The organism is Escherichia sp. MOD1-EC7003 (assembly GCF_002965065.1).
In the GTDB taxonomy this organism is placed as follows: domain Bacteria; phylum Pseudomonadota; class Gammaproteobacteria; order Enterobacterales; family Enterobacteriaceae; genus Escherichia.
Genome location: NZ_PTRE01000134.1, coordinates 1 through 54,831 on the forward strand (window position 1 = coordinate 1; position 54,831 = coordinate 54,831).

Genomic DNA, 54,831 nt, shown 5'->3' on the forward strand with positions numbered 1-54,831 from the left:
GACTTATATAATTTCATATTTTTATCCTTTTTGTTTTAGATATTATAGGCATAGTCCATATTGTTAGATCCACTATGCCCAGAGAATTTAATATTATTCATTAAATTATGGAGCTACACCCGGCCCCCTGGCTCGTTCTTCAAGCGTACCCTGCACGTTTTGATGGCGCATTCCTGGGGCATTTCTGATTGAGTCAATGCCATTTCTTCCAACATCTTCTTTATTAACGGCATTGCTCGCCACCAGCACACCCCAGCTAGGGATAGCAAAATCAGGAGCTGTTTCGCATGCCTTTACCATATAATCGAAAGTGCTTCGATTGATCTCATTTGCATCGGGGTTTAATAGGCGAGAATATTGGTATTTAGCATTTGCGTTGGTTGAGACTTTATACAGTTCCTGCTGCACCATCGCTTCAGAAAGTTTAAGGCGCTTCATATCTGACAGTAACTTCTTGCGCATGGATTCGTCTTCACTGACAGCAAATCCGTAAACGTGCCCAAGGTATTTCGTATAATCGGTACAAATCTCCTTTACGCTTGATGCTGCATTAACAGTCCCAGCCATAAATAATAACGGTAGTAATAGTTTTCTCATTATAACCTCACCTGCCTTATAACTCATTTAGGGTACATATTTTCGCCTTTAAAAAAAAGAGGTTATTAGATCCAATTGTGCATTTATTAAACAAACAATGCTCTAATAAATTTGTATTTTTAAGTCACGAATGCTATCTTTTCGCATCATATTGACCTTTTAATCGTTCAGGCTTATAGTTCCGCCGTCGTAGCAAATTCTGCGACCAGGTTTGACAGCCTGAATGATTGTGCGGACAACCGCAGATTTCCGATATTGCGGTATTTTTGTGTCCGTTAAACCGCGTTACGCCCAAATTATGGTGGGGCGTGATGGGGAGGCTTCGGCCTGCTGGTTTCACAATCGCCAGTCTGTCAACCCTGTCACGTCCTGCCACCTGTTTGACAGCGGGTAGCAGGTTGTTAAACCTGATTGTGAGGCCGTAACTATGGTTAATGCCAATCCTTGCGCACGCCAAGAATTCATCTGGCGTTTCTATTCCTGTAAAAAACACCACTATCACTTCGTTATCGCAGCAACAGAAGACGAAGCACGCTCTCAATTGCCTGACGGCCCCTGCATTTTTACTGCCCGTTTTTCAACTAACTCGCGCAATCCACTTAGTTACTGGAGCCTCCCCTTCTCTGCCGACGTTCAGGGGGGTTTATGAAAAAACCTCTCGTCACCCGTAATGACATAGCCGAAGCGATCGCCCTGCATACTGCCTGTATGCCGACACGGGAGATCCCCGGCGCAATTGCCAACTATTTCATGATAACCAGACGTTTTTATACCCGAACAGATAAGGCTGTGATCAACAAGCTACTGATAGCCGAGATCAGGGATTATTTGATTGAACAAGGACGTCTACGTTACGCAACAGTGGCAGCAGAAATGAGAAAGGAGGCACATAGAATGACCGGTAATAATTTGAATGTTGAAAAAACAGCACCTGTTACGTCAGCTACGCCAGCACCAGCCGTGAATATCATCCCCAACACCGGAGACACAATCGACAGCCTGACACTGTTAAAGATGGTCAATGAAGCGCGTAAGTTATGTGGGGAACCAGAGGTTCGGAACAACAAATTCATCGAAAAAATACTCGACGAATTAGAAGGTGAGGACGGTTACACAAAAAGTGCAACCGTGCCGCCAGGTGGCGGTACGCCTATGGTTGTCATAACCATGACCTACAAACAAGCCCTGCGAGTCGCCGCACGCGAATCAAAAGCCGTCCGCCGTTCGCTGATCGACAAACTGGAAGAATTGCAGCAGGCAAACTCCCCTACCCCATCGATCCCCCAAACATTACCAGAAGCTCTACGCCTGGCTGCCGAGTTAGCAGAACAGAAAATGCAGCTGGAACAACAGCTGGTGGCCGCTGCCCCTAAAGTCGATTTTGCCGACCGGGTATCAGTGGCTAATGGAATCCTGATCGGGAACTTTGCAAAGGTCGTTGGACTTAAGCAAAACGCCCTTTTCTCATGGTTGCGCCAGAATGGCATTCTCATGGCTTTTGGAGCGCGCAAAAACGTACCGCGCCAACAGTACATCAACGCCGGGTATTTCACGGTGAAAGAAGTGGTGCTGGATGATGAAAATGGCTACCAGATACGGCTGACGCCCCAATTAACGGGTAAAGGCCAGCAGTGGTTAACTCGCAAGCTACTTGATGCTGGTTTGTTAAAACCAGTAGCAATAGGTTAACAAAAGAAAAAAACCTGCCAGCAAACTGGCAGGTTTCTGAGCAGATCGTCCAACCCGATCTGGATCGAGTTAGAAAAATTTGCTCTAATAAATTTCGTTTTCTAAGTGCAAAGAATCACCATTTCGAGCTGGTGATTGAAGGTTGATGCAAATTTGGAGAAAAAATGCAACAAACATTCAATGCGGAGATGAATATATCAAACCTTCATCAAAATGTCGATCCTTCAACCACTCTGCCTGTTATTTGTGGTGTTGAAATTACGACCGACCGCGCTGGCCGTTACAACCTTAATGCTCTACACAGAGCGAGCGGACTCGGTGCCCATAAAGCGCCAGCTCAATGGCTAAGAACGCTGTCAGCCAAACAGCTCATCGAAGAGCTTGAAAAAGAAACTATGCAGAATTGCATAGTTTCGTTCGAAGGCCGTGGCGGCGGCACTTTTGCCCATGAATTGCTCGCAGTGGAGTACGCAGGCTGGATTTCTCCCGCGTTTCGGCTGAAGGTAAACCAGACATTTATCGACTATCGAGCCGGAAGATTACAACCTGCTATTCCGAAGAGCCTCCCAGAAGCTCTCCGTTTGGCTGCTGACCTGGCAGAGCAAAAGCAACGGCTGGAGCAAAAAATGCTGATGGATGCACCTAAAGTCGAATTCGCCGAACGCGTTGCTACCGCCAGCGGGGTTCTAATCGGCAACTATGCCAAAGTGCTCGGCCTGGGCCAAAACTATCTCTTCACCTGGTTGCGTGATAACGGAATTCTGATCGCAACCGGTGAACGCAGGAACGTCCCCAAACAAGAATACATATCCCGTGGGTATTTCACCCTTAAAGAAACCGTGATCGATACAAGCAATGGAAGCAGGATTTCTTTCACGACTCGTATAACCGGCAAAGGTCAGCAGTGGCTGATGAAGCGATTGCTTGATGCTGGTGTGCTGGTACCTGTCGCGGCAACGCGCTAACAGACGTAGTAAGAACCACCAGCATTGTAATGCTGGCTAAAGTCACTTTCCTGAGCTGTATAACGATGAGCGATTTTACTTTTTCTGGCTATGAATTGGCCTGCTTTGTAACACACTCCGGTCTATCCCGTAGCGCCGGGCATATCCTGTCGCAATGTGCAAATCTCGCGGCAACAACCAGTGAATACTTCATTCACAAGCCTCACCGCCTGATCGCGGCAGAAACTGGTTATAGCCAATCAACCGTCGTTCGTGCATTCCGTGAAGCTGTAAACAAAGGAATTCTGTCTGTAGAGATTGTTATCGGCGATCACCGTGAACGTCGCGCTAACCTGTACCGGTTTACACCATCCTTTTTGGCCTTCGCACAACAAGCCAAAAATGCGCTGATTGAAAGCAAATTAAAGATCTCTTCAGCGGCAACCAAGGTTAAAGCTGTTCTCGCTAAGACATTGGCTTTATTTAATTTTTTATCCACACCCCCATGTCAAAATGATACCCCCTCCCCCTGTCAGGATGACGTGGCAATAAAGAATAAGAAGTCACAAGTTAAAAAAACAAAAAGATCAGTTTCCGGCGGTGCCGGAACGACCAGACTCAAAAAATTGACTTCATGGATCGCTGAGGCAAAAGCAAAGGCTGACAATCTGCGGTTATCCAAAAAACGCGCTCAAAAACATGAGTTCAAGCAGAAGGTAGAGGCGGCAGCGCGGAAATATGCTTACCTGAAGGACAAGCGTTCTCCTGATATTGGCGGGATATCAAACTTCGATAATCTGCCGCATTGCATGACGGTAAACGAAGCTCTTAATGCGGTTTTAGCCAAAAATAAAGATAACGAACAATGGGGTATACCGGCAGGATTCAGAGGGTGATAGATTGCTCTAATCTGGAGTCACCTGGCGTTTTCAGTTTGAGGTCGGAGATGCAATCTGATTTTTTACAGTTAGCGATCGCTTTTGCAGGATATGTTTGTATTGGCTTCTGTGTATACATGATCAGCCGAAAAATGCTTGTCGATATCGACCGCAAAGAACGAGCAGAGGAGATCTTAGTATGGATTTTCTTTGGCGCGGTCTGGCCATTAGGGATCATGTTTGCTGCAACATTTCTTCTGATGTGGATATTCACCCTTCCAGGTGATTTCTATAGAAAAAAAGCCAGACATTGATACAATCGTTGCGGGTGCTTGAGGCTATCTGCTTCAGGCATTACCCGAAAAGCAGATAGAAGAAAGCCCCAGATAACATTACGCGTCCTGCAAGACGCTTAACATTAATCTGAGGCCATATCTATGCTTAGCATACGTAGATTAGCCTCTTACCGACCAAAAGGTCAAGGAGAAGCAGGCTATGAAGCAGCAAAAAGCGATGTTAATCGCTCTGATCGTCATCTGTTTAACCGTCATTGTGACGGCACTGGTAACGAGGAAAGACCTCTGCGAGGTACGAATCCGAACCGGCCAGACGGAGGTCACTGTCTTCACAGCCTACGAATCTGAAAGGTAAGAGACCTGGCGGGGAGAGATCTCCGCCACTCTTAGTGTGTCAGGTATCCTCAATGCACCCTTTCATCTCCAAATAAAAAAGCTCCCGAAGGAGCTTTAAAATACAAGGGATGACTCTTAATCCCACTCAATCCAGTTGTAGACGATACGAAGTGACGGGCGCACAGCGGCAGTCACATCTTCGGTACTAAAGTCGATTGCATCACTGTAGATTTTGCAGTCCAACATTTCAATTGTTGTAGCAGCTTTTGTTACAGCGTTAACCCCGGAAGATTTGGATTCAGGGGTAGCAGCCATCGTGATATCAACATAGTCCTTCGCCGCAATGCGATCCTTGATGAACTGAAGAATATCGCCTTCGATAGTCTCCACGCACTGGACCTGGATTTCCCCAGAGTTTCGAATTGGTCCGTGCTGGTTGAACTTCACACCATTCGGACCATAGTCCTCCACATCCTCGCGGGTCATTTCAGGAATTTGCGACGTGCGAACCAGTACGCTGATATCTTCATGGCCTGCAAAAGTGAGCTGGAATTCAGAAGATACCAGTCGTTCGCCTTTGGCCGCGTTGGCAGTATAGCGGCCCTTAATAAATTTACGGTTTCCCTTAGTGTTATTGTGCCCCATATAAAATCCTTTTACTGGAACGCCCGAACAATATCGGAGCTGTTATATATCGAAGAACCGGTCAACTGGAGGTTGACGGTGTTTTTCAGGAAATGCCCATTGCTGTCCCTGGGCGCATCGAGATCGAAACTTATGTCCTGGATAGCGACATCAATGATGTTGATCCGGCGACCAATGTTTAGCGTCACACGCTCCGGGATTCGACCACCAATACTGGCATCTTTAAGTTCCGGGCTAATCATCGCTGACAATGCGGCGATAGCTCCTGAAACCTCCGTGAATGGGTCAAACAAAGCGATGAAAGTTACTGGCAGCGTGAAAGTCGGCGGTGTTCCCCCTTCCCAAACCATTAAGCTGTTCCAACGGGCAACCGACGTTGTTTCAGTACCAACCTGCGCAAAACCACTGAAGGCACCAGCAACAGATCCCATGGACATACCGGTAAACGGCGCTTCCCAATTCTGGGCCATGTTCATTGCCGCCCCCTGGCTGATATATCCGGTAACCTGGTACTGAGAGTTCGTTAAAGTAACTTTCAGAAATGGCGATACACCGTCAGCCTGGCTGTAAACCCCATAAGGAATAGGTGCCATTCAAGTTAAAGGCCGGAGTTCTCCGGCCTCCTCCTTTAGCCAAGGCGCTTACGGCGCAGTTTCATTGACTTTTTGCGGGCAAGTTTTGCCGCGCCGGTCTGGGCTTTTCGACGCGCTTTTTTCAGCGCCGATTTTTGAGCCGCAGTCAGACGTTTTTTACGCAGGCGTTTACGGATGAGTTTGATCTCACCGTTACGAACAACCTTCTTAAATGCTTCAGTCAGCATTTCATCAGAAGTGCCAGCAACAACAAACGCCGCTTCCAGTTCGTCGCGGTCGTCGCTATCTAAACCAGCGATAGAGGCACCAACATCAGCAGCTGCGTCGTCGTCTTCATCGTCAGCCAGTGCTTCGATCAGGTCATCATCTACACCGCATGCTGCGAGGAAGTCAGCAACATTTGCCCATGCTTCGTTATAGGCATCGTCCTGTTCTTCTGTAACTTCGGAGTCGTCGTCATCAGAGATACCAGCGATAGCCTGAACGAAACCATCAAGGGAGTCGAAAGTCAGATCACCGCTATCAGCCCAGGCGAAAACGGCGTCGGCCGCATCACTCAACGCATTCTGCATAGCACTTCGATTTGCAGCTTCCAGAATCATCTGGTGCGCCTGTTCGACGGTCCATTCTTTACCGTCTTTCCCTTCCAGGATTTGCTCAGGAGCCGGGGCAGATGGAATGTTATCGTTAGTCTGTGCCGCCGGTTCCGGATTATTATTAATAACCGGATCTGTTGGCGGTTCGGCGCTTGCTCGGGCAGACTCCATCAGCTGCACAGGATCAGAGTTCAAAGCGAAACGAGACAGTCCATTCCCCAAAAATGCCCCGGATTGAAAAAAGTTTTTGCTCATTGTATTCCCTTACTTAATAAGCAGCGGTACGCCCTGGATACGACGGGCTACGCCAGTCGGGCAGCAGGCCCAGACTACTTCCCATTTATCGAATTCCGCCTGCGTAACTTTCAGCACATACGGTTCTGTACCGTCAGCATCAGGATCACGAGGAGCCACCAGAGCGCCGGAGGCGACAAAGCGATCTAAAAGTTTGGTCATCCCTTTAGTCAGGCCAGCCGCAGTAATACCGTCCGGGCTATGCTTCATCTGTCGGGCTAACTGGACAAAGAAACGGCTGATTGCATTCATCAGGGATGGGACGTGCTGGAAGTGCAGATAGTTATCCTGCGTGCAGCAAGTTAAAGCATCGTCAATGATCATCTGGCCAGAGGTGCCAACAGATACTTTATTGAGACGGCCCTTGACCATTGCTTCTTCGTCCGGGGTATCTTCCGGATACAGCGGTTGAATTGACGCACGAGCAATGACGGCACGTTCTTCACCAGCCGGTGAGTAATGCCAACCGCCGACATCAGAGTTTTTCTTGACGCCACGAGCTTTCGCCGCATACGCCACGCCAGACAGACCAAAGACCACACGGGATTGGGTCCATTTGTCTTTGCAGGAGAACGGGTAGTGATAGACAGAACAGCTTACATAATCGGTACCAAGTAAACCGGTATCCTCAACAGCTGGTAGTGCTTCTGCGTACGTTAATGTCGGTTTGACATCAAAGAAGCCATCAATCAGGCGATCTGCACAGATTTTACCTAATGCGGTGATAGCCGCATTGTCATAGCAGCCCAGGCCAAGAACAGCGGTGTACATGTACGGCGCATTGTTCAGCACTTTCACCGCACGCAGGTACGCAGCGGTTGAGATTTTCGACTGATCACCGTTGGTACCACCAGTGAACGCCAACGATTTTTTATTTGTTACTTTCGCCGTCGAAATCAGCTCTTCATTAACAACCGCGCGCAGATATTTAGAACGGGCTTCCAGAGCCGTAGGCAGATAACACAAGCGGCCCATGTCATCTTTCGCTTCTTCCGCCAAAGACACAGTGTGTGTCTCCAGGGTCGTTACCACGCCGAGCGAAGTCGTCTGGGTCAGTTTTAAGAGGAAGCGTTCATTACCCGCGCTGTCCGCTGTTGCCGTTTCGATGGTTAACTCACGGGTAGGTGAAATACACGGATCACCATCATCAACGTAGATAGCAAAGGCTTCGCCGCTATCAAGTTCAATTTCAGAACCGTATGGCAACGCACTGTAAGCCGGTTCGCCTGATTCATCGAACATAATAATCGGGAACTTCGCATCATCCGGAACAGCACGGACAACATAACCAGACGTTTGCTGAATAGCTTCGTATACATGGCGAATTGGTTCGAACTGTGAGCCGGAAGACGGCTTCAGCGGTTCGCCGAGAACATCTTCGTAATTGGACTCAGTAACCGCAAGAACAGTAAACGGCTTGCCACGCGCAAATACGCCAATACCAGCCCACAAGCTGCTATTTAATGCAACACCGGTAGATAACGTCGCATCGGCATTGATCGGGCTAACCGCGACGCCGGATGCATTACCTAATGACTGTTGAATTGAATATTGAGACATAACTTTCCCTGTTATGCGCCCCGCACGGGGGCGCTATGTTAAACGGAGAACTTCCCCTGATTACTCAGAGTCACCGGCATCAATCGTGTCGCCGCTTATGAAGTTAAGCCCGCCTTTTTTGGCCATTGTCAGCGTTACACGAGTGAAGTAATCAGCGCCGTTGCGTGGGTGCATATCGTTGATAGCCGAACCCCACAGCGTGGTACGGTTGACCAGCGCCGGAGTGGTCGGATGCTGGAACGGGATGGCCGGGACAGCATCACCAGTCACGAAGCCTGCTTTACCTGGATTTTCATCACGGACGTAGCACAGCACATCCATCGAGCTGAACTGAATGTTCTCTGTCGTTAAGTTCTTACAAATACCAGCAGGTACTTCGTACACTTTCACGTTACCGAACAGGGTACCGATGTAGTGAACATACGGAGTCTGGATATAGTCTTCGGCTGGCTGGAAGAAATCCTTCGGCAACTGTTTGAAGAAAGATGCTGCATCAGCACCAGCAAACATCCCCATCGCACCAGAAGATTTAACGCGCTCAATAATGTCGCGATATACAGTCTGGAATTTGCCACGAATGATGGTTGCCCATACATCAAAGGACTGGTTAACCGGCAGAGCGATGTCAAAGGTGTCGGTCGCAAGAGTACGCCAGATCATGATGCGAAGACGCAGCATATCCTGTTCATGAGACAGGTATTCCTTCAGGGTGCGGAACTGTAGGGAACCCAGGTCCAGACCAAATTCACGCTGTGCTTCATACGCCGCCTGTACCGTGTGCTCAGCCGCGATAACGAACTGGCTTGGGAACAGGGTGTATTTCTTCATTTCGTGGTTGATCAGCGGGATCAGCTCAGGAGCGGCTTCAATATTGATTTCCGTCTCAATTGCGATCTCAGTGCCTTTATCCGGCGCTTTGGAGAACGACAGGGCAATCTGACCAATGTTGTAGTTCAGAGAGCAGGTAACAGTGATTTGCTCACCAGCAGCATTAGTAAACGAGTGAAGTAGGCTGCCGGAACCGTTATCAACAACAGACTTAATACGGTTAACGTAGATGTTAGTACGACCTTTTCGGATTGGTACATTCTGGCCTTCGAAGTCTTCCATCTTGAAGGTTGCGGTTTTGCTGGTGCCATCGGAGCTTGCCACCAGCACATAGCGGCGGCGTAACTGGCTGTACACCCCGACGGATTGCATGTCCAGAACATCACCAGCAGCATAAGAACTAAAAGAGGAACCTGCCACGTTAAAGACTTCATAGATGTCTGACTGGTCACGCGTAACCGGAATGAAGGTACACGCATCAGCGGTAGCGGCCCCCAACTGAACAGGCAGGATCATCGCGAGGAATAAAGGCAGACGCATAACACCGTCAGAAACGCTCATCATCTCTGCTGCGACGGATTCCAGCATCGCTTTATTAGTGGCATCCATGCTATTGCGGGTGGAATCAATCAGGCAGTTTTCCAGCGTCTGGTGGCAGGAGGCCAGAATTTCCGGACGCGGCATAGATTTATGTGCTGCGGCGTAGTCAGCCAGTGCACTTGCCCACGCTGTAGCGATTTGAGCGGTGGCATTATCAGAGATACCCGCAAAAACCGGGTCTTTACGTGCAGCTTCAAGGATAGATGCGGCACGCGCGGCATCATCTTTAATGAATTGGTTATCAGTACCGAACTGCGCAGTGCTTGCCCAGCCAAGCACAGCTTTAGAGCGTTTTGCGATATCTGCAATACGATTCTGGTATTCGCGTAAGTTACTCAATTTACTCTTCCTTAAACACAAGGCACTTGTGTGAATCCCTTTTCGGAAGAGATTTTATTGAAAGTCACTTGTTGACTTTCTCGTGACAAGCAATTTTTTTATTTTTTTCGGGAGTAGGGGCGGAAGGTAAAATCCAAGGTGAAATCGTGGCGATTTCACCTTGAAATTTTAGATGGATTTACTTTAAAAACAGTAGGTTAATAGTGAAATTTGAATGGCGAAAGTTTAAGGCTTCGGCTTTTTATCGAGGCTCTTTCTAAGGATATGCCCAATCATCCTGTCGAGTTCTTCCTGTAGCTCTTTTGAAAGTCGATTAAACTCATAAGAAAATGCACGGCCTTTCACGCGCTTCCTTGCAAAGCGATCCTTGTCCTCAAATTTCCATAATTCAGTAACTACGGACTTATCTTTAGAACCTTTATCCGTGAGTAGTGAGGCTTCCTTTGTTATCAAGCGCAGGATTTTATTTTTAACTTCATCTTCGGCCATTTCTTCAATGGATAAGATGTCGTTTATTTCCGGGGATATGTTTTGAATAAGCTGATCAAACTCTAAATTCTTGTTCCCCATTTCGTCGCCAACAGCACAAAGCGTTTTGTAGTCCGAAAAGGTTAATTCCGACTGCACAGGGAAAAGGGCGACTAATTCTTCCGGAGCACTCGCTGCCTGGAGAGCACGCGTGACCTTCGCCTGAGACAGCCCTTCTTTGGCTGCAATATCCTTCTGACTCATCCCATCATTTTTCATTCGCATCAAACGCAGACCTATTTCTCGAATGCTGTGCTGCAATGCTGTCTGAACGTCTTTCGCTAAATTTTGCGCTTCCTGAACGCTGATCTCCTGGTCCGTGACTAAAACCCGCAACCCTACGTTCTCTAAGATGGCAGAAGCTCGACGCCGGGAACCATCCAAAATTTCAATTTTCCCTGTAGCCCGTCTAACACCTATTGCAGGGTAAAATTGCTGATGCTTAATAGTGCTTCGGATACTTTTTAATGATTTTGGCGTAAGAGATGCCTGGTCACGCCCGTTGTTATGCTGATCAACAAAGGTATCGCTTTCTACCTGGTTCGGAGGTATTACCTCTTCAATAAATGTGGCCTGGCGACCAGTTGATAACTTGAATACCTGCTCGACTCGATCGCCAGAGGCTGAAGAACTATCAAATCCGCTTAATATTGAAGGATTAAGGGTTCGCCCAATTGTTGGTCTGTTTTTCTTTGACATGGGGGTTTCTTACTCCTCAGTTAGATCTGATAAATTCAATACGGTCAAAAACTGCTTTAGCAAAATCTTCCGCGGCAATTCGCGCGTTCTTCAATGCATCAGCACTACCAACATACGTTGCCGGGTTAGCTGAAATAACAGTGTCAAAAGACTCGCCGCAGCGTTCAAAACCGTCAAGGCGAGGGAGGACGACATCAAGCATATCCCCACCGAACACTTCTTTAGCCAGGCTATGGCAATACTTATGGTCTGCCTTGTTACTCAACTTGGACATAAAACCAATGTTAGTCGCAAGCTGGCACTCGCAGCCTTCATCCGAAATGAGTTTCACCAACTCAGGAAGGCGGGCAACGTATTTAAGCGATGAGTGGAAATCAACCGTTGCAGGCGGCAGAGGTGTAAACAGTATATTGGCCGAGGCCAAAGCATTTTTCAGGAAGGCGTCAAGGTGAGGACCACTATCAACGAGGATAAAGTCATAATCGCTCTTCAGCTTATCAATCACATTTTCTTTCAGGACAGCATGGATGTTCTGACCCGGTAGATGCTCATTGCACAGCTCTCTCCAATCGGATGCAATAAAGGCATCGTCAATCGACGCAGGCATAACGTCAACCCCAGGTACAACAGAAGGAACAATAAACTCCTCTAACAGCTCTTCACGGCTTACATTCTGCAACATAGCCTGTGCAGATGTTGCGTTTACGATACCAATAGAGTGTTTATGGCTTAAAAACATCGTTGCTGAAGATTGCGGATCAAGGTCAATAACCAGAATCCTTAAATCTTCCATCAGAAGATGAGGGTGAGCACGCATTGCATGCGCCAGAGAAACCGTCGATACAGTTTTTGACACACCGCCTTTAAGATTGGAGATGAAAATCACATACGCTTCGCTGTAGCGATCCCGGTATTTTGGCACTCCGCGATGTTCATATATGTCAATGATGTTCTGAATTGACATCGCATATTTCATTGAAGAGCCAGCAGGGCGTTTATCGAAAACATAACCCTTTTCTTCCATTTCACTCACGGCATAGTCAACGTTCGCTCGAGTCAGTAGAGGCAATTTTGCCAGTGCCGCTTTCGCATAGACCTGGTAAAACTCGTTCGCGTGTAGCTCATCCTTTTGCAACTGTACTTGTTCAGTCAGAACATTGAGCATTCTGTTTGCTCTTTGAGCAACCTTGTGAAGCTGGCTGGAATCACTCATCGAAAGCCATCCTTTATGCTGTATTTTTGAATTTAATTAAAAATGCTGCATAAAATAATAATGTATGCACAGATGCTTGTACATAGCATTCTCTGCATGTTTGGTTCATTTTGCACGATTGAGAGTTACAAGGAGGGCACAAAAAAGCCCCGTTCAGGGGCATCAGTGTTATTTGCTAAGAGCAGCGAATAATCGTTCGAAATCGATAGTATCTATAGCACGCGTAAGCGCCGGAAGTTCAGCCTCAAAGTACCCGTGTCGATCGTAAAAGAAGGGACCGAAGAGCGAGGCATGTTGGATTCTACTTCGCCCCAGCCCGGACACACAGTTAAGCCCATTACCGGCTAAAAGGCTAAAAAACTTCTCTGGATTATCGTGGTAAAGCTGGGAATCAATGGTGGCGGTTAACTCTTCCATAGGGAAGCACACCCGCCTTGTCTCCCAGGAATATTTAGTCCGAAGCATAAATATTGCTTTCAGCAATTCACATTGAGCGCGGATCGCGTCCGGTTCATAGCCAGATATGGAGACATAAGCCACGTCCCTCATTCCTGCGTCATCTTTGAAAGTCACGATAGAAGTAACATCCAGCTCTTTTTCGAAAGAGCGGGCAGCATCTACTGGACGCTGAAGTAAATCATTCGACTTAATGCGCTCGAGAATCCCTCCCCACATATCATTTAGATATTCGATATGAGCCAAAACCTTATCAAGACACTCTCGTGTAAACCATTCAGTATGCCCGCCACCAGCGCTTTTCTCCCACGGCGCATTCCAGGGGAAAAAGGTTGCGTGTAAAGCCCGCTCAAGATTAACCATTGCCAAACGCGTACCACGATAGACCCGTGAAAGCGCAAAATCGGGACTCACTTGTAGTCCTTTAAACCGTGCCAATGGACCACATGAAATGCCGATTTTAAAAGTATCTCCATTCTCCGGCACCAGAACGTAGAGGTAGTGTTGTTTCTCTTCTTGCATATCAATACCACTGCTTGATGAGAACCGCGCAAATGTTGACTATGCGCGAAAGTTAATGTGAATAGTTGACTATGCGCGATGTGACTACAGTCAAAAGTTGACTGTAGTCGATTTAACTCCACCAAAGATCGACTATGTAAGATATTGTCGGGAGAAACGTTGACTATACGCGATGAAATGACCCTAAAAGCCATCTCAATAGCGACTTGCAGAATATTGACGCCAGCAAAAATCCACCAGCGTCAACGAATGTCGCCTATAGTCAACTTCTCGCTATCGCATATAGTCAATATTATGGATTGCGCTTATGGATCTGGAAGCCGATTTTCCTGCCGTTTTTTATTTCTGAAAATTTAAGATATTCAATAGCTTCCAAATCTTTCATGGCTTTTCTGATAACGCTATTTTGCACGCTAACGGATGATTTGAGATTAAGCCTTGCTCTAAGGCGCTCAATGCTGACAGGTGCCGGGTTGGCGGGTAGAGCCTCAAAGAATGTATACAGTACCTTGGCCGTCTCTTTGCGCCCGAGCTTATCCAGCATCTTCAGCTTCAGGATTCGCTTATAGTCAACATAGTAAAGTTCAGATAGCTGTTTCTGCGGCTGGATCTCGATAACATCAAGCTCGGTATTCAGGCTGCTATATGCCAACAAGTTGACGTTAATGTTATTGAGATGACCTTTTGCCGCCGGGAAGCGGAATTTGACAACTGTCTGCTGAATGCGTGTCAGAGAGTCATCAATACTTTTACGGAACGCCTTTGAAAGGCGCTTACGTGGATAGCCGCATCGATCGGCAAACTCGGAGAATGGCAGGGTGATTATGCCGTCATCATCAGGTGCGTAGTCAAACAACGCGGAAGTTATGCCCACCCACACCTTAAAATCAGTATCCATATCCAGGCGTGGACCATGAATTTCAATTCCCTCATAGCCTTCCTGCTCAACAATTTTGAGGCTTGATAGTTCTTCAGTTGCGTTCGTTGTGTTTGTTGTAACTGACGATCCGCGACGTAGCGCCACATTGGTAGATTTTAAGGTTGGCACAAACACACCTAAGCGCAACAAAGCGATGGGTTGTATAGTGCTGTTGTTATTGGGCTTCAGGCTGTGGATTTCTCCTGTATTTCCTGCAACTTCTTCAACGCTAAGGAAGCCTTTACTTTCTTCCGGCATCACGGTTTCTCCATGTGTGGCGCGGCCTGACGTCAATTTGGATGGCTGTTATCAACAGCTGTGAATATTCAGACTCTAAAATCGCTTACAGTCAATGTTTCTGTCGCGTATAGTCAACAATAAATCGCGTGCAGTCAACAATAAATCGTGCACAGTCAACATAAAATCGCGTATAGTCAATGTTGATCCCATTTCAGGCCAGTAATGACGCGGCTTACAGCGATCCGGGATCTTCTTTGGATCTTCCTAGGTTCTCTTTAGGATCTGTTTATTGGATCTATGCTGTGGATAAGTTGAATAAACCGGCCAACATAGCCGGTTGGAAGGAAGGGTATTATTCTACGCTTTCGATAAGAAGACCATGTTCATAGCATTTAAGCTCATCGCCTTCATACAGGAACTGGTATCCAATACCACCATATTCAGGCACATTAGGGAATAACTCATCACTTACCGAAGAACAAATCACACCAATGCAGCGATCAACGCCTTCTCGTTCTTCAGTGCTGAAAAAATCCTCTTCGGTAAGAACATGAGTGCATTGCTCATCAGCATAGGTCGGAAATACATGCTCGATGCAATCCGGGTGTTTTAAACCAAGCTGATCGGCAAGCTCGAAAGCATGACGGTATTGTTCAGATCCTGGCTTGCCAACAGTGATTTGCTCAATTTTGTAGATTGAAGTCGCTTTGTTGATAGTTTGCTTTACTGTTACTTTATCAGACATAAAAATCCCTTTTAGTTACCACTGATAGCGTGGTTGTAATCATTAACGTTGCGATTCTTCCTGTTAATCCCCATCAGCATCGTTTCTGTATCAAGGATATAGGCTGGCAGATCATCAAAATATTCACTGCTAAACTCTGGCATCCTGCACATAAACGCACTTTTGGGGGCAGGGTGATTAACCTTTGTCGGCGTTAAATTCGCTGATCGACTCCCGGAGCAACCGCTGAGTGTCAACAGGAATGCGCTGGCGAACACTACCCGACGCAACCAGTTGTTTCTGAACTTCAGCTTTTCGTTCCATTTGCCTGTCAGCATATTTGGCTTGTTCTGATTCATTTTTCACTTCCTGGCTGTGAAAATGTTGCTCTGCTTTGTTCATCGTCTCAATGGTCTGGTTAAGATCCATTATTGACTTATCACGTTCCTTAACAGCCTGATCAAGACTGCCAATTTTCTCCATGGCTTGCTTTAGCTGATGACGTTCCCATGCAAACCCAGCACCAACAAGTGCGCAAATCAGAACAAGAACACCAGTAGCAGCAAGTTTCTCCTTCAAAGACAAAGCTGTTTTTAACGTAGAAAAGAATGACATGTCTTCCTCCTGAAGAAAAATTATCAATGAAGTCCTTTGTTACTGTGCCGCTTTGTTTAATTCATCAAGAACAGAATCAGGAACCAAAGCGGCAACTGCGCTGGCTGTGCTGGCCTTATTTGCTGATGCTTCCGCAAGCGCGGTACCGATAGCATGGTTATAAGCAGTTATGGCTACGTTGGCGCTTTCATTCGCTCGTTCATACTGCTGTTGTAACGCAGTTGTGGGCGCTGTTGTCTGGTTGAAAACAACCCCAAACTGTTCAGTTGCTACTTTCAGAGATTCAATTTGCTCTTCTGTTAGTGCTGGTGGGGGAGTGGCAGTGCCGCCGCCTGAACCAGAGCCTGACGAGCTTCCTGAGCCAGTGTTAAGGGTCTGGTTAATCTCCCCCATAGCAGCAACTAAACTTGATGTATTAAGCGCGTTTACAGCGTCCTCAAGCGATTTAGTAATAGTCACATCACCAATGGCAATAGAGATCGGCAGTTCTGAAACTTCTCGCTCATTAGCACGGCAGTAAACATCCCAACCAATATCGAGTTGAAGCAGCATTGACAGATCTGCATAACCAGCCAACAGGTCCGCGTGCTTAGTTGCCAGTTCGACAATGTTCGTTAAGCCTGTTGTGGTTGTTCTGATCGTTGAAACATAACTGGTAATAGTGTCGGGATAGACAATTGTATCCAAAATTAATCCGATCAATTCTTCTGCAAGCTGTTTTGCCGTGTTAGCACTGTTTCGTGCCGATGTTATGGCACCAAGTGTTTTCATCCCACCGGCTGCGGCCAATTTTTTATATGCGGATAACTGGTAGTCTTTTTCCAGCATGATATCTCCTAACTTACCTGAACTAGGCCGTCTCCGGACGCTACGGTAGATCCGCATGAAACAGGGTCACCAACGCATACGATCCCTTTACCATTGACGGTAAACCATGCCCTGGTTGATATAGCTTGCCCACCGTGCGTACTGTTTCCATCGGTATGCTGTGCATATTGCTTACCATCAACTAACACTTCGACTCCGTTGACTTTAAGTAGTGGTTCACTCTCTACAGGAGGCCTGGATGGGAATCCTCCGTGCCCCGAACAAATGCTGTCTTTTGTTGCAATACTTGCCACGTCGTCACCAATGATTTGCTCTGATTTTCGTTATTTTAACTTAGGTTATTTGTGGTCTGTATGGCGTTTACTTATTACAAAATTGCTCTAATAAATATTGTTTTTTATATCGTGTTTTCGGTACCATTCAGCCATCGCCCTTCAATGGGCATTTGTTTGGAGTCGTCAGATGCAGATGGAGCTAATAAGCCGCAAGGAGTTCGATAGCCGTGTAACCAGCGGTGAACTCGACAACTTGCAGGCTATCAAGGTGAAAGAAGGCTTTTGCCTCATTGGGAATCAGAGCGGAACAAATCGCGTTTTTATGCTTCGCCGTACGGATTTGAAGCCATTTGTCTGGAAGAACGAAATTGGTCCCAGCTCATACGCTCAAACGAGGGGGTGCCACAACTTGGCCTTTTTCTACAAAGACGAGCTTTCTGTGGTTGATATTCAAGGGTTACAACATGTTTAAGCACTGGAAAAATATTACTATTTATAAACTTTCTCGTGAGGCGGATCTGACCGACTTAGAAGATAAAAAGAAAATGATCCTTTTCACGCCATGCGGTAGTCAGGATATGGCCAAGTTCGGTTTTGTATCGCCATTTGGTGATAATTCCGAAGTTATCGCTATGCATGGAAATGGTTTTATCCTTGTTGAAGCAAAGCGCGAAACAAAAATTCTTCCCCCGCCGGTTATCCAGCGAGCTATTCAAGAAAAAATTGAAAAACTTGAGCAAGAACAAGCGCGTAAACTGAAGAAAACAGAGAAGGACTCCCTGAAAGACGAAGTTCTGCATTCTCTTCTGCCACGGGCTTTTTCAAAGTTTTCTGTTATCCAGGCGATCTACGACGGTTCAACTAAACGTATCTATATCAATGCCAGCGCGCGGCAGGCAGAGGATATGCTCGCGCTTATGCGTAAGTCTCTGGGTTCTCTTCCTGTTGTGCCACTAAGTGTTGAAAATCCCATTGAGTTAACGCTGACCGACTGGGTACGTGATGCTAGTGCTCCACAGGGATTTCAAATGGGGGATGCGGCAGAACTTAAGGCAGTGCTTGAGGATGGCGGTATCGCCCGAGTGAAAAAGCAGGATTTGGGAAGCGATGAAATTTCCACACACCTGGAAGCTGGCAAGCTCGTCACTAAGTTGGCACTCGACTGGCAGAACCGCATTAAATTTACACTGGACCATAACTTCAGCATTACCAGCGTCAATTTTGCGGATGAATTGCTTGAGCAGAACTCTGATATTGATAGTGAAGATGTTGCGCAGCGACTGGACGCAGATTTCTTCCTATTGACCAGTGAAATTTCGTGCCTGGTTGATGCTCTGGTAAATGCCCTTGGTGGAGAGGCTAAGCAGTGAAAGAGCTGTGCTATGGATCTGTTTGCAGTGGAATTGAAGCCGCGAGTATTGCCTGGGAACCGTTGGGTATGCGTCCGGTTTGGTTTGCTGAAATCGAGCCTTTTCCATCGGCCGTTCTTGCGCTCCGCTGGCCCCATGTCGCCAACCTTGGCGACATGACAAAACTTGCCAAAAAAGTCTTGGCTGGGGAAATCGAATCCCCTGACGTGCTCGTCGGGGGAACACCATGTTTTACCGCGGGGCATATGGTTCTTTGTAAAAATGGTTATAAACCAATAGAAGATGTTTGCCCTGGCGATTACGTAGTCAGTCATCTCGGGCGGTTACAACAAGTAAAAAGAGTTGGTTCAAAAATAGCTAATACGGGGTTACTTAATGCCGTTGGGCAGCCTTTAGGTATAAGAACAACCAATGACCATCCCTTCCTGGCTGTTCGGTGGAAAGCCCAAAACACCCGGAAAAATGGCACATATTTTAAGAGAGAGTTGTTGTCTGAACCGGAATGGCGAGCAGCATGTGATATGCCGGGATATCAATGGTGCGCTCTAACTAATTTCAATATTGCATCTCCAGATATTTGTTCTCGGTTCTTGTCTGAAGAACAGGCTATGTATCTTGCGGGCGCTTATGTTGGCGATGGATATATTAGGAGATGGAGAGGTAAATCTAAGAAGGCGGTTGTTTTTGGCATAAATTGCCAGAAATTGAGAAAGTTTCATTGCCGCATACCAGAAAACATATTTTCCGTGGCAAGCGAAATCCGAGGGAGCATCAAAGTAACCTTGAATGATACGTGTTATGCCAATTGGCTTAATGAACATTTTGGCGAGTTAAGCCATGCTAAGCGTATCCCTGCATGGGTGATGTCGCATCCATTGCGTCATGTGTTTTTACAAGGCTATCTTGATACTGATGGGACACCAAGTGGTAAAGCGGGATTTAGAATTAATAGTGTTAGTCCTGCGCTTGCTTGGGGCGTTGCGGGGTTGTCACAGACTTGTGGTTATGTTTCTTCGGTCAGCTTTATTGAAGTTGAGCCCAAAAAAGTGATCGAGGATCGCGTGGTAAATCAACGGAATTATTATCAGGTAACAATCTGCCCGCAGAAATTGTCACGTAAATCAAGATTGGCTCATGGAATGCTTTTACGAACAGTCAAAGAGTTTAAATCGGTAGGCCTAGATACTGTATACAACATAGAAGTCGAAGGTGATCATTCCTATATCCTCAATGGTGCGGTGGTCCATAACTGTCAGGCATTCAGTATCGCGGGATTACGTGGTGGGCTTGATGATGAGCGTGGCGCGCTAACTTTAAAGTATGTGGAGCTTGCAAATGCAATTGACGACAAACGGGCTGAGTCATTTCTCAAACCAGCCGTTATTGTCTGGGAAAATGTCCCAGGAGTCTTGTCATCGGCAGATAACGCCTTCGGATGTTTCCTTGCCGGATTGGCTGGAGAAGATGCGCCATTTGAACCAGGTGATCGACCTGAATCAGGAAAAAGTAACGCGTTCTGGCGGTGGGATGGCAAAACCGGTTGCCATGCTCCAAAGTGGCCGCAGTGTGGTTGTATTTATGGGCCGCAGCGAAAGGTGGCCTGGAGAATCCTTGATGCCCAATACTTCGGAGTGGCACAACGACGCCGACGCGTGTTTGTTGTCGCAAGTGCTCGAACAGACCTCGATCCCGCAACGGTACTTTTTGAGTTCGAAGGCGTGCGCCGGGATATTGCGCCGAGCAGAGGCGAGGGGAAGGAAACTACCAGATATACTTCAAACATCGCTATCAGATCTTGCGATGATACAAACATAGTTGCCATGGCACATGGGCAAGGAGGGGCTGAGATAAAAACCGATAATTCGGCACCAACTTTAACATGTAACCATGAAGCACCAATTGTATTGCTCGGCGACGGTAGAATACGCCGTCTTACCCCTGTCGAATGTGAAAGGCTGCAAGGTTTTCCTGATGGGCATACGTTGATCCCTACGGAAAAGCGTAAAAAAGTTTCTTCAGATGAACTGGCATACCTTCGCAATAACTATCCTGATTTAAGCGAAGAAGAGGCCGCGATGCTTGCAGCTGACGGACCGCGTTACAAAGCGATCGGCAATAGTATGGCAATACCAGTAATGCGCTGGATTGGCGATCGGATTACTAAGGCCGTATGTCGGCAGAAAGAAGGAAGTGAAACAAAAGAGCGAAAAGTTAAACCAGCGGCAGAATTCGAACGGTCCATATTCAAATGGGCTGGTGGAAAATTTGGTGTTCTGGAACAAATCTTTCGCTATTTGCCAGAAGGGAAGCGCCTGATTGAACCTTTCGTTGGTGGCGGAGCTGTCTTCATGAATGCCGGATACCAGGAAAATCTGCTAAATGATGTGAATGCTGACCTGATTAACTTTTACAAGACTCTGCAACGCGAGGCGCATTCACTTATCACTCTGGCACATCGTTTCTTCCAGGACTACAACACACAGGAAGGATACCTGGCAGTACGGAATGCGTTTAATAAACAAGTCTATGATGATTTACATCGCGCAGCGGCGTTTTTGTTCCTGAACCGACATTGTTTTAACGGATTGACGCGTTACAACCAGGCCGGTGAGTTCAATGTCGGTTATGGGAAGTATAAAACTCCGTATTTCCCATTACAGGAGATGGAAGCCTTCCTCGGTGCGGAAGGGCGGTCTGAGTTTGTATGCGGTGATTTTGCAGCGGTGATTGAAGCTGCCGGAGAAGGAGATGTCATCTTTTGCGATCCGCCGTATGAACCGCTTCCAAATACAGAGGGATTCACGAACTATTCCGGTCATGACTTTAAGTTTGAAGAGCAAAAACGCCTGGTGTCTCTGTTGACGGATGCTCATCGTCGAGGTGCAAAGGTTCTCATTACTAACAGTGGCGCGCCAAACATCAGAGAGCTTTATCATGACAGTGGCTTCAGAGTGGAACCTCTTTTTGCCAGACGTTCTGTGTCTTGTAAGGGGGACACTCGAGGTGTAGCTCATGACGTTTTGGGTATATTGCTCTAATAAATTTATTAGTGTAATATCGCCTCAATGAATCGTGATTTATAGAGCGATTTAGCTGTTAGCCGCGACAGGCGCGGCGGTAAGCATGGCTGGGCCTAGTCCTCCCAGACAAACCACCGAGTTGCCAGGTTGACCATGCGCCTAAGTGGCAACTCCGAAGTGCGTTACGAGCTTCCAGTTTGCCCATCTTCGGGTGGGCGTTTTTTTTCAGGGTTTTCGTCATGGTTAGCGACTTTGCGGCGGTTTAGAAACTGACCATTAAAGTAAATGCAAACGATGATCTGATGATGGTAGCGGCCTAAGAAGCCAGATGCCACGGGGTATGAGTCGTCCCCCGTCAAAAAATCGACCGCAGAGTGTCCCCGTCTGTGTATTAGGGAACGGGGAGGCACAACAGGTAAGGGCGCTGGTGTGATTAACCAGATGAACGAGAAGGGGCCATCTGTTGGTCAGCGTCCTTTCCTGTTGCGTTTTCTTTTCAGCGTAACAGCGGTGCTTAACAGCACTTTGGGTACAGTTCCACGAATTTACGGGTATATCCCGTCATGCTGAAAGCGCTAATCACGCTGGAAGCCAGGGTTGTGCATCCCCTGTTACCGAATTGCAGCCAGGGCGCGGTGCGCCGAAAAGCATACGGAGGTGGAAGCCCTCGCCGGAGACGTACCCGGCAAGTGATGGTGTAGCTCAGCGGTTAGAGCGGTTGACTGTTAATCAACGGGTCGATGGTTCAAATCCATCCACCATCGCCAATGCCGGTTTAGCTCAGTTGGTAGAGCGCCTGCCTTGTAAGCAGGATGTCAGCGGTTCGAGTCCGTTAATCGGCACCAGCACAACAGGTAAGGGTATTTTGCGACGTCGGAGATCGCCGAGCTTGGCAGAGGGTTCGAATCCCTACGAAGTACCCTTACCGTTGTGATGAATGCGCAGGCTGATGCGCGAAAGACATTGCAGCTATTGCGGAAAAGAGCTGTTCGGCGGGGCAATTAAACGCCCGTGAGAGTCTGAAATAACCGCAAGCCGGAGATCAGCACCGGTCATCACAACACAACAGGTAAGGGCATTCTCCCTTATGGGGCTTGGCTTAAATGCATCGAGTGCTCTTACCGTTGTGATGAAGTGCAGCTCTTTGAAGCAACCAGAAGATAAGCATCTGGCTTCACAACATAAACCGCAGGAACGACCAATAAACGGTAGTCCGTATGGAGAACACCCCGTTGAGGAAGAGGCCTGGCCGGAACCGTAACCGGCACTACAACGTTGAGAACACTGGCGTAACGGGGTCATATCCCAATCTACGAATAAATGTTGCGTTGCAGCGTGACAACCAGTGTTCTCAACATTGTGGTGAATGCACAGGCTGATGTGCCGCAACTACAGTAGTGCGCGCTTTGCGGGGCTTGCTACAACCCTGTGTCGGAGTTCAGCACCGACCATCACAGTTTGATTCTCTGGCATGAGCATAACGCTGAAATAAGTCCAGTCTGGTGCGGCCCGATCACCCGCCGTTAGCTCCACGAAACGGAGCACGTAACAGGTAAGAGCATTCTCCTGTAACGGGTTCATATCCCAATCTACAGGTCCACCAGGAATGCTCTTTCCGTTGCGGTGAATGCGGCTAAGCGCACGCGGGGAAATGGTTATATCTGTCCATTATTTCTCCTTATTTCCCCGTCCATGGTGGATAACCAGCCAAAGGACACCGGGAAGCACCCGGCACCGCAACCTTATTTCCCAACCAGTAATGAGGTTAATAAATGCTCGGCATTCTCAAAAAGAAATTCCGCAAAGCGGCTGGCGGAGTCAAGAAGATGGAAAACCGTGATGCGGTGGAAGCGACTGTCTGGGGCGCATATTCCATTGCATACTCTGACGGCACCTGCGATGCGAAAGAAATTGCAGTGTTGGAAAAAACCATTGCAGCACTTCCTGCCTTTGCGCCGTTCTCCGGTGAAATTGCCCAGATGAGCGCCAATATTCGCGCTCAATATGAAGCCTCGCCGCGCCGAGCGAATGCCCAGGCTTTACGTGAACTGGCTGACGTGTCTGGAACTAATGATGCGGTAGATGTTCTGTGCCTATGCATTGATATTGCTGACCAGGATGGCATTGGGGCAGAAGAGCAGGAGCAATTGAAGAAAATTGCCCAGGCTCTTCAATTGCCACTGGAACAGTATATCTGATGGTTATAAAAGCACGTCTAATTCTGGCTTTGGTTTTTCTCGTGCTATCTGTGCTGGTGGATTTCACCAGCACAATCCTGTCGGTTTTATCCGACGGGGCGTTGGTAGCAGTAGCTGTAACATTGGTATGGCCGATATTAAAAACAGCTTCTAAGGATCAGTGATGGGCTTCTGGGATTTTGCTGACAAGCATCCAATTGTTCTCGTTGTCATTGCTGGCATAGTTGTAGGCGGTATTGCTGGCGTCATAGAAGCACTCAGGAAACAGTAATCCGGCCCTTTAGCTCAGTGGTTAGAGCTGGCGACTCATAATCGCACGGTCACCGGTTCAAGTCCGGTAGGGGCCACCATATTTGGTTGTAACACGGCGTCTGGCACATGCGTCGTTAGCGGTCTGGTGACGTTAAAAGGGGGGAACCTTGCCCCTAGCTCAGGCAACGAACCAGGTAGCCGGAATGTGCAAGCCACCGTTTGTTGTTTCTCGGGTAAAGGGATTCACCATCCTGGCGATTCGGTGTGACAGCCGGGAAGAGTCCGGCGCATTAATCCTGATTTTCTGGTGATGACTCATATCGTTAGGAGTGATTTGAGTATGCCGATTATATCTGACATTCAGCACGCCTGGGTGGAGTGCTAATGTCTGCATCCCCTCTTGAATCCATGCCAAATTCCCTTAGTGCAGAACAAGCTGTACTTGGTGGCTTAATGCTTGATAACTGCCGCTGGGATGAAGTTGCAGATCGTATAGTTGCTGATGATTTTTATACCAGTGCTCATCGTGAAATTTTCAGTGAGATGGAGAGGTTATTAAGTCATGGCAAACCGATTTATTTGATAACACTTGCTGAAGCACTTGAACAGAACGGTAAATTAGAACGCGCCGGTGGTTTTGCGTACCTTGCGGAGATGTCAAAGAACACGCCCAGCGCGGCAAATATTTGTGCTTATGCGGATATCGTTCGTGAACGCGCGGTTGTTCGTGAAATGATTTCCGTCGCAAATGAAATAGCCGAAGCTGGATATGCGCAGGATGGCAGGGGCAGCAATGAATTGCTGGATATGGCCGAGCGCCGCGTTTTTGAAATAGCTGAAAAACGACAAAAGAGCGGTAGTGGTCCAAAAGATATCGCCAGCATTCTCGATGCAACGGTATCTCGCATAGAAGAGTTGTTTCAGCGACCACATGATGGTGTAACGGGGCTTGATACGGGATTTACCGATCTCAATAAGAAGACGGCAGGGCTTCAGCCGTCCGATCTCATCATTGTCGCCGCCCGCCCATCTATGGGGAAGACCACGTTTGCGATGAATCTCGTCGAAAATGCCGCAGTTCGTAACGATAAGCCCGTATTGGTTTTTAGCCTTGAGATGCCGAGCCACCAGCTGATGATGCGCTCACTGGCTTCTCTTGCACGCGTTGATCAGACTCGTATTCGGACAGGGCAACTTAACGACGAGGATTGGGCGCGGGTTTCTGGCGCAATGGGTATTCTGTTGGACAAGCAGAATATTTTTATTGATGACTCAAGCGCCCTGACACCTACAGAGCTTCGTTCCCGCGCTCGTCGTGTTTATAAAGAAAATGGTGGTTTGAGCATGATTATGATCGACTACCTGCAACTTATGCGCGTCCCCGAGCTGCAAGATAACCGAACGCTGGAAATTGCCGAGATTTCTCGCTCACTGAAGGCGTTGGCGAAGGAATTACAAGTACCGGTGGTGGCATTGTCACAACTTAATCGATCGCTTGAACAGCGTGCGGACAAACGACCGGTAAATTCAGATTTACGTGAATCAGGAGCAATTGAGCAGGACGCAGACCTGATCATGTTTCTGTATCGCGACGAAGTTTATCACCCGGATAGCGAAATGAAGGGCATTGCCGAGGTAATTATCGGAAAGCAACGAAATGGCCCAATTGGCACGGTGAGATTGGCTTTTAACGGCCAATACTCACGGTTTGATAACTATGCTGGTGCTGACTGGCAAGAGGATTATTAATGCAATGGAATGAGGAAAAGCCGATGAACATCCTGATCATTGGGCGAAAATTTGAAGCTATCAGTGATGTGAAAACATATACGGAAATGTGGGCTTATAACCTGGCCTGCGCCTTTAGTGAGGCAGGGGTAACATTGCAATACCATCGTCCATATTCCCCTGGCGTCGAAAGCCCGGAGGATTATGTTGAAGCTGTGTTGACTGCTGCGACCGCATGTTCTGCGAAGGCCATTTTGGCACCAGGATTGAGGTATTTTACTACGGTACCCAGGGAAATAGGCATGCAACTGTGTCGCCGATTCTCTGGATGGGTAGCCCAGGTATATGACGGTTCTATGCTGGATTCGGCACCAGTCGATATTACTTTTACTGTCCGCGATGATACCTGGCGGTACCTGGATAATCCCGGCAGGTTAGAGCGTCATAATCGTTTTAACAAACATGTTGGATGGGCAGCGAATCAGGAGCTGTTCCATCTGGAAACCAAAACAGACGATGTTCTGCGTATTTTTGTAGACCACGCGGCATTTGATGTCAGTGGGTTTGATCACTCCTTAAGTATCCTTATGAACCTTCAGCGCCTGACCGTTCCGTATGAGGCCAGAACGTTGACCGATGACGGATTGATTACCATTGATTCGGGGAATATTTCGGTAACTCCATACAGGCGGACGCCGGTGCCAGCAACCGAATTTGCAGCTGAATTGCGTAAGAGTGACGTTTTTATCGTTACGCATCCCGAAAGCCTTGGATTAACTGTTCTTGAGGCGGCAATGTGCGGGGCGTTGGTATTAACGCCTCCCGATTGCCTTCCGCCAGATCGCCTGGCTTTGGTGAACCATATGGTTATCAAGTCGCGGATTGATTGGGATGAGGTTATTGCTCGCGTTGATCGCGTGAAAAATGCTGAAAAGGTCCAGTGTCACACCTGGTCGGCAATTGCGGAAAAGATGCTTGAGACGTTTATCACGCAGAAACCGTCGTGCGGTAACGGATAAAAAATTGAACCCGTCATAACAGAAAAGCCCGAACGCCGGGCTTTTCTTAAGCCTTGTCAACAGAGACTTGAGCGGCTTTTATGGATAGATTCCCGCTGGCCTCTATCGCCATACTTCCCCCCGCCTTCAGGGCGACATCCGCGCCTGACTTTATATCGAGATTTCCTGCGGAAGAGATGAATGCCGGACCTTGAGAAATGGCATATAACTCCCCGGCCTCGTTGAACCCGATTGTTGTTCCACTTTTCAAGTGCGTAACGGCCCAGGCTCCGCCCGCCGTCCGGACCTCCATTAGTCCGTTCCGCGACGAAATAAAGTCTTTTTTGGCGCTGGTTGATGGTTGTGCTGGTGCACCTTCGACTTCAGGCGGTACATAGCCTTCACCTTGTCCTGACGCTTCAGGCGGCACATTGGGAGCGCCACCGGATGCATCCTGTGCATAACCGATTATCAATGGCCATCGAGAATCCCCATTGTAGGGAAATTCTACCCATACTTTATCGCCGGGCAGAAATGGTGAAAACGTGTTTGCATTGGACAATATAGCTTCTGCCCACGGCAATGAGGCATCTGGTAACCCATCCATCATGCCGACAACACGTATTTGTGTACGCATCAGACCTTTAGGGTCATCGACGCTTACCACTACAGCCCGATACTTCCCTGTCAAACTACCCATTCACCACTCCTAACTGTGCACGGCTGACAAAACGAAAGCGGTCTTCGAAATGAGTCACGGACATCACTATCATTTTGTCAGGGATAGATTCATCGAGTTCTCCGTCACCTGCCGTGTTATGCACGACAATTTTCAGCGTCGTACCCGGAGTTAGCGCGGCATTTCCTTCCACCAGCATATCGAGGCGGGGGAGAATGAATTTGTTGTAGTTCGCCAGCGCGGTAGGATCGGGATTGCTCGTAAATTTAATGGGGTCTTCCTGGTTACCTGAGTAAACCACACCTTTGGTCATGTCATAACTTGCCATTCTGTAATTGTGGCGGCGCTGGTATTCATAATCGGCATTCAGGATGTTGAACTGACTAATTGTAAATCCGGATGTGTTGGGATTGGCGGACTCATAAGTAAGCGATGGAGCGGCGTTTGCCATTTTTTCCATACTTTTAAAATTGATCGTCCCCCTGGATGCCCAGCACATAGAACCGGTATCCCGGGCTATCTCCTGCAATACCTTGGTCGGTTTTTCTCCAACATTTAGGTGGTATGTGGATGTTTTTCTGAATGAGTCAGCATTTACCTTCAGACCAGGGGCAAGAGAGGAAACTACGGCTGATGGGGGCTTATCAACAAAATACTGTGCGCTGGTGGACGGAACTTTTAATAACCGCACCGGGTTACTAAACGCGTAAATCAGTACAGTATCGTCCTTGCGCGGCGCTTTAAGAACAAAGAACTCTTCCGAGAAGAGGATGCCGCCATGACCTTCCGGATCACCAAGTGAAACGGTCAGTATTGTCCCAAATTTCACCCCCAGCTTATTGACCACGTAAGCCGTTGAATCCCTGACCATGAGCATAAGCTGGGGACCAGATAGCTCCCCGGGTTCGACATAGGTACATCCTACGATCATTTCGCGAGGGATTTCGTTCTGCCCAATTGAAACAGATTGCAGGAATAGCTGAGTGCGTTTTGAATCAGTTTCCGGGGCTGTGGTGGTCTTTGTGGCCATCTCATTCCTCCAGAATTTTCGCTTTTACCGTTATGGTGCCGGTGGTTTGCTGCATATAAGCCAGGATAGGAAGCTCCGCCACTACTGTGAGGTTCAATCCAACCGCGAACAGCCTGTTGTCGGCGGTGCCGGTGGTCAGATCCTGAAATGCGATTGATTTTTGCCCTTCTATGTAACAGGTAACCGGTATCTCATAACCGCCGACATTGGCAGTGTGAGTGAAAGATGCCTGCCCGAGGCTGGCATACATTCGTAGCCAGAATGCTAATGCAGTTGTAACCATCCCAAGAGATTCCTTCTCGTCACTGGCTATCCATAGCGAATATTCCAGTGAGAAAGGGATAGTCGATACCAGGGCTTCAATCTCATCATTTTCATTGGTGACATGCCCTTCATCGTAATTATCCCGGCACAGTTCACCTTCATAAATTGAAAATGCGGGAGAACGAGACAGATTCACAAGCGGCATTGCCAGCTTATTTACCGGGCCAGCAGAGGCTGTATCTTTGCGCCCGGCGCGATCGGCTTCAAATGACGACAACCACTCCTTCACATCACTAAAAGTGCCGAGCGTTATGCGATCTCTTGGTGTGCGTTTCAGGAACTCCCGGAACGACTGGTTAATGCGATCATTAAAGCTGACAACTTGTGAGTCGAACGCTTCGTTTAAAGCCTGTGCGAGCGCCGAATCAATGCCATCAATAGTGGCAAATTCCAGCTTACCAGTTGGAGTAAGACCTTTTTTCTTAAAGATGGCCAGTAGCCATTCCTGATTATTCAGAATCACCGATGAAATTCCCTTCAAAGGCGCGTGAAGGCACGCAATAAAACAAACTGCCTACCCTGGCAGTGCCGTAATTGAATATTTTATGGATGTACCAGAAGCGGCGAATGGTTGTGCCGTCTGACAGCTGTTCCAGCCATTCGAGCATAGAACCCACTGGCACATTGACGGCAGCTAACCGAAGGATTAAAGCACTGTCGCTAATTCCCGTATTATCACTGCCGTCGTATAGCGCGTAGAAGGCGTCCATCTCATCCGGGCAGTCGAGGGCCGTTATCAGTTCTGGATCCTGATAGTCATATATGCGTTGGTTCGGTTCTATTATTTCAGGTGCCGTTTCAGGTGCATTTTTGTTTCTGTAAGGTATTGCGCGATACAGAACTGCATCGAATGAGTCAGGGTCTAGCTTGATTGCTTTGAGCCAGTCCATCCGCACAAGGTTATTAAAAACTGCATGACCTTGATAACGGTGGCGCACACCAGAATCACTAAGCAGGCCGTGATCCAGATTGGGAAGGTGATTGTCCTCCACAGGATCAACAATATTACCAACGTTAACACCATCGGTTTCGATTTCAGCATCAATATCTTCCTCTTCAATCAGTTCAGAACCTTCGCCTGGAATATCCGGATCCGATTCGGTGTCCGAGAGGTTATCACCAGTCACTTGTTGTGATGGTTCTGTGTCCTCAAACATGTCATCAAAGAAACCAGCCATCGATTATCCTTTCCGTTTACGGGCTTCGTTAATTTGTGTCTCAAGAATGCTTCGCGCCTGCGCGGTGGCAGCGGCCTTGTCCATTCCCTGACTCATGAAAAACTTTATGAGGTTGTTCGCCTGCGTTTGCAGGGCTTTTTTGAGAGCGTCGGCTTCAGCGCGAGCCTGGGCTTCCCTCACCCGCGAGGCTTTTAGTTCGGCATTCTTCCTGTTTGCCGTGGTGCGAGCTTTTTTTAACAACCGGCGAACGTTGTCCGTGGCGCTATCTTTGGCGCGTAGTTTTTTGCCTAATGCATCCTGAGATTTCAGATATAACTCATACTCACGCGCCGCTTTAGCCTGATCCGTCGTTGTTGTCCGGTTGCGCGCGAGCGATTTAGCCAGTTCGCCTTTGAAATAGGTTGTTGTCTTCCGCTTGTCATCGCCGAAGGCTACCTGTTCAGCTGCTTTTTCCAGGGCAATAATGATGGCCTTGTGCCATGTGGGAGACTGAAAACGCGTCATAGCGTGCAACACATGTTTGCAGGCTACACCAGTCAGATCAGGGTTGCGGATCTTGGGGAATGCATACTCTTTTGGCGGCGCGACAGCATAGTTACCAGCAGTGGCCATATAACGATACCAGTATTGATGGCGTCCACAATCACAGTCGAAAGATACCCGGCCCTTGCAGAGATCGGCAGCGATTCGGGCTTTTTTCGCACCGTCTTCAGCAATTTCCTCAACGGCTTTATCCCATTCCTCAAATCGAATTCTGACACGGTGATGCTGGTGGACCGACTCATCCGAGGCATTAACAGATATCAATGCAAGGTTGTGTTTTAGCCCGAGGAATGTCGCGGCTTTGATCCCTGTGCCATCAGAAACCTTGTTGTTAGCGCGTTTTATATCAATGCTGGTGGACTGCGCCACCAGCTGAGCATAGGTAATGCCGGGTACCGTGCTCTTGAATTTGGTTTTATGAGCCTGCCTTGAGGTGTTGAAACTGCGTATATCTTCGGGCGTAAAGTAGGTGCCATCTTTCTTTTTCCCAAGGCTGAGGAATGCCTCAAGTTCGCGGTTACGCATCCCCATAATCCTTGGGGTGAGTGTACGTCGCGCGTTTCGCCGATTCTGACGCTGCTGTTTACGGATAAGATCGAAGACCTTGTTAAAGTCTTTTGCACTTAATCCATCAGTCTGATAGCGACCAAGGTTGTCGCGAGCATATTCAGTTGGCATTCATTTCCCTTACGCAATGGATAATGTCCCTATTACCTGGCCGTCGTATTGGAAATGGCGAATCATTTCGCGGATCCAGGTGGCAGGTGGGAGTTTTAATTTTTTGCCAACAGTCATACCCTGAGACTCATCCTCAAGCCCGGCGGCGAGCGTCACAACCCAGCGTAGCTCTGCTATGCCCCACATACGGTAAGCCAGCAAATCCGGGCGATATTGCTCATCGGGAAGAACGTAATAAATCGTCAGATTCTTGTCGTTCGATTCACACATAAGCATCACCTCTTTGCGTAGCTCTGCCCTGAGTATTGGATCGGCTATGTTGCGGTCGTCATACCGCGACAGAGGATATTGCCGGGTGCTTTGGGTTGTAGTGATTGATGTAGCCATAGTCAGCCTGCCAGAAATAGATGATGGTGATTCTACCGCTAGTCATTTGTTGAATATTTAACTCAATAAAAGAAAATTATTAGTGCAATTTTGATTGTGAAATGTATCATTCTGCCCTTAAGTAGGTTCTTCACGAGGAAACAAAATTGGCAGAACGTGTTGATGATGCAGAGCTGAGCATGAATCAGTTAGAAGCTCTCAAAGACATGGCCATCGATAACATCAGAAAGCAGGCACAGGTCGTGAGCCAGGTATTTACAGGGAAGTGTCGTTACTGCAATGAATCGATTGAATCAGGCATTTATTGTGACGCTGAATGTGCGCAATGGCACAGGGAAGAGCAGGCCGCAAAACAGCGTAAATATGGCATGCGACCGGCAGGATTTGACTGATTATGTTGCGCTTTACTGAGGAAGAGTTTCAGGCTTTTAGTGAGCGTCGAAATAAGGGGCGGTCCAGGCCAAAAACCAAAAAGGATCCATTCTTATCGCTTGCGCCGGTAAAAGAAGTTTCTCCACATGCGAAGGCACTTGCAGCACTTGCAAAGAACCCAGACCTGCGCGACGGAAATTGCGAGCACTTCGAGCAGGTTTTCATTTTTGATTACTTCGAACGCAAGCACCCTGACATCTATGAGCTGTTGCATGCAACGCCTAACGGAGGGAAGCGTTCAAAAGCAACCGCCGGGAAAATGAAGGCTGAAGGGCAGAAAAAAGGTTATCCGGACATGAGTCTCGATAAAGCATGCGGTATTTATCACGGCATGCGAATTGAGCTTAAAGAACCAAATGGTAAAGCCCCGACGAAAGAGCAGATCGCCTGGATGCGCAGGCTTAGAGAGGAAGGCTACTACGTTGTTCTTGCGTATGGTGCAGAACAAGCGATTACCGCCATCCTGGAATACATAAGTCTTAAAAAGGGTGAGGCTATTGAGCATGTATTGAACGGCGATAAGTGGTTGCATGCTGCTTAAAATAATAAATTAATTAGTGCATGTACGCTCTTTGTGGTAGTGCACTTTAACATCGGGAGAATAATCGTGTCATCCAAGGTTAATTATGAGTCGCTGGCATCGGTCATGCCGCGTAATGAACAGGAAACAGATGCTGTAGTGGACCCTGTAATCGCTGAAATGAATGCTCGCCTGGAGGCTGAATTTGCAGCTGAGAATGAACATACCACCCAGGGCGACTAGGACTGTTTTTTGTGTCGGTAGCGGTCCGTCACTCACTCGTGAGGACTGTGCTGCTATAGAAAAAACTGGCTGTTCAATCATCGCGGTTAACAATTCCTGGCAGATGTTCGATGACATTTATGCCTTATACGCCGGTGATTTGTCATGGTGGAAGCAATACGGATCCACCATACCGGGAGGGAAATTCCGCAAAGTGACAGCCAACCTGGCGGCGGCGAAATCATTTTCGTTGGAGTACAGGCGATATTGTGGACCGGCGGAAGGGGTAAATAGCGGCGCGCAGGCTATCAGTCTGGCTGCTGAATCAGGGGCTGAAGTAGTGGTATTAGTCGGCTATGACTGTTCTCTGCAAAACGGCCTTCATTGGCATGGCGCGCACCCTCAAGCACTACGGAATCCAACGCAGGTGTCTATTTCAAAATGGCAACAGCAGTTCCTGGATACCCGCAAAAAACACGCAGATTTACATATTTTGAATGCAAGTAGGAGCAGTGCAATTCAATGTTTCCCAAGAATAAATTTAGAGGCAGTGATCGCGTTATTATCGTCGGCAGTGGCCCAAGCGCCGCAAGCTTTGTTGCGCCGCGTGGAGTGCCGATTATAGCGGTCAATGGGGCCATCGACTGGCTGAACCGCGCTTCTTATTTTTTCACACTTGATCCATCGCCAGACAATATGCGGCGCGTTGGTCGTGGCCGCCGTCGCCGTGGTGTTTGTTATTGCATGGCACTACCCGATGTTAAAGAACGTGAAGTCAGAGACGGCGTTCTGTGCTTCCGTCGTGTGGCTGAACGCGGCATGGAGCCAAAAAATACGAATTCTCCCGAGTGGTGGGCGTGGCGCTGGTCCGCACATTTCGGCCTTTGCGAAGATGAGAATGAAATTGCCAGCGGTAATAGTGCATATGGTGCTCTGAACCTGGCTTTCCATATCGGATTCAAACATGTCGCCCTGGTGGGCGTTGACGCTACACAAGAACCACGCGTTCATTCCGGCGGCACGCCAAAAAATCTAAGTCACCTGCCTTTGTTATTCCAGTCTGCGCGTGAACAGATTGACGTTGTTTCATGCGGGAAAATGGGAGGTATTCCGCAGATGACTCTTAAAGAATGGCTGAAGAATACATGATGGCACCCACAATTTATCACCGTATCGACGGTACCAAATACAGGAATGTCTGGGTTGTTGGTGATCTGCATGGTTGCTACACCAGACTGATGTCCGAACTCCATCGTGTGGATTTTGACCCGGCGCAGGATTTACTGATATCGGTCGGCGACCTTATCGATCGCGGTACTGAAAATGTCGAATGTCTGGAACTATTGCAGATGCCCTGGTTCAGGGCAGTGATGGGGAACCATGAGCGGTTGATGCTCGATGCGTTAAGTCCTGATGGCAACGTGAATAACTGGCTAATGAATGGTGGACAATGGTTCTTCATGTTGGACACTGATCAGGAAATATTAGCTAGGGCGCTGGTGGAGCTGGTAAGACGTCTGCCCTATATCATTGAGTTGAACACCGGGCAAGAAACTATCGTTATAGCCCATGCCGACTATCCGGATAATGAATATCAATTCGGTAAGGAGGTGCCGCTTTTCAACGTTGTCTGGGCGCGCGAGCGTATCAGTGATTCGATGGATGATATTGGTGGCGAAATTTCGGGCGCAGATCGTTTTATCTTTGGTCACACTCCGGTGAAAAGCCCGAAGACATTCTGGAATCAGCAGTATATCGACACTGGTGCCGTATTTTGCGGAAACCTGACATTGATGAAAGTGAAAGGTGATGGTGCAGCATGAAGATTGCTTTAGTTTTTCGCTCTGGTGGTGACTATAACGCTTCCGATGTGCAGTGGCTGGTTAATCAACTGCCAAAAGGCTATGAAATTATTTGCCTGACAGACCTGAAGCGTTTACATGTACCTGGCGTCAAAGTTGTCCCATTGATCAACCAGTGGCAAAAGTGCCGTGGTTGGTGGGCGAAAATAGAGTTGTTCCGACCGGATATAACCGATGATCTGTTCTATCTGGATTTGGACACGGTTATTGCCGGTGATATACGCCCAATTCTAGAGCATCCACCAACCAGCTTCACCATGCTTAGGGATTTTTACCATCCACAATATCGTGGCAGCGGTGCCCTGTGGATACCAAATAGTGTTAAAGCGCATATCTGGAGTTCATTCTGGCAAGATCCGGAAGGTTGGATTTCTCGTTGTGTCACTACTGAGTGCTGGGGTGACCAGGGGTTCTTACGAAAGGTTATGGGCGATGATACACCAGCATTTCAGGATCTGTATCCAGGATGGTTTGTAAGTTACAAGGCCGATGTTGTGGAACCTGGTTCAAAATATGCGAGCGCGCGTTACTCCAGGGGGAATGGGGCATTACCAAAAGACTGCCGAATAATCTTTTTCCACGGCAAACCGCGACCTCGCGAAGTGTCAGAGGATTGGCTTCCCCTTATCAGCTCATTTTTTGAGCGAGAATCAGAATAATATTGCTCTAATAATTCCATATTTTTAAAACGTGATGTACACTCATCACGTTTTTTATTAGAGCAATATACAAGGTGCACTATGTGGCCATTCCGACGGAAATATCACTACTGGCTGATCGCCTTTGTTACGCCGACCGGCGGTATCAGGCATGTCATCACCAGGTATCGCAACAAGAGACTCACCTTAGCCAGAATTTTACAGGCTGCCATAGGTGAGGGACTGGATACAAATTGCGTAGTCCTTCCTCCTTCATACTTAGGAAAAATGACCGAAGCACAAGCTAATACGGAACTTTGAAATGATCACTTCAGCACAAAACCAATCAATCGAAAATGTATCTATCCCTGACGTCCTGAATGCCGGTATCCCGGCCATTATCCAGAACATCCGGGCCGCGCAACGCCGCGTTAGTTGTGATGACCTCACAGCGCGTTTTTTTGATAATGCGGTTCAGTCAGCGGAGATGCTTCACGCACAGCTTATTGATGTTTATAACGCAGAAGCTGATAGCCATAACTCCCTGGTAGATGCAGCTGAAAATATGCAGTTGGATCTCGGTCTGAAGGGTAAAGAAATTGAAGAGCTTCAGCTGGAAATTGAACATTTGAAACGCCAGCAACAGGACGCGATCGACGATGCGACGCATGACGCCAACCAGCGTGCTGATAATGCCGAACGTATAAGCATTGAGCTGGAAACAAAACTCAATGAAATGACCGCGATGGTTGAACTGCGGAACTCACAGATTTCAACGCTAAAATCTCAATATAAAGAGATCATGAAACTTGATCCTTTTAACCTTGAGAAACGCTATAACAAAGCTAAAAGCGAGCGACAGGAACTGCGTAAGCAGGTCGCCGACCTTAACCAACAGCTCAAAAAAACTATTAAAGATGCAAGCGAGGCGCGCGTGGCATTTGCTAATAAAAAAGCAGAGGTTACCGCGCTGGTTAATGAGAATGCCAAATTTGCGACGCTCAAGAAGGAAATGTATGGCATTACTGAGCGCCGTTTCCCTGCAAGCAAACTTCATCCGACGTTAGGGCAAATCTCCTTCTTCCCGCGCCTCCTGGCTTATGGGATCTCATCGCCTAAAGAGTTCAATAACGAGCGTCCTTATATCGTTTCTAAGCTGGACTTTGCTTATCAGTTCTGCTGCGACATGGGCTATGCCATTGATATCCGGATCAACGAATGGTTGATGCCAAACTTCCAGCCGTTGGCCATTTTCCGCGAGTTCCAGCCGGAAGGTTGGGTAGAGTTCTTCCATGAATTGATCTGTAAAGAGATGGAAAGCCGCCGCCCGGAACTGGTCCGTCGTGTCGAGTGGGCGCAAGAGGTTATGTTGGCAGATGCAGAGCTACCGTTCGAACCGGAATTTATTGATGAACTGGCAACTAAAGGGTTGCATACCCTGTTTGATGTGGTTACCCGCCGTCATGAGCAGTTGGTTGTCGAATTGGGTTTAGAGGAAACAGCGGCAAGAAGACTTCTCGATGTTTGCTATGCACGTAGCGATGCATGGGAAAAAGAGAACGGCGGCACTATTTACGTCCGCTGATAGTTACAGTGTCACTTTTAATGCTGGTGGAGTGCGCCTACCAGCATTTTTTTTCGTCCAATGAGGAGGGCATTTGAGTATTTTCAATAAACACGCACACCAGGAACGTCCGTATATCGTCATAGTCGATATTGATGGAACAATATCAGAGGCAACTGAAGACAGACTGCATTTGCTTCCGCCACTAGGTAAAGGTGCATTAACAAAGGACTGGAACGAGTTTAATCTCGCCTGTGACACCGATACTCCCATCACTCCAGTTATTGATATGGTGCGCCAGTTATTTAACGTTTACACGGTCTGGTTTGTAACCGGGCGCTGTGAGATCGCAAGGGATAAAACACGAGTCTGGCTGCGGAAGTACGTAACAAACGGGGCTGAGCCTTTGCTATCTATGCGTCCTGCCACCGATGACAGAAATGACGGCCCAGCAAAGATTGATCTCCTTAAGAAAATTGGTCTAAGTAAAATCGCGTTCGCGCTGGAAGATAAGATTGAAGTGGCGCGTGTTTTCAGGAGGCACGGCGTGCTTACGTTAATGGTCAGGGAGTATGAAAATGCGCTTCTTCATCAACAATAATTGCTCTAATAAATCTTGATTTTTAAAACAGGGAAAGTGAAAATAAAAACATGCCGCAAGGCGCGGCATGTATCCAATCAATCACAGGAGCTGAAAATATGAACACGGCATTCAAAATCATTATGGCCGCGATCTATTTCTGGCTGTTCTCTATCACTTTTGGCGGCATCGTCGCGCATGGGTAAGGGGGATGCATGAAAGGCGAAGTGAAAGAGCGCGGCATGATTTTCAACGATGAGATGGTCCGGGCAATTCTTGGCGGGAATAAAACACAGACTCGCAGGATTGTTGAAGAAAAATTCTATGGACGGGCAGTGGCCGCAGAGTTGCTTGCTAAGCATTGTCCATATGGTCAACCGGGCGATCGTATTTGGGTTCGCGAAACCTACCGGGTACATGGCAAAGCGACGGACGTCGCAACGCTGGTTTATCGCGCAAGCGTGCGTAACTCCTGGACAGAACAAACGCACCGGGTTCCGGTCGAGGTTTGTAATAAACCAGTATCAGAAAAGTGGACGCCATCAATTCACATGCCGCGCTGGGCATCGCGCATTCTTCTGGAAATTACCGACGTGCGTGTGGAACGGCTGCGTGATATGAGCGAGGCAGATGCTAAAGCAGAAGGCGCATCTCCGGCGATGTACAAAATTACGCCGCCGGAAGCTGTTTATCGCGTTGGTTTTGGTGATATCTGGCGCAGTATTTACGGGCAGGATAACTGGCTATCTAACCCGTGGGTATGGGTAATCGAGTTTAAGCGCATTCAGGAATAAACCGTGAGTATGCATCAAATCGTCAGTTTTTCAGGTGGACGAGCATCGGCCTGTCTCGTTCATCTGTTCGAAGAGGTAGTGGCATGACAATCGTAAAAACCCATACCGGCACCGTGATCACCAAAGACGGTCCGCAGGTAAAAAAACTGCACCAAACAGAGCGGATGTGGGTCGTCGGCAAAAATGAGTTTTACCACAAAGATACCGGACGCCGCCATTTTGCAGAAAATACGCGCCGCCGACTGCTGTTAGACACCATCAAGCCTATCGAGGTGAAGCATGTTTAAACAGAACGAAAAAGCTATCGCTCAAATTGCTGATTATATCCCGCGTGCGTGCCGGGGTATGCAGTTGCAGGAAGCCAAAGCGCGCCTGGAGAAAAAAATTGCGCTCTATATTGATGACGGCTGTGATGCCGCCGTTCTTAACGCGGCGTTCGCACCAGCTCTTAACTGTCACACTCGGGAGTCTTTTTTTTCATGCATCGAAGCGCAACTCCGCAAAGGAGGCAACCAGTGAGCCAGATTGATTATCAAAAGCTTCGTGAAATCGCTGAAAAAACAAAAATTGCCGGTGAAGCACCTGTAATGCCTTTCGATCAGCGAATTAATGCGCTTAACGATTTTATGAAGCACTTTTCGCCAGATATCGCGCTGGCATTGTTGGATGAACGGGAAAGAAACCAGCAATACATCAAACGCCGCGACCAGGAGAACGAGGATATTGCGCTTACGGTTGGGAGGCTGCGCGTTGAGCTGGAAGGCAAAGACAGCAAAATAGCCAATCTTACCGCCGAACGCGATGCTCTTCGCGAAGGTGAGATAGGCGACGCCAGGCATAGCAACACACGGGCCGCAGCTGATATCTACTTCCAACTGGTCGAGGAGTGCGAAATTCCTGCTGGCGGATCTCTGGTCGAGTACGTTGACGATATGCGCGAGAAGCTGGAAGCCGCAGAGAAGCGCATTGCAGAACTGGAAGCACGGGAAATAAAACCAGCCAAAGGCGAAGTTCTTGTCGTTGTCTCTGGTTTTACTGGTTGCGGGAAAAGCGCCATTGCCGGGGAAATAGAAATTGCGATGAAAGCTATTGGTGTGCCGGTTCAATGGACTAATGGCGATGCAGAAAAGCATATGACCGGCGCTGACTGGCTGACAGCGATTGAGATGTACAAACCAACTGTGCGCATCGTGGAAGTTAATGTGCCACGCGCCGCTGGCATTCGCATCAAAGGAGAGTGATATGGCTATTGCCGCAAGTTACACCATGCATCTCTATTGTGACTGCCGCCAGTGTACGGAAGGTGTATATCCAGTGCCAGACTTCGGTGAGTATATCGGTACGTCATGGTCTGGTTGTGCAAAAGAGGCGCGCAAGGATGGCTGGCGAATAAGCAAAGACAAAACGCGTGCTTTTGCGCCCGGGCATAAAGTTTTGAGGATTAACAAATGACCACTATTACCAAAGAGCGACTGCTGACAATCAAGCAGTGGCGCGAAACATACGGACCTGGTAGCAACGTTGTACTGCCAGCAGAAGAAGCGGAAGAACTGGCACGGATTGCTCTGGCAGCGCTGGAAGCTGAACCTGTTCTGTATCAGTCCTGCACTCGCCCCACTTGGAATAGCGGTGTTCCGTGGACGGAATGGAAAGAACGTAGTCGTGAGGGCTACGAAAACGATTTGCGCTTTACAGACACGCCTGACCATGCCGGTTGGATAAACAAATGCCGAAAACTATATACCACTCCGCCAGTTCCTGTAATACAGGCTGATGTCGCGCAGGCAATTGAAAAACTCAAACGGAAATTAGTGGAATGCAATCGCTATAACTACTGCGCAGATGCAGTTAAGGGCGTTGAGTATGCCTGCCACGCTGCCATGCTTCAGGGTAGCCAACCTGTAAGCCAAACTTACAAGTTTCCAGTTAATACACCTTGCCAGGATGCGCCAGCCCATATCTGGCTGCAAACAGCTGGAGTATGGCCAGAAGATGGCGAGTTAAGCGAATTAACGTGGTGCAGCCACAATCAGCACCATGATGACACGCTATATGTTCGAGCTGACCTTGTGAATGGCAACTATCCGGTAACTCCGGATGGTTGGATAAGCTGTAGTGAGCGAATGCCCGCTCAAGATGATTGGATTTTAATTTATTCAAAGCACGGTGAGTATATGGCAGGACAGGTGCAAGGGGAATACGTGGAGTTGAGCGACGGCACTTTATCGTGGTTAGGGAACGCCTTGTTCTGGATGCTGCTACCAGAACCTCCCCAGGAGGCAGGTCAATGAGCTGGCCTGAAGCATTCGCAACGGTAGGAATTGTGATGGCGGCAGCACTGGGTTTGTATTCAATTTGTCGCTGGTGGTAACGATGGGGAAATTAACTTTTGTAGTCGAATTTGAGGATGGTAAAGAGCCACCTGTTAGCGCCAATCTTGATGTTGCTGGTGGCAGGCTTGTTTCGGTTCTATTTGGTGACTACCGAGATGACTTCTTCCAACCAGAAGAAGTTGATGTAGTGCGAGAGGCATTAAACGAGTTAAGTGTTGACAACGATGATGCTCATGCGGAAATCATCGAAAAAATGGAACTGCTAACTCACTAAATTAGAAATTATGGTGCTATCACCTACGGCAACGAGAGAAATTTTATAATGTCAAAAGTAAATGTTTTGATTTTTTCAGTAATTGTAGGTTTTGGTTTTTCTGCTGGAGTGCATATTTATATTACGTGGGGAAAAATCATCAACTACGTATGGAGTTGTTTTATTAAGTGAGGTAAGTATGTGGAGAGGTAATAGTCATGGCAAAAGCCAGATGATACTTACCGAATATCAGTTTGACCATAAAACCAATAAATCACGTTCAGTATATTTGCTTCGGCACAATAGCCGCGTAAGGAATACCGTGCTGGAGCAAAATCTGACTGTTGAAATGGATAATTACGGGGGCTTCAAGCCAACAATTTCGCTTGATGATTTTCCTCGTGGTTTAAGCGAAAGAGAAGCAATGCTGAAATTAGCAGAATGGCTACAAAGATTAAGCATTGCTATTGAAGATAACTGGTCTGAACCTTAAATTTATATGATGACACTAAAACATTTTCTTGACCGCCCATTATGGGCGGCAGCCGCAGGCTATGACTTTAATTATATGGATTGCATGTCTTATACCGCCAATGCATACGACCATTCCTTCAGTCTGCTGTTTAATTCTTTAAGAATATTGCCGCAAACAGAAGTTGGAGAGCTTCATTTATGGCTATTGGGCTTTATCGCGGCTGGAGTTGGTATTGCTGTATGGCCTTTTATTTTCTGGCTGGTGGCTGTTGTAGTGTGGTTTAAGTGCAAGACGTACCGGAAAAAGTATTTCTTAGGTGATGGAATGACTGATATTGCCAAAATGAACATTGAAAAATGGACTAAGGAATGTGAAAAGAAATGGCGCAAAAAGAAATGACTACTCTAACGACAGCATACTTACAGCAATTGGTATTTTTTGCAGGCGAGGCTACTTGTCATCCTGACGCAAACTATTTATTGGAATTTGAGAGGTTAGCGTCACCCGGTATCGTTCTGGAACTGGCCCAACAGGTGCTGGCCTTAAGACAAAAAGAGCAACATGAAAGTAATACGTGTAGATTGAACTTTGAGCAGTGGCTGGAACAGCAACGCGGAAAAATCGATGTGGACTGTGGTTGTGTGTCTACTGAAACATTCATGCACTGGCTGCGGGTAGCTTACGAGGCTGGCAACTATCCGGATATTCCGGATAGTTCGGTGCCAGGGCCAGGAAAGGGCGTCACCGGTGAACGTATCCGCATTAAGCCGCATGTTTATCGCGAACTGGTTAACCGTCTCCACGATACAGCGATCAAGTGTGCTGGCACCCAGCAATTACGAGAAAGAATTAGCCGTGTTTTGGGCGACGTTATTAAGCCAGACCATCATAAACAAGCCGAGAAAAGTGGCCTGGAAAGGTGTCACCTTGAGGCGGCATTAAACATTAACCCGGGGCATACGCTTGGCATTATTGATGCACTATTGGTTCATAAGATGGCCAGGGCTTTATTGCCGCTGGTAGGGGGCAATGACAACTAGGAAAAAATCGCATTACTGGTGGCAAAGCCATAACTACTGATACAATATTTCTAGGTTAAAGATCTGGCATTAGGTAGAGATAGCATGTTTCTTCATATCAATCCCGATTGGGCATCAGCTATTGCGGCATTTGGGTCAGCAATAGCTGCTTTTATTAGTTTGCGCACAAGTAAAAATCTTGGATTATTCGATAAGGAAAAATTTTATAGTGAAGCATTGATAAACTTTGCTGATAGGGCAAATAAAATAGCAACAGGAAAAGCTGGATCAGACTGGGATGTTAATGACGCAAGTAATATAATTCTTTCACTAAATGCCGCAAAAGAAACTATTGAAAGTGCGCCAAAACCTATTCGAGAGAAACTAAAACAATATTACAAACATAATCTTTGCCATGAGATCATAACTGAATTAGAGGCTCACTCTCCCCCAGATTCAGTAATTGTAAGAGAACCATCAGAGTATGAAGGCAAGATCATGGGATTGTGGGATGAGATTAAAATATTTCTGGGTTATACAGTGGTATCAGAAGCAGACCTTGAAGATTAAAGTTTGGTGTGACCACATCATTTCATCAATGATGCCCGAAGTGGGGAGTTTGACGATTGTCCGGTGATTTAAGCTGCAAAGTGCTGGTGCTTTATGCTTGTGAAGTTTATAATTGTGTACACATAACGAGTACACGAGGTGTTTATGCAATCCATTAACTTCCGTACCGCGCGCGGCAACCTTAGCGAAGTGCTCAATAATGTTGAAGCAGGGGAAGAGGTTGAAATCACCCGCAGAGGCCGTGAGCCAGCAGTAATTGTCAGCAAGGCTACTTTTGAAACCTACAAAAAAGCGGCGCTGGATGCTGAATTTGCATCCCTGTTTGACACCCTGGACTCCACCAACAAGGAACTGGTTAACCGATAATGAGGCATATATCACCGGAAGAACTTATTGCGCTTCATGATGCGAATATAAACCGCTACGGCGGCCTGCCGGGAATGTCAGATCCGGGTAGGGCTGAGGCCATTATCGGGAGAGTTCAGGCCAGAGTTGCCTACGAAGAGATCACCGACCTTTTCGAAGTCTCCGCCACCTACCTGGTGGCTACAGCGAGAGGGCATATATTCAATGATGCCAATAAGCGTACCGCGCTAAACAGTGCGCTGCTATTTCTACGCCGTAACGGGGTGCAGGTATTTGATTCACCAGAACTGGCAGACCTTACCGTAGGGGCTGCGACCGGAGAGATATCTGTATCTACTGTCGCCGCCACGTTACGTAGATTGTATGGTTCTGCGGAGTAGATTAATGGCACGTAAATACAACAAATTGTCCCGTAGAGCGTTAAAGATGCTTCTTGATGGCGTGAGTCGCCGCGAGGTAAAGCAATACCTGGTTGGTAAGCAAATTGGTGCCAGGACCGCTATTGCTGTGTTATGCCGTCAGGAAATGGTTGTGCTTAAACAGAAAATGCCGGGCAGCAGATAAAGCCAAATCAGTGATGAAAGGTGTGATGTGAAAGCCGTAATTACTCCCTTTGTACAAAAAGAGCTTGGCGTCGCCATATTCAAAGTGGATCAGGAAGTCAGAAAGCTGGTGGAGGCTGGCCGTAAATTTATTATGGAGCCGGTGCCGCGTGAGTTAATCGAGCACATGGACGACGGCCTCGTTGTTTCCGAGCAAACTATGGCAACAAATGAGGCGTTGCAGCCGTTTTTTAACAGCGATGAACTGTTTCGCCGTATTGGTGGAATTGACGCGCTGGTGGCGTGGTTGCGCAGGAAAGAGGGGCAATGCCAGGCCGCAGATCGTAGCTGGTGTGACAACCATATTGTCCACGCTGAACGAGACAACAGCGCGGTGTTGTTGTGCTGGCATCACGATAATCATTACCGGATGCGTGGTTTTAATGAGCTGAAAGAAACGCTGCATAATAATCGCGTTAACTGGATACTGGATGTCGCTCGTCAGGAAATGGGCCTTTCTGATGGTCATGATTTAAGTATTCAGGAGCTGTGCTGGTGGGCTTTCATGCGCAACATGATCCACCTCATGCCGGAAGAAGTCTGCCGTATATCAATAAATAAGGTGAGGGCTGCAACGCAGGATAGCGGACCTCTGAAAGAGGCGGATATTCGCCCGTATGACGATCGCGCTACAGCATATGTTCAGATGATGGAAGAACGCGCCGCGCCGATGCGTGCAAAAGTATGCCCTGTGGATGTTGACTCCGACCCTGGCATGGCGCATTTCAAAATACCAAAACTGCAATCGCTAAAATTACCTGAGTACATGGACTTTGTTGCTTCCCGTCCATGCTGTGGGTGTGGAGCTGCGGGAGCTGGCGCTCACATTACGCCTTATATCGTTCGTCATAGTCGATTATGCGCGCATGACATTTACGCAATTCCTCTGTGCCAGTCATGCCAGCGTGATATTGAGCGTGACCGCGATAATTGGGAGAAGACGCACGGCAGGCTGGCGATGCATCAACGATTGTTCTTTGATTACGCGCTTGGAGTCGGCGTTATCACAAGTCACTCGTCGAGCGTTAGATAAAATTGCTCTAATGTATTGCTATTTCTTTAATCGAGGGTATTATATTCGTCGTTGATTAGTTGACATGGGCTAATCAGTAGGTGACAGGATGTTACTTAACTGGCAGGGACGCCACTTCATGGAAATAAATCACTCACGAATTACATCGTATGAGATTGCGGATTACATGATCCGCACTAAATCTCTTCTATCAGCGAAAGAACTCGCAGCAATCCTTGAAAAGGAATACCCGCATCTGGATGTCGATAAGCGCGATGTTTATCTGCGCTTAAAGGCTATCGCTGTGTCTAAGTATTCGTCTGTTTTGATTGATGACAGTACACGCCCACGTAGATTTCAGATCCACTCTCTGAATCCTGAATTCTTTCGCCGCAGCCGCGCTCCGCGCCGGTTTGATGAAAAACTCCAGAACGAACTCTATATGACGCAGGACGAAAAGGAACGCCGGGAGCACCAGCCTTGGGTAATGGCGCGTCAACTTTTCAATAAGGTGGCCCGTCAGCACCGTCATTACGGTAATGCCACATCCGCACGTATCTGATTGATTGCTTGCCCGTTCCGGGCCTTTTGACATGTGACTTTCGTTACCCTCGCGTCAAAAAGAGTTTTTACGAAAGGAAGCATAAGTGACCTGGGACGATCACAAGAAGAATTTTGCTCGCCTGGCGCGAGATGGTGGTTACACCATCGCACAGTATGCCGCCGAGTTTAATCTTAACCCTAATACCGCACGTCGTTATCTCCGTGCCTTCAAAGAAGACACCAGGACAGCGGACAGCCGCAAGCCAAATAAGCCAGTCAGGAAGCCACTAAAAAGCATGATCATTGATCACTCTAATGATCAACATTCCGGTGATCACATTGCGGCTGAAATAGCAGAAAAACAAAGGGTTAATGCCATTGTCAGTGTCGCAGTCGAGAATGCGAAGCGCCAAAATAAGCGCATAAATGATCGTTCTGATGATCATGACGTGATCACCCGTGCCCACCGGACCTTGCGTGATCGCCTGGAACGCGACACCCTGGATGATGATGGTGAACGCTTTGAATTCGAAGCTGGCGATTACCTGATAGATAACGTTGAAGCGCGGAAGGCCGCGCGCGCTATGTTGCGTCGGTCCGGGGCCGATGTTCTGGAAACCACTCTTCTGGAAAAGTCTCTTTCTCATCTCCTTATGCTGGAGAACGCCAGGGATACGTGTATTCGCCTGGTGCAGGAAATGCGCGATCAGCAAAAAGCCGATGATGAAGGTACTCCGCCTGAATACCGTATCGCGAGCATGCTAAACAGCTGTTCCGCGCAGATAAGCAGTCTGATCAACACCATTTACAGCATCCGGAATAACTATCGAAAAGAAAGCCGGGAGGCGGAAAAGCACGCTTTGTCTATGGGGCAAGCTGGCATTGTTAAGCTGGCATACGAACGAAAGCGTGAAAATAACTGGTCAGTGCTGGAAGCAGCTGAATTTATCGAGGCGCATGGCGGGAAAGTGCCGCCCCTGATGCTGGAGCAAATCAAAGCCGATCTGCGTGCTCCTAAGACCAATACCGATGATGAGGAAAGGCAAACTGCCGTCGGTGGTCCTTCTCTTGAAGATCTGGACAAAGTTGCGCGAGAACGGGCCGCCAACCGCCGCGCCGATGCCGCATTGTGGATTGAGCAGCGTAGGGAAGAAATCGCCGATATCGTTGATACAGGCGGTTATGGAGATGTTGATACTGAAGGTGTATCAAACGACCCATGGCTGGAACAAGACCTGGACGAAGACGAGGAGGAAGACGAAGAAGTTACCCGCAAGCTATACGGGGATGATGATTAATGGCCAGAAGTTGCGTAACGGATCCACGTTGGCGCGAGCTGGTGGCGCTATATCGTTATGACTGGATTGCTGCCGCTGATGTTTTGTTCGGCAAAACACCTACCTGGCAGCAGGATCTGATTATTGAGTCTGTGCAGGAACAGGGTAGCAAGACATCTGTTTCGTCTGGTCACGGTACCGGGAAATCAGACATGACTTCTATCATGATCATGTTGTTCATAATCATGTATCCAGGTGCCCGTGCCATTATCGTTGCGAACAAAATTCAGCAGGTAATGACCGGTATATTCAAGTACATCAAGATAAACTGGGCTACTGCCACCAGCCGTTTCCCATGGCTTGCTGATTATTTTGTTCTGACAGAAACCGCTTTCTATGAGATTACTGGTAAAGGTGTATGGACTGTAGTACCGAAGGGCTTTCGTCTGGGAAGTGAAGAAGCTCTCGCCGGTGAACACGCAGATCATCTTCTGTATATTATCGATGAAGCCTCCGGTGTCAGTGATAGAGCTTTCGGTATCATCACCGGTGCTCTTACCGGACAGGATAACCGCATCTTATTGCTGTCACAGCCTACACGCCCAAGCGGCTATTTCTACGATACACACCATAAACTGGCCAAGCGTCCTGGTAACCCTGATGGCGTTTATACGGCGATCACGCTTAACAGTGAGGAATCACCGTTGGTAACGCCAGCATTTATCAAAATGAAGCTGGCGGAGTACGGCGGGCGTGATAACCCTATGTACATGATTAAGGTACGCGGCCTATTCCCTAAATCACAGGATGGCTTCCTTCTTGGACGTGATGAGGTTGAACGTGCAACGCGGCGGAAAGTCAAGATTGCCAAAGGATGGGGCTGGCTTGCATGTGTGGACGTTGCTGGTGGTACGGGACGGGATAAGTCCGTTATCAATATCATGATGGTGTCCGGCCAGCGAAATAAACGCCGTGTAATCAACTATCGAATGCTGGAATACACAGACGTTACAGAAACGCAGCTTGCCGCCAAAATTTTCGCAGAATGTAATCCTGAGCGATTCCCCAATATCACCATAGCGATAGACGGCGATGGCCTGGGTAAAGCAACGGCGGATCTGATGTACGAGTATTATGGTATTACCGTACAGCGTATACGCTGGGGTAAAAAGATGCATAGCCGTGAAGATAAGAGCCTGTACTTTGATAAACGTGCTTATGCCAATGTTCAAGCCGCAGAGGCCGTAAAATCTGGTCGTATGAGACTGGATAAGGGTAATGAAACTATTGAGGAAGCGTCGAAAATCCCTGTAGGGATTAACTCCGCAGGTCAATGGAAGGTGATGAGTAAGGAGGATATGAAGAAAAAACTCAACCTGCACTCACCAGACCATTGGGATACATATTGTTTCGCTATGCTGGCGGATTATGTTCCCCAGGATGAAGTGCTTAGCGTCGAAGACGAAGCGCAGGTTGATGAAGCTCTGGCATGGCTTAATGAATGAATATTTGCTCTAATAAATTGTGTTTTTTAGCTACCGATGTTACATTGAACCTGACCTCTTGCGCCTTGTGGCATTTTCGGTTTATGCTTATCAGACACCTCATTAAAACGGGTGCCGGGATTGGCCTCCCGCTTAAGTCTAAGGCGATACAGACGCCGCTCGCGTCTTTTTTTGTATCGGCGTACACGCACACCTCTACAATGGTGGGCTGTATGGGGCTACCTTCGGGTAGGCTGGTTACCTTGGACGCCAGTAAGGCCAACTCCGTACAGTCCACCGCCAGCAAGATTGGTCTCTTCTGCGGTGGTTACATACCAACGTCTAAGGAGGCTGCCAATATGGCTACTATCCCTACCCCAACTCATCCTGAATTTATCTGGCGCTTTTACTCCTGCCAAAAACGTCACTATCACTTCGTTATTGCACCAACAGAAGATGAGGCCCGCTCTCAGCTTCCTGACGCCCCATGTATTTTCTCTGCCCGTTTTTCCACTGATTCACGCAATTCTCTCAGTTACTGGTGCCTCCCTGTTAACGCTTCTGCTCAGGAGGGACTATGAGAACGTCATTAGTCACCCGTGAAGAGATGATCGAGGCAATTGAACAGCACACTGCCTGTATCAGTACCAGGGATATACCAGGCGTTATTGCCAACTACTTCATGATCACCAAACAACTTTACCGGAGAAAGGACAAGAACGCGGTTCACCGTATCCTGTTGTCTGATATCCGCGAATACCTGCTCGAACAGGGTCATCTGAATTACGCAACCGTCGCAGCCGAAGCACGCAAGGAGGCACACAGAATGAAAGCAACTAACGTTAAATCAGAAAAAATTCATGCACCTTCAGTTCAGGAATCGGAGCTGGTGGTTGTTCAGAATCAGTCTGATGAAATTCCCGTTCTGGAATGGCAGGGAGTGCGTGTAGTGACAACCGAGACTCTTGCTAGAGGGTATGGGACAGAAACAATCCGTATTCGCCAAAATCATCATGAGAACAAAGTACGCTTTGTTGAAGGGAAGCACTTTTTCAAAGTTGAAGGAGAATCATTGCGCGAGTTGAAGCACAGAGTAGCTTTAAACTACTCTGTAAAAATTGCTCGCAATGTTCGCTCACTCACCCTCTGGACAGAACGCGGCGCAGCCCGCCACGCTAAAATGCTCGAAACCGATCAGGCATGGGCATTCTTTGAAAAACTGGAAGACAGCTACTTCCGACAAAAAGAACAGCAACCGATCGCAATCCCCCAGACGCTTCCTGAAGCCCTACGCCTGGCTGCCGAACTGGCTGAACAAAAGCAACTTCTGGAACAGAAAGCCCACCAGCTAAATCAGCAGCTGGTGGCCGCCGCTCCTAAAGTCGATTTTGCCGACCGGGTATCAGTAGCTAAAGGGATCCTGATTGGGAATTTTGCAAAGGTTGTTGGACTTAAGCAAAACGCGCTGTTTGTCTGGTTACGGGAGAACGGCATCCTGATAGCGTCCGGTGGACGTAAAAATGTGCCGTTCCAGCAGTACATCAACGCGGGGTATTTCACGGTGAAAGAAGTGGTGCTGGATGATGAAGATGGCTACCAGATACGGTTGACGCCTCAATTAACGGGTAAAGGCCAGCAGTGGTTGACGCGTAAACTGCTCGATGCTGGCTTGTTAAAACCGGTGGCAGCTGAATAATGGAAGAATGCCCGGTTGATGCCGGGCATAATTTATTGCGCGCTTTCGGGGTTGTCGTTTACTGGCTGCCCCTTCTTGGTTTTACGGCTGCGCGTAACTGATGCGGCTGACTTAACCTTTTTCTCTTCGCGAGTGATGGCAATTTGTTTTTTTACATTTTCAATATCTGCCAGGCGATATATTTTTGCTTGCGGCCAGCGGTCGCAGATGATCGGTTCTATGGAGTCATAAAGGCTAAATTTTGCTTTTTCGAATTCACCGTTGATGATAATTCCATCACGGAGAGTTTCATCGCAGATAAACACGCCACACAGTGGCACATGGTAACTAACTGATTTACCATCATTGTAGTTAGGGCTACTGGAAATGTAGTGGACGCGCAGCATTGTTTCGCTAAAGCCGTGTACGCGCATACGGAATTTTTCATCCTCCGGGTACTGCCTCATTAGCTCTTTTGTTGCTTCCAGGTTCTCTATGTATTTCGCACTGTGCTCATTGATCCCCGCGCTTTTTTGGATGCGAATGTCCTTATCAATCAGATGAATAATGCGGCCAGCGGTCATGTTGACGCTGTTCACAGCTTCTGTCTGATAAGTTGTAACCTTGCGCACACCGCGAAGGATGTTAGGCACTGGATATAAAATAGTCTTTGGGATATTGAGGTCTGGGTACTGTTCCAGTTCCCGCGCCATTAAAGTCCATTTATCAATTTCAGCCTGAATGCTGTCAGTTTCTTTGAACGGTAGAACGACAACCGGGCGTACAGGACGACCGTCGCTGGCTGTATCAACGTGTTGGGCGCGTGCAACGGCTTTTTTTAGAAAGAGATCCCTGAAGCTGACGAACTCCTGGTACAGTTGTTCGCCGTAGACATAATTTATCATTGATCCTCCTCCAGAATTGACATGGTCAATAACGCCCGGCTGAGAAAACCGGTCATTACTGACCTATATTATAGAGGGATCAAACAAAAATAATAGATTTATTAGTGCATTTATTGTGAGTCTAACTGGTTAGTTGCCATGAGATATTCGATTGTGTCAGTGAGGTCATCCAGGTCGTCTTGGGTGATGCGGTACTCCTGATTGGATATCTTTGAGTAGTGTTCAGCAATGGCGCGGGCAGCGTCGGTTTCGGCAGGGTCTACAGATAAAGCGTTAGAGCAATGTCTAACGTCGTCGATGGTTGGTTGAATGAAAGCCATAATTATGCCTCACTGTATTGACAACACAGAGCCTGAAGCTCTGACCTACTGTTTCACCCATGATCCATGCTGGGGTAATCTAACAACATTGCGCTGTGTGTAAGATGAGCAATGCATAGCTGTAATGCCGTTGTATAAGGTTTCCCTGTTTGCTCATTTCCTTCTGAGCCGCTCTACAACGCTGAAGACACATTAAATAGTGAATCCAAAGTCGTATTACGTAACGTCGGCAAAACTATAATTTATTAGAGCAATTGTCAAACAACTATGAAAAACAATCCAGTTTTTAGCTGGTGGAGTGGGATTTTTCTCTCAAAATTTATTGCTCTAATAATTCTTGATTTTTATGCGCAGCTGGACGTAAACTCCTCTTCAGACCTAATAACTTCGTATAGCATACATTATACGAAGTTATCTTAAGGGTTATTGAACATGATCAATTTACCTGTAAATCCATACAGTTCAATACCTTATCAGGTCAAATAGTGATCACTTGATCATTTGATCAAGGTTGCGCTACGTAAAATCTGCGAAATGTTGGCAGTGTTAGTGCTCCAGATTTCGCGTAGCGCACTTAGCACCACCAATCAATCAGAGGTGAAAAATGGGATATTCAGCTGCTAAAGTGTCCACTCATCTTGAGCTTGAGAAAAACCGTGGTTACTGGCGGGCAAAAGGGTTTGATCGTGATAGTTGCCAACTGTCATTATCGCGCGGTGAAGAGAAAATAGAACGCACGCGCGGTCGCTGGCGTTTCTATGACGAGAACCATAAACAGGTAAAGGCAGAGCCAATCCTGTACACTTTACTTAAAACTATTATCTGAGTGTTAAATGTCCAATTTACTGACCGTACACCAAAATTTGCCTGCATTACCGGTCGATGCAACGAGTGATGAGGTTCGCAAGAACCTGATGGACATGTTCAGGGATCGCCAGGCGTTTTCTGAGCATACCTGGAAAATGCTTCTGTCCGTTTGCCGGTCGTGGGCGGCATGGTGCAAGTTGAATAACCGGAAGTGGTTTCCCGCAGAACCTGAAGATGTTCGCGATTATCTTCTATATCTTCAGGCGCGCGGTCTGGCAGTAAAAACTATCCAGCAACATTTGGGCCAGCTAAACATGCTTCATCGTCGGTCCGGGCTGCCACGACCAAGTGACAGCAATGCTGTTTCACTGGTCATGCGGCGGATTCGAAAAGAAAACGTTGATGCCGGTGAACGTGCAAAACAGGCATTGGCGTTCGAACGCACTGATTTCGACCAGGTTCGTTCACTCATGGAAAATAGCGATCGCTGCCAGGATATACGGAATCTGGCATTTCTGGGGATTGCTTATAACACCCTGTTACGTATAGCCGAAATTGCCAGGATCAGGGTTAAAGATATCTCACGTACTGACGGTGGGAGAATGTTAATCCATATTGGCAGAACGAAAACACTGGTTAGCACCGCAGGTGTAGAGAAGGCACTTAGCCTGGGGGTAACTAAACTGGTCGAGCGATGGATTTCTGTCTCTGGTGTGGCTGATGATCCGAATAACTACCTGTTTTGCCGTGTCAGAAAAAATGGTGTTGCCGCGCCATCTGCCACCAGCCAGCTATCAACTCGCGCTCTGGAAGGGATTTTTGAAGCAACTCATCGATTGATTTACGGCGCTAAGGATGACTCTGGGCAGAGATACCTGGCCTGGTCTGGACACAGTGCCCGTGTCGGAGCCGCGCGAGATATGGCCCGCGCCGGAGTTTCAATACCGGAGATCATGCAAGCTGGTGGCTGGACCAACGTAAATATTGTCATGAACTACATTCGTAACCTGGATAGTGAAACGGGGGCAATGGTGCGCCTGCTGGAAGATGGCGATTAGCCGTTTATTTGCAACTGATTGCTCTAATTATTTGATATTTATGGTGACACATGCGGAAGGATTTCAAAATAGACGGAAAATATGTGGTGCTGTCTGTAAGCTCTCAAATTCAGTCACCATCTGTCATTGTCACCGTAAAGTTGAGCGATAGGATGCCTGATATCGACTCGATATCTGTTGCGTTCCCCGTTAAAAGCATGCGGAGTGCTGAACATTTTGTGATGAATGCAACGGAGGAGGAAGCGCGGCGCGGGCTTACTAGAGTGATGGTGGAATTTGGCGAACTCCTGGGTAAGGTAAACAATGCCCTTTCAATCAGTTCAGCAAGATCCAAAGCGTTAACAGCTTCCATGATGAAATAAAAAAAGCCTGGCAAGGAGCCAGGCTGCACAAAAGAGCGGGTTTGTATTCCGCATCCAATCAATCAAGAAGGAGTATAGCACACAGGTACTGAAGTGAAAAAATGTGATTAGCGATTAACAAAATACCTACCATTGCTCTAATTGATTGCTATAATTAAGCCGCAGTTTTTGTCAACTACGAAGACGTTGCCATTACTTAACTCCTTGACATCATTGGCGGCCATTAGGCCGCCTTTTTTTTTGCCATATGAAAACAATCGAACAAAAACTTGAACAGCGCCGCGAGTGGCAGAAGGCAGCCAGAGAACGAGCGATCGCTCGGCAACGGGAAAAGTTGGCTGACCCCGCCTGGCGAGAATCGCAATATCAGAAAATGCGGGATTCTATCGACCGCCGTATCGCTAAACAGAAAGAGCGCCCACCAGCCAGCAAAACGCGGAAAAGCGCGGTAAAAATAAAATCTCGTGGCTTGAAGGGGAGAACACCAACGGCGGAGGAACGGCGCATCGCCAATGCTCTTGGCGCTCTCCCCTGCATTGCCTGCTACATGCATGGAGTAATATCTGGAGAGGTATCTCTGCACCATATCTCCGGTCGTACCGCGCCGGGTTGTCACAAAAAGCAATTGCCCCTTTGTAGATGGCACCACCAGCATGCAGCACCGGCTGAAGTAAGAGAAAAATACCCCTGGCTGGTCCCTGTTCATGCCGATGGTGTGGTTGGAGGCAAGAAAGAATTCACCTTGCTGAACAAGTCAGAGATGGAGTTGCTGGCTGACGCCTATGAGATGGCAAACATCATGCACTAATAAATATATTATTTTTAATCTGAAATAATTGACAACTGACAAGTGACTTCAGTCAGAATCATCACATGCCCGGTACGGATGGATCCCTTTTCAAATATTCCATGGACGGCACAGTCTGAGTACCGGGCGCTACCTTCAGTTGTATTGCTAAGCCGCCGCTGGTGGCTTTTCTTTTTTGTAGGGGCGCTATGGATAAGAAAATATGCGTTGTTTCGATGAGCGTCGGCAAACCGGCGTCAATGACTGCCGCATGGATCAACAATGAGCTAATAATGGCTGAGCGGACCAGCTACCCTGAACGCCGCCGCGATATGGAACTCCAGCTGCTGCGCGAATTGCGAGAAAAAGAGGAAAAGGGTTTTATCGTGCTGGTGGAAGAGGAAAACAGCTTTATTACCGGTCGAGTTGGCCAGCGTGTAAGGTTGCGTGATCCCTTCATGAACGGTAGACCGGTACTGATTGAAGCAATGCAGATTTACAAGGAATTGGAACGCCAGAAAGCGATCAAGTTACCGCGCAAGGAATCCGGCAAATACATCCTCCACCAAAGCATCTTCGATTCCGAACATGACAAAAAAGGCGATGAATTTTTCAACATCAACTGGAGCGAAATAACGACAGAGCACGTTCTGACGTTGTTATGCTGCTTCGCAACGGAATACAACAACGTTGCAAGCTCCGACTACATCAGGGCAATGGCTGGAGAAGTTGAGCCACGCCAGGAACCATCGTTACTAAGCCCACTGATTAA

General features: G+C 47.7%; 69 protein-coding genes, 3 tRNA genes and 2 pseudogenes (1 of these 74 only partly in view). 53 read left to right on the plus strand and 21 right to left on the minus strand.

Features of this window, described 5'->3' with window-relative positions:
• Positions 1-105: 105 nt before the first annotated feature.
• Positions 106-597, minus strand: coding sequence for a hypothetical protein (locus tag A7090_RS20120; protein ID WP_001484179.1), 492 nt, complete (start codon positions 595-597; stop codon positions 106-108).
• 427 nt (positions 598-1,024) lie between these two features.
• Between A7090_RS20120 and A7090_RS20130 the strand changes: the two genes are divergently transcribed.
• The 6 genes from A7090_RS20130 (at position 1,025) to hokD (ending at position 4,759) form a co-directional block, all read left to right on the plus strand.
• The gene (locus A7090_RS20130; RefSeq protein ID WP_000245708.1) at positions 1,025-1,246 is read left to right on the plus strand and encodes a host cell division inhibitor Icd-like protein; all 222 of its coding nucleotides are present in this window, start codon (positions 1,025-1,027) and stop codon (positions 1,244-1,246) included.
• Positions 1,243-2,286 (plus strand): phage antirepressor Ant, encoded by a 1,044-nt coding sequence (locus A7090_RS20135; protein ID WP_000743162.1) that lies wholly within the window; start codon positions 1,243-1,245, stop codon positions 2,284-2,286. Before A7090_RS20130 ends, A7090_RS20135 begins: the two co-directional genes overlap by 4 nt.
• 164 nt (positions 2,287-2,450) lie before the next feature.
• Positions 2,451-3,251: a phage antirepressor KilAC domain-containing protein gene (locus tag A7090_RS20140; protein ID WP_105275340.1), complete on the plus strand. Its 801-nt coding sequence runs from the start codon at positions 2,451-2,453 to the stop codon at positions 3,249-3,251.
• A 29-nt stretch (positions 3,252-3,280) separates the two neighbouring features.
• Positions 3,281-4,126: a MarR family transcriptional regulator gene (locus A7090_RS20145; RefSeq protein WP_001379176.1), complete on the plus strand. Its 846-nt coding sequence runs from the start codon at positions 3,281-3,283 to the stop codon at positions 4,124-4,126.
• Positions 4,127-4,176: 50 nt separating this feature from the next.
• Positions 4,177-4,422: a hypothetical protein gene (locus tag A7090_RS20150; RefSeq protein ID WP_001426344.1), complete on the plus strand. Its 246-nt coding sequence runs from the start codon at positions 4,177-4,179 to the stop codon at positions 4,420-4,422.
• A 181-nt stretch (positions 4,423-4,603) separates the two neighbouring features.
• Positions 4,604-4,759 (plus strand): type I toxin-antitoxin system toxin HokD, encoded by a 156-nt coding sequence (gene hokD / locus A7090_RS20155; RefSeq protein ID WP_001313475.1) that lies wholly within the window; start codon positions 4,604-4,606, stop codon positions 4,757-4,759.
• 116 nt (positions 4,760-4,875) lie between these two features.
• Here the strand turns inward: hokD and A7090_RS20160 are convergent, their stop codons facing one another.
• Positions 4,876-5,385, minus strand: coding sequence for a hypothetical protein (locus A7090_RS20160; RefSeq protein WP_000509939.1), 510 nt, complete (start codon positions 5,383-5,385; stop codon positions 4,876-4,878).
• Between the two features lie 11 nt (positions 5,386-5,396).
• On the minus strand, positions 5,397-5,636 hold the full coding sequence (locus A7090_RS27360; protein WP_001373607.1) for a hypothetical protein: 240 nt from the start codon (positions 5,634-5,636) through the stop codon (positions 5,397-5,399).
• Between the two features lie 46 nt (positions 5,637-5,682).
• On the opposite strand from A7090_RS27360, the gene A7090_RS27365 reads away from it, so the two are divergent.
• Entirely contained in the window at positions 5,683-5,901 is a 219-nt protein-coding gene (locus tag A7090_RS27365) for a hypothetical protein (RefSeq protein WP_001345490.1), read from the plus strand.
• Between the two features lie 112 nt (positions 5,902-6,013).
• On the opposite strand, the gene A7090_RS20170 is transcribed toward A7090_RS27365, so the two are convergent.
• From A7090_RS20170 to A7090_RS20215, 10 genes are all read right to left on the minus strand, one after another.
• Complete coding sequence (locus A7090_RS20170; RefSeq protein WP_046659860.1) at positions 6,014-6,829, minus strand: hypothetical protein; 816 nt, start codon at positions 6,827-6,829, stop codon at positions 6,014-6,016.
• Between the two features lie 9 nt (positions 6,830-6,838).
• Positions 6,839-8,428: a hypothetical protein gene (locus A7090_RS20175; RefSeq protein WP_000085143.1), complete on the minus strand. Its 1,590-nt coding sequence runs from the start codon at positions 8,426-8,428 to the stop codon at positions 6,839-6,841.
• Positions 8,429-8,488: 60 nt separating this feature from the next.
• A complete protein-coding gene (locus A7090_RS20180) occupies positions 8,489-10,195 on the minus strand; it encodes a hypothetical protein (RefSeq protein WP_105275341.1) in 1,707 nt (568 codons plus the stop codon).
• Positions 10,196-10,420: 225 nt separating this feature from the next.
• Positions 10,421-11,422 carry a ParB family protein gene (locus A7090_RS20185; RefSeq protein ID WP_000038866.1) on the minus strand — a complete coding sequence of 334 codons (1,002 nt, stop codon included), beginning with the start codon at positions 11,420-11,422 and terminating at the stop codon, positions 10,421-10,423.
• Between the two features lie 16 nt (positions 11,423-11,438).
• Entirely contained in the window at positions 11,439-12,635 is a 1,197-nt protein-coding gene (locus A7090_RS20190) for an AAA family ATPase (protein WP_001285362.1), read from the minus strand.
• Positions 12,636-12,803: 168 nt separating this feature from the next.
• Positions 12,804-13,613, minus strand: coding sequence for a GIY-YIG nuclease family protein (locus A7090_RS20195; RefSeq protein ID WP_105275342.1), 810 nt, complete (start codon positions 13,611-13,613; stop codon positions 12,804-12,806).
• 292 nt (positions 13,614-13,905) lie between these two features.
• Positions 13,906-14,790 (minus strand): RepB family plasmid replication initiator protein, encoded by an 885-nt coding sequence (locus A7090_RS20200; RefSeq protein ID WP_001113742.1) that lies wholly within the window; start codon positions 14,788-14,790, stop codon positions 13,906-13,908.
• Positions 14,791-15,124: 334 nt separating this feature from the next.
• Positions 15,125-15,517 (minus strand): hypothetical protein, encoded by a 393-nt coding sequence (locus A7090_RS20205; RefSeq protein ID WP_001281121.1) that lies wholly within the window; start codon positions 15,515-15,517, stop codon positions 15,125-15,127.
• Between the two features lie 177 nt (positions 15,518-15,694).
• Positions 15,695-16,111 (minus strand): ppfA, encoded by a 417-nt coding sequence (locus A7090_RS20210; protein WP_105275343.1) that lies wholly within the window; start codon positions 16,109-16,111, stop codon positions 15,695-15,697.
• A 39-nt stretch (positions 16,112-16,150) separates the two neighbouring features.
• Positions 16,151-16,939, minus strand: coding sequence for a hypothetical protein (locus A7090_RS20215; RefSeq protein ID WP_000890193.1), 789 nt, complete (start codon positions 16,937-16,939; stop codon positions 16,151-16,153).
• A gap of 462 nt (positions 16,940-17,401) precedes the next feature.
• Between A7090_RS20215 and A7090_RS20225 the strand changes: the two genes are divergently transcribed.
• From A7090_RS20225 to A7090_RS20290, 10 genes are all read left to right on the plus strand, one after another.
• A complete protein-coding gene (locus tag A7090_RS20225) occupies positions 17,402-17,686 on the plus strand; it encodes a hypothetical protein (RefSeq protein ID WP_001177860.1) in 285 nt (94 codons plus the stop codon).
• Positions 17,679-18,584 carry a recombination-associated protein RdgC gene (rdgC, locus tag A7090_RS20230; protein ID WP_000472525.1) on the plus strand — a complete coding sequence of 302 codons (906 nt, stop codon included), beginning with the start codon at positions 17,679-17,681 and terminating at the stop codon, positions 18,582-18,584. Before A7090_RS20225 ends, rdgC begins: the two co-directional genes overlap by 8 nt.
• The gene (locus tag A7090_RS20235) at positions 18,581-21,622 is read left to right on the plus strand and encodes a Dam family site-specific DNA-(adenine-N6)-methyltransferase (protein WP_042032537.1); all 3,042 of its coding nucleotides are present in this window, start codon (positions 18,581-18,583) and stop codon (positions 21,620-21,622) included. The genes rdgC and A7090_RS20235 overlap by 4 nt, the downstream gene beginning before the upstream one ends.
• A gap of 673 nt (positions 21,623-22,295) precedes the next feature.
• A tRNA-Asn gene (locus A7090_RS20240) sits at positions 22,296-22,371 on the plus strand.
• Positions 22,372-22,373: 2 nt separating this feature from the next.
• A tRNA-Thr gene (locus tag A7090_RS20245) sits at positions 22,374-22,449 on the plus strand.
• 927 nt (positions 22,450-23,376) lie between these two features.
• Positions 23,377-23,802: a tellurite resistance TerB family protein gene (locus tag A7090_RS20265; RefSeq protein WP_000900640.1), complete on the plus strand. Its 426-nt coding sequence runs from the start codon at positions 23,377-23,379 to the stop codon at positions 23,800-23,802.
• Complete coding sequence (locus A7090_RS20270; RefSeq protein ID WP_000234831.1) at positions 23,802-23,966, plus strand: DUF3927 family protein; 165 nt, start codon at positions 23,802-23,804, stop codon at positions 23,964-23,966. The genes A7090_RS20265 and A7090_RS20270 overlap by 1 nt, the downstream gene beginning before the upstream one ends.
• A 110-nt stretch (positions 23,967-24,076) precedes the next feature.
• Positions 24,077-24,152: transfer RNA gene (locus A7090_RS20275), tRNA-Ile, on the plus strand.
• Positions 24,153-24,438: 286 nt separating this feature from the next.
• The gene (gene dnaB, locus A7090_RS20285) at positions 24,439-25,803 is read left to right on the plus strand and encodes a replicative DNA helicase (protein WP_105275344.1); all 1,365 of its coding nucleotides are present in this window, start codon (positions 24,439-24,441) and stop codon (positions 25,801-25,803) included.
• Positions 25,803-26,801: a hypothetical protein gene (locus A7090_RS20290; RefSeq protein WP_042198337.1), complete on the plus strand. Its 999-nt coding sequence runs from the start codon at positions 25,803-25,805 to the stop codon at positions 26,799-26,801. Before dnaB ends, A7090_RS20290 begins: the two co-directional genes overlap by 1 nt.
• Before the next feature lie 46 nt (positions 26,802-26,847).
• Here A7090_RS20290 and A7090_RS20295 read toward each other — a convergent pair whose 3' ends face one another.
• From A7090_RS20295 to A7090_RS20320, 6 genes are read right to left on the minus strand one after another with little or no spacing between them, the layout of a single operon-like run.
• Entirely contained in the window at positions 26,848-27,480 is a 633-nt protein-coding gene (locus A7090_RS20295) for a hypothetical protein (RefSeq protein WP_000535208.1), read from the minus strand.
• Entirely contained in the window at positions 27,473-28,489 is a 1,017-nt protein-coding gene (locus A7090_RS20300; protein WP_000212018.1) for a hypothetical protein, read from the minus strand. The genes A7090_RS20295 and A7090_RS20300 overlap by 8 nt, the downstream gene beginning before the upstream one ends.
• A gap of 1 nt (position 28,490) precedes the next feature.
• Positions 28,491-29,276: a hypothetical protein gene (locus A7090_RS20305; protein ID WP_000602713.1), complete on the minus strand. Its 786-nt coding sequence runs from the start codon at positions 29,274-29,276 to the stop codon at positions 28,491-28,493.
• Positions 29,263-29,991 carry a hypothetical protein gene (locus A7090_RS20310; RefSeq protein WP_000896810.1) on the minus strand — a complete coding sequence of 243 codons (729 nt, stop codon included), beginning with the start codon at positions 29,989-29,991 and terminating at the stop codon, positions 29,263-29,265. The genes A7090_RS20305 and A7090_RS20310 overlap by 14 nt, the downstream gene beginning before the upstream one ends.
• 3 nt (positions 29,992-29,994) lie before the next feature.
• Positions 29,995-31,212, minus strand: a complete 1,218-nt coding sequence (locus A7090_RS20315) for a hypothetical protein (RefSeq protein WP_001141908.1) — start codon at positions 31,210-31,212, stop codon at positions 29,995-29,997.
• 9 nt (positions 31,213-31,221) lie between these two features.
• Positions 31,222-31,599 carry a hypothetical protein gene (locus A7090_RS20320; RefSeq protein WP_000235786.1) on the minus strand — a complete coding sequence of 126 codons (378 nt, stop codon included), beginning with the start codon at positions 31,597-31,599 and terminating at the stop codon, positions 31,222-31,224.
• A 146-nt stretch (positions 31,600-31,745) separates the two neighbouring features.
• Between A7090_RS20320 and A7090_RS20325 the strand changes: the two genes are divergently transcribed.
• The 31 genes and pseudogenes from A7090_RS20325 (at position 31,746) to A7090_RS20470 (ending at position 49,841) form a co-directional block, all read left to right on the plus strand.
• Positions 31,746-31,991 (plus strand): hypothetical protein, encoded by a 246-nt coding sequence (locus tag A7090_RS20325; protein WP_000840931.1) that lies wholly within the window; start codon positions 31,746-31,748, stop codon positions 31,989-31,991.
• A gap of 2 nt (positions 31,992-31,993) precedes the next feature.
• Positions 31,994-32,572 carry a VRR-NUC domain-containing protein gene (locus tag A7090_RS20330; protein ID WP_000943607.1) on the plus strand — a complete coding sequence of 193 codons (579 nt, stop codon included), beginning with the start codon at positions 31,994-31,996 and terminating at the stop codon, positions 32,570-32,572.
• Between the two features lie 66 nt (positions 32,573-32,638).
• Positions 32,639-32,794, plus strand: a complete 156-nt coding sequence (locus A7090_RS20335) for a hypothetical protein (protein WP_000096174.1) — start codon at positions 32,639-32,641, stop codon at positions 32,792-32,794.
• Between the two features lie 103 nt (positions 32,795-32,897).
• Positions 32,898-33,398, plus strand: coding sequence for a hypothetical protein (locus A7090_RS20340; RefSeq protein ID WP_227914977.1), 501 nt, complete (start codon positions 32,898-32,900; stop codon positions 33,396-33,398).
• Positions 33,296-33,922, plus strand: coding sequence for a hypothetical protein (locus A7090_RS20345; RefSeq protein ID WP_076487244.1), 627 nt, complete (start codon positions 33,296-33,298; stop codon positions 33,920-33,922). Before A7090_RS20340 ends, A7090_RS20345 begins: the two co-directional genes overlap by 103 nt.
• Positions 33,919-34,596: a metallophosphoesterase gene (locus A7090_RS20350; RefSeq protein ID WP_053287792.1), complete on the plus strand. Its 678-nt coding sequence runs from the start codon at positions 33,919-33,921 to the stop codon at positions 34,594-34,596. The genes A7090_RS20345 and A7090_RS20350 overlap by 4 nt, the downstream gene beginning before the upstream one ends.
• Positions 34,593-35,294: a hypothetical protein gene (locus tag A7090_RS20355; protein ID WP_000684845.1), complete on the plus strand. Its 702-nt coding sequence runs from the start codon at positions 34,593-34,595 to the stop codon at positions 35,292-35,294. Before A7090_RS20350 ends, A7090_RS20355 begins: the two co-directional genes overlap by 4 nt.
• 301 nt (positions 35,295-35,595) lie before the next feature.
• Positions 35,596-36,858 carry a hypothetical protein gene (locus A7090_RS20365; protein ID WP_105275345.1) on the plus strand — a complete coding sequence of 421 codons (1,263 nt, stop codon included), beginning with the start codon at positions 35,596-35,598 and terminating at the stop codon, positions 36,856-36,858.
• Positions 36,859-36,931: 73 nt separating this feature from the next.
• Entirely contained in the window at positions 36,932-37,438 is a 507-nt protein-coding gene (locus A7090_RS20370) for a phosphatase domain-containing protein (protein ID WP_064638633.1), read from the plus strand.
• A 194-nt stretch (positions 37,439-37,632) separates the two neighbouring features.
• On the plus strand, positions 37,633-38,211 hold the full coding sequence (locus A7090_RS20375) for a hypothetical protein (protein WP_064638630.1): 579 nt from the start codon (positions 37,633-37,635) through the stop codon (positions 38,209-38,211).
• A gap of 83 nt (positions 38,212-38,294) precedes the next feature.
• On the plus strand, positions 38,295-38,498 hold the full coding sequence (locus A7090_RS20380) for a hypothetical protein (RefSeq protein ID WP_000158003.1): 204 nt from the start codon (positions 38,295-38,297) through the stop codon (positions 38,496-38,498).
• A complete protein-coding gene (locus A7090_RS20385; RefSeq protein WP_064580158.1) occupies positions 38,491-38,730 on the plus strand; it encodes a hypothetical protein in 240 nt (79 codons plus the stop codon). The genes A7090_RS20380 and A7090_RS20385 overlap by 8 nt, the downstream gene beginning before the upstream one ends.
• Complete coding sequence (locus tag A7090_RS20390) at positions 38,727-39,452, plus strand: ead/Ea22-like family protein (RefSeq protein ID WP_064638628.1); 726 nt, start codon at positions 38,727-38,729, stop codon at positions 39,450-39,452. The genes A7090_RS20385 and A7090_RS20390 overlap by 4 nt, the downstream gene beginning before the upstream one ends.
• Before the next feature lies 1 nt (position 39,453).
• Entirely contained in the window at positions 39,454-39,663 is a 210-nt protein-coding gene (locus A7090_RS20395) for a hypothetical protein (protein ID WP_000951712.1), read from the plus strand.
• Positions 39,660-40,089, plus strand: a pseudogene (locus A7090_RS27370) (hypothetical protein); the annotation flags it as partial. The gene A7090_RS20395 and the pseudogene A7090_RS27370, both read left to right, overlap by 4 nt.
• 245 nt (positions 40,090-40,334) lie before the next feature.
• Complete coding sequence (locus tag A7090_RS27375) at positions 40,335-40,502, plus strand: hypothetical protein (RefSeq protein ID WP_233042539.1); 168 nt, start codon at positions 40,335-40,337, stop codon at positions 40,500-40,502.
• An 82-nt stretch (positions 40,503-40,584) separates the two neighbouring features.
• Positions 40,585-40,818: a hypothetical protein gene (locus A7090_RS20405; protein WP_064638623.1), complete on the plus strand. Its 234-nt coding sequence runs from the start codon at positions 40,585-40,587 to the stop codon at positions 40,816-40,818.
• 178 nt (positions 40,819-40,996) lie between these two features.
• Positions 40,997-41,290, plus strand: a complete 294-nt coding sequence (locus A7090_RS20410) for a hypothetical protein (protein ID WP_000269004.1) — start codon at positions 40,997-40,999, stop codon at positions 41,288-41,290.
• Between the two features lie 6 nt (positions 41,291-41,296).
• The gene (locus A7090_RS20415) at positions 41,297-41,671 is read left to right on the plus strand and encodes a hypothetical protein (RefSeq protein ID WP_000988656.1); all 375 of its coding nucleotides are present in this window, start codon (positions 41,297-41,299) and stop codon (positions 41,669-41,671) included.
• A complete protein-coding gene (locus A7090_RS20420) occupies positions 41,653-42,312 on the plus strand; it encodes a hypothetical protein (protein ID WP_064638621.1) in 660 nt (219 codons plus the stop codon). The genes A7090_RS20415 and A7090_RS20420 overlap by 19 nt, the downstream gene beginning before the upstream one ends.
• 84 nt (positions 42,313-42,396) lie before the next feature.
• Positions 42,397-42,861, plus strand: a complete 465-nt coding sequence (locus A7090_RS20425; protein ID WP_001697568.1) for a hypothetical protein — start codon at positions 42,397-42,399, stop codon at positions 42,859-42,861.
• Between the two features lie 144 nt (positions 42,862-43,005).
• The gene (locus A7090_RS20430) at positions 43,006-43,227 is read left to right on the plus strand and encodes a type II toxin-antitoxin system Phd/YefM family antitoxin (RefSeq protein ID WP_001697569.1); all 222 of its coding nucleotides are present in this window, start codon (positions 43,006-43,008) and stop codon (positions 43,225-43,227) included.
• Positions 43,227-43,607, plus strand: coding sequence for a type II toxin-antitoxin system death-on-curing family toxin (locus A7090_RS20435; RefSeq protein ID WP_001697570.1), 381 nt, complete (start codon positions 43,227-43,229; stop codon positions 43,605-43,607). Before A7090_RS20430 ends, A7090_RS20435 begins: the two co-directional genes overlap by 1 nt.
• Before the next feature lie 4 nt (positions 43,608-43,611).
• The gene (locus tag A7090_RS20440) at positions 43,612-43,791 is read left to right on the plus strand and encodes a hypothetical protein (RefSeq protein WP_001697572.1); all 180 of its coding nucleotides are present in this window, start codon (positions 43,612-43,614) and stop codon (positions 43,789-43,791) included.
• A 27-nt stretch (positions 43,792-43,818) separates the two neighbouring features.
• Positions 43,819-44,862 (plus strand): DUF968 domain-containing protein, encoded by a 1,044-nt coding sequence (locus tag A7090_RS20445; RefSeq protein ID WP_105275346.1) that lies wholly within the window; start codon positions 43,819-43,821, stop codon positions 44,860-44,862.
• Between the two features lie 88 nt (positions 44,863-44,950).
• Entirely contained in the window at positions 44,951-45,403 is a 453-nt protein-coding gene (locus A7090_RS20450; protein ID WP_001326849.1) for a late promoter-activating protein, read from the plus strand.
• A gap of 85 nt (positions 45,404-45,488) precedes the next feature.
• The gene (locus A7090_RS20455; protein WP_053287785.1) at positions 45,489-46,682 is read left to right on the plus strand and encodes a hypothetical protein; all 1,194 of its coding nucleotides are present in this window, start codon (positions 45,489-45,491) and stop codon (positions 46,680-46,682) included.
• A complete protein-coding gene (locus A7090_RS20460; RefSeq protein ID WP_000124155.1) occupies positions 46,682-48,166 on the plus strand; it encodes a hypothetical protein in 1,485 nt (494 codons plus the stop codon). Before A7090_RS20455 ends, A7090_RS20460 begins: the two co-directional genes overlap by 1 nt.
• Before the next feature lie 83 nt (positions 48,167-48,249).
• A pseudogene (locus tag A7090_RS27150) lies at positions 48,250-48,480 on the plus strand (ash family protein); the annotation flags it as partial.
• A gap of 24 nt (positions 48,481-48,504) precedes the next feature.
• The gene (locus A7090_RS27155; protein ID WP_000201261.1) at positions 48,505-48,726 is read left to right on the plus strand and encodes a host cell division inhibitor Icd-like protein; all 222 of its coding nucleotides are present in this window, start codon (positions 48,505-48,507) and stop codon (positions 48,724-48,726) included.
• Positions 48,723-49,841, plus strand: a complete 1,119-nt coding sequence (locus A7090_RS20470; RefSeq protein ID WP_024235726.1) for a phage antirepressor KilAC domain-containing protein — start codon at positions 48,723-48,725, stop codon at positions 49,839-49,841. The genes A7090_RS27155 and A7090_RS20470 overlap by 4 nt, the downstream gene beginning before the upstream one ends.
• Before the next feature lie 32 nt (positions 49,842-49,873).
• On the opposite strand, the gene A7090_RS20475 is transcribed toward A7090_RS20470, so the two are convergent.
• Positions 49,874-50,725 carry a phage repressor protein C1 gene (locus A7090_RS20475; protein ID WP_000611666.1) on the minus strand — a complete coding sequence of 284 codons (852 nt, stop codon included), beginning with the start codon at positions 50,723-50,725 and terminating at the stop codon, positions 49,874-49,876.
• Between the two features lie 110 nt (positions 50,726-50,835).
• Entirely contained in the window at positions 50,836-51,045 is a 210-nt protein-coding gene (locus A7090_RS20480) for a hypothetical protein (protein ID WP_000874156.1), read from the minus strand.
• A 604-nt stretch (positions 51,046-51,649) separates the two neighbouring features.
• On the opposite strand from A7090_RS20480, the gene A7090_RS20495 reads away from it, so the two are divergent.
• The 5 genes from A7090_RS20495 to A7090_RS20515 form a co-directional block, all read left to right on the plus strand.
• Positions 51,650-51,871, plus strand: coding sequence for a hypothetical protein (locus tag A7090_RS20495; protein ID WP_000542336.1), 222 nt, complete (start codon positions 51,650-51,652; stop codon positions 51,869-51,871).
• A gap of 7 nt (positions 51,872-51,878) precedes the next feature.
• Positions 51,879-52,910 (plus strand): site-specific integrase, encoded by a 1,032-nt coding sequence (locus A7090_RS20500; RefSeq protein ID WP_000067530.1) that lies wholly within the window; start codon positions 51,879-51,881, stop codon positions 52,908-52,910.
• A 50-nt stretch (positions 52,911-52,960) separates the two neighbouring features.
• The gene (locus tag A7090_RS20505) at positions 52,961-53,272 is read left to right on the plus strand and encodes a hypothetical protein (RefSeq protein WP_001224236.1); all 312 of its coding nucleotides are present in this window, start codon (positions 52,961-52,963) and stop codon (positions 53,270-53,272) included.
• A gap of 247 nt (positions 53,273-53,519) precedes the next feature.
• Complete coding sequence (locus tag A7090_RS20510; RefSeq protein WP_000848373.1) at positions 53,520-54,080, plus strand: Ref family protein; 561 nt, start codon at positions 53,520-53,522, stop codon at positions 54,078-54,080.
• Positions 54,081-54,268: 188 nt separating this feature from the next.
• Positions 54,269-54,831: the 5' portion of a maturation control protein gene (locus A7090_RS20515; protein WP_071678703.1), read on the plus strand. 79 nt of this gene lie beyond the right edge of the window; 563 of the gene's 642 nt are visible here — the first part of the coding sequence; the start codon lies at positions 54,269-54,271; its stop codon lies beyond the right edge, outside the window.

What these genes read in the sequence shown, in the direction of transcription:
- A7090_RS20120 (WP_001484179.1), bottom strand. Translation starts at nt 597, where the DNA reads ATGAGAAAACTATTACTACCGTTATTATTTATGGCTGGGACTGTTAAT.
- A7090_RS20130 (WP_000245708.1), top strand. Translation starts at nt 1,025, where the DNA reads ATGGTTAATGCCAATCCTTGCGCACGCCAAGAATTCATCTGGCGTTTC.
- A7090_RS20135 (WP_000743162.1), top strand. Translation starts at nt 1,243, where the DNA reads ATGAAAAAACCTCTCGTCACCCGTAATGACATAGCCGAAGCGATCGCC.
- A7090_RS20140 (WP_105275340.1), top strand. Translation starts at nt 2,451, where the DNA reads ATGCAACAAACATTCAATGCGGAGATGAATATATCAAACCTTCATCAA.
- A7090_RS20145 (WP_001379176.1), top strand. Translation starts at nt 3,281, where the DNA reads ATGCTGGCTAAAGTCACTTTCCTGAGCTGTATAACGATGAGCGATTTT.
- A7090_RS20150 (WP_001426344.1), top strand. Translation starts at nt 4,177, where the DNA reads ATGCAATCTGATTTTTTACAGTTAGCGATCGCTTTTGCAGGATATGTT.
- hokD (WP_001313475.1), top strand. Translation starts at nt 4,604, where the DNA reads ATGAAGCAGCAAAAAGCGATGTTAATCGCTCTGATCGTCATCTGTTTA.
- A7090_RS20160 (WP_000509939.1), bottom strand. Translation starts at nt 5,385, where the DNA reads ATGGGGCACAATAACACTAAGGGAAACCGTAAATTTATTAAGGGCCGC.
- A7090_RS27365 (WP_001345490.1), top strand. Translation starts at nt 5,683, where the DNA reads ATGAAAGTTACTGGCAGCGTGAAAGTCGGCGGTGTTCCCCCTTCCCAA.
- A7090_RS20170 (WP_046659860.1), bottom strand. Translation starts at nt 6,829, where the DNA reads ATGAGCAAAAACTTTTTTCAATCCGGGGCATTTTTGGGGAATGGACTG.
- A7090_RS20175 (WP_000085143.1), bottom strand. Translation starts at nt 8,428, where the DNA reads ATGTCTCAATATTCAATTCAACAGTCATTAGGTAATGCATCCGGCGTC.
- A7090_RS20185 (WP_000038866.1), bottom strand. Translation starts at nt 11,422, where the DNA reads ATGTCAAAGAAAAACAGACCAACAATTGGGCGAACCCTTAATCCTTCA.
- A7090_RS20190 (WP_001285362.1), bottom strand. Translation starts at nt 12,635, where the DNA reads ATGAGTGATTCCAGCCAGCTTCACAAGGTTGCTCAAAGAGCAAACAGA.
- A7090_RS20195 (WP_105275342.1), bottom strand. Translation starts at nt 13,613, where the DNA reads ATGCAAGAAGAGAAACAACACTACCTCTACGTTCTGGTGCCGGAGAAT.
- A7090_RS20200 (WP_001113742.1), bottom strand. Translation starts at nt 14,790, where the DNA reads ATGCCGGAAGAAAGTAAAGGCTTCCTTAGCGTTGAAGAAGTTGCAGGA.
- A7090_RS20205 (WP_001281121.1), bottom strand. Translation starts at nt 15,517, where the DNA reads ATGTCTGATAAAGTAACAGTAAAGCAAACTATCAACAAAGCGACTTCA.
- A7090_RS20210 (WP_105275343.1), bottom strand. Translation starts at nt 16,111, where the DNA reads ATGTCATTCTTTTCTACGTTAAAAACAGCTTTGTCTTTGAAGGAGAAA.
- A7090_RS20215 (WP_000890193.1), bottom strand. Translation starts at nt 16,939, where the DNA reads ATGCTGGAAAAAGACTACCAGTTATCCGCATATAAAAAATTGGCCGCA.
- A7090_RS20225 (WP_001177860.1), top strand. Translation starts at nt 17,402, where the DNA reads ATGCAGATGGAGCTAATAAGCCGCAAGGAGTTCGATAGCCGTGTAACC.
- rdgC (WP_000472525.1), top strand. Translation starts at nt 17,679, where the DNA reads ATGTTTAAGCACTGGAAAAATATTACTATTTATAAACTTTCTCGTGAG.
- A7090_RS20265 (WP_000900640.1), top strand. Translation starts at nt 23,377, where the DNA reads ATGCTCGGCATTCTCAAAAAGAAATTCCGCAAAGCGGCTGGCGGAGTC.
- A7090_RS20270 (WP_000234831.1), top strand. Translation starts at nt 23,802, where the DNA reads ATGGTTATAAAAGCACGTCTAATTCTGGCTTTGGTTTTTCTCGTGCTA.
- dnaB (WP_105275344.1), top strand. Translation starts at nt 24,439, where the DNA reads ATGTCTGCATCCCCTCTTGAATCCATGCCAAATTCCCTTAGTGCAGAA.
- A7090_RS20290 (WP_042198337.1), top strand. Translation starts at nt 25,803, where the DNA reads ATGCAATGGAATGAGGAAAAGCCGATGAACATCCTGATCATTGGGCGA.
- A7090_RS20295 (WP_000535208.1), bottom strand. Translation starts at nt 27,480, where the DNA reads ATGGGTAGTTTGACAGGGAAGTATCGGGCTGTAGTGGTAAGCGTCGAT.
- A7090_RS20300 (WP_000212018.1), bottom strand. Translation starts at nt 28,489, where the DNA reads ATGGCCACAAAGACCACCACAGCCCCGGAAACTGATTCAAAACGCACT.
- A7090_RS20310 (WP_000896810.1), bottom strand. Translation starts at nt 29,991, where the DNA reads ATGGCTGGTTTCTTTGATGACATGTTTGAGGACACAGAACCATCACAA.
- A7090_RS20315 (WP_001141908.1), bottom strand. Translation starts at nt 31,212, where the DNA reads ATGCCAACTGAATATGCTCGCGACAACCTTGGTCGCTATCAGACTGAT.
- A7090_RS20320 (WP_000235786.1), bottom strand. Translation starts at nt 31,599, where the DNA reads ATGGCTACATCAATCACTACAACCCAAAGCACCCGGCAATATCCTCTG.
- A7090_RS20330 (WP_000943607.1), top strand. Translation starts at nt 31,994, where the DNA reads ATGTTGCGCTTTACTGAGGAAGAGTTTCAGGCTTTTAGTGAGCGTCGA.
- A7090_RS20340 (WP_227914977.1), top strand. Translation starts at nt 32,898, where the DNA reads ATGTTCGATGACATTTATGCCTTATACGCCGGTGATTTGTCATGGTGG.
- A7090_RS20345 (WP_076487244.1), top strand. Translation starts at nt 33,296, where the DNA reads ATGTTTCCCAAGAATAAATTTAGAGGCAGTGATCGCGTTATTATCGTC.
- A7090_RS20350 (WP_053287792.1), top strand. Translation starts at nt 33,919, where the DNA reads ATGATGGCACCCACAATTTATCACCGTATCGACGGTACCAAATACAGG.
- A7090_RS20355 (WP_000684845.1), top strand. Translation starts at nt 34,593, where the DNA reads ATGAAGATTGCTTTAGTTTTTCGCTCTGGTGGTGACTATAACGCTTCC.
- A7090_RS20365 (WP_105275345.1), top strand. Translation starts at nt 35,596, where the DNA reads ATGATCACTTCAGCACAAAACCAATCAATCGAAAATGTATCTATCCCT.
- A7090_RS20375 (WP_064638630.1), top strand. Translation starts at nt 37,633, where the DNA reads ATGAAAGGCGAAGTGAAAGAGCGCGGCATGATTTTCAACGATGAGATG.
- A7090_RS20380 (WP_000158003.1), top strand. Translation starts at nt 38,295, where the DNA reads ATGACAATCGTAAAAACCCATACCGGCACCGTGATCACCAAAGACGGT.
- A7090_RS20385 (WP_064580158.1), top strand. Translation starts at nt 38,491, where the DNA reads ATGTTTAAACAGAACGAAAAAGCTATCGCTCAAATTGCTGATTATATC.
- A7090_RS20395 (WP_000951712.1), top strand. Translation starts at nt 39,454, where the DNA reads ATGGCTATTGCCGCAAGTTACACCATGCATCTCTATTGTGACTGCCGC.
- A7090_RS27375 (WP_233042539.1), top strand. Translation starts at nt 40,335, where the DNA reads ATGCCCGCTCAAGATGATTGGATTTTAATTTATTCAAAGCACGGTGAG.
- A7090_RS20405 (WP_064638623.1), top strand. Translation starts at nt 40,585, where the DNA reads ATGGGGAAATTAACTTTTGTAGTCGAATTTGAGGATGGTAAAGAGCCA.
- A7090_RS20410 (WP_000269004.1), top strand. Translation starts at nt 40,997, where the DNA reads ATGTGGAGAGGTAATAGTCATGGCAAAAGCCAGATGATACTTACCGAA.
- A7090_RS20415 (WP_000988656.1), top strand. Translation starts at nt 41,297, where the DNA reads ATGATGACACTAAAACATTTTCTTGACCGCCCATTATGGGCGGCAGCC.
- A7090_RS20420 (WP_064638621.1), top strand. Translation starts at nt 41,653, where the DNA reads ATGGCGCAAAAAGAAATGACTACTCTAACGACAGCATACTTACAGCAA.
- A7090_RS20425 (WP_001697568.1), top strand. Translation starts at nt 42,397, where the DNA reads ATGTTTCTTCATATCAATCCCGATTGGGCATCAGCTATTGCGGCATTT.
- A7090_RS20430 (WP_001697569.1), top strand. Translation starts at nt 43,006, where the DNA reads ATGCAATCCATTAACTTCCGTACCGCGCGCGGCAACCTTAGCGAAGTG.
- A7090_RS20435 (WP_001697570.1), top strand. Translation starts at nt 43,227, where the DNA reads ATGAGGCATATATCACCGGAAGAACTTATTGCGCTTCATGATGCGAAT.
- A7090_RS20440 (WP_001697572.1), top strand. Translation starts at nt 43,612, where the DNA reads ATGGCACGTAAATACAACAAATTGTCCCGTAGAGCGTTAAAGATGCTT.
- A7090_RS20450 (WP_001326849.1), top strand. Translation starts at nt 44,951, where the DNA reads ATGTTACTTAACTGGCAGGGACGCCACTTCATGGAAATAAATCACTCA.
- A7090_RS20460 (WP_000124155.1), top strand. Translation starts at nt 46,682, where the DNA reads ATGGCCAGAAGTTGCGTAACGGATCCACGTTGGCGCGAGCTGGTGGCG.
- A7090_RS27155 (WP_000201261.1), top strand. Translation starts at nt 48,505, where the DNA reads ATGGCTACTATCCCTACCCCAACTCATCCTGAATTTATCTGGCGCTTT.
- A7090_RS20470 (WP_024235726.1), top strand. Translation starts at nt 48,723, where the DNA reads ATGAGAACGTCATTAGTCACCCGTGAAGAGATGATCGAGGCAATTGAA.
- A7090_RS20475 (WP_000611666.1), bottom strand. Translation starts at nt 50,725, where the DNA reads ATGATAAATTATGTCTACGGCGAACAACTGTACCAGGAGTTCGTCAGC.
- A7090_RS20480 (WP_000874156.1), bottom strand. Translation starts at nt 51,045, where the DNA reads ATGGCTTTCATTCAACCAACCATCGACGACGTTAGACATTGCTCTAAC.
- A7090_RS20495 (WP_000542336.1), top strand. Translation starts at nt 51,650, where the DNA reads ATGGGATATTCAGCTGCTAAAGTGTCCACTCATCTTGAGCTTGAGAAA.
- A7090_RS20500 (WP_000067530.1), top strand. Translation starts at nt 51,879, where the DNA reads ATGTCCAATTTACTGACCGTACACCAAAATTTGCCTGCATTACCGGTC.
- A7090_RS20505 (WP_001224236.1), top strand. Translation starts at nt 52,961, where the DNA reads ATGCGGAAGGATTTCAAAATAGACGGAAAATATGTGGTGCTGTCTGTA.
- A7090_RS20510 (WP_000848373.1), top strand. Translation starts at nt 53,520, where the DNA reads ATGAAAACAATCGAACAAAAACTTGAACAGCGCCGCGAGTGGCAGAAG.